This window comes from Corynebacterium tuscaniense (genome assembly GCF_008693065.1).
In the GTDB taxonomy this organism is placed as follows: domain Bacteria; phylum Actinomycetota; class Actinomycetes; order Mycobacteriales; family Mycobacteriaceae; genus Corynebacterium; species Corynebacterium tuscaniense.
In genome coordinates this window covers 1-53014 of record NZ_VXKH01000006.1, presented here as the reverse complement: position 1 = coordinate 53014, position 53014 = coordinate 1, and the positions used below count along the sequence as shown (strand labels likewise).

At 58.9% G+C, this 53014-nt stretch carries 55 protein-coding genes; 19 read left to right on the top strand and 36 right to left on the bottom strand.

Annotation, left to right across the window (positions count from 1 at the left end; all coding sequences use genetic code 11):
- Positions 1 to 177: 177 nt before the first annotated feature.
- Both F4V54_RS03065 and F4V54_RS03060 read right to left on the bottom strand, forming a co-directional pair.
- Positions 178 to 696: a hypothetical protein gene (locus tag F4V54_RS03065; protein ID WP_150386199.1), complete on the bottom strand. Its 519-nt coding sequence runs from the start codon at positions 694 to 696 to the stop codon at positions 178 to 180.
- A gap of 185 nt (positions 697 to 881) precedes the next feature.
- Positions 882 to 1511, bottom strand: a complete 630-nt coding sequence (locus tag F4V54_RS03060) for a DUF3558 family protein (RefSeq protein ID WP_150386198.1) — start codon at positions 1509 to 1511, stop codon at positions 882 to 884.
- 370 nt (positions 1512 to 1881) lie between these two features.
- Between F4V54_RS03060 and F4V54_RS03055 the strand changes: the two genes are divergently transcribed.
- The 3 genes from F4V54_RS03055 to F4V54_RS03050 all read left to right on the top strand — a co-directional run bounded on the left by F4V54_RS03055 (position 1882) and on the right by F4V54_RS03050 (position 3202).
- The gene (locus tag F4V54_RS03055) at positions 1882 to 2097 is read left to right on the top strand and encodes a helix-turn-helix transcriptional regulator (protein ID WP_034665550.1); all 216 of its coding nucleotides are present in this window, start codon (positions 1882 to 1884) and stop codon (positions 2095 to 2097) included.
- A 57-nt stretch (positions 2098 to 2154) separates the two neighbouring features.
- Positions 2155 to 2409 carry a HipA N-terminal domain-containing protein gene (locus F4V54_RS11735; protein WP_346265113.1) on the top strand — a complete coding sequence of 85 codons (255 nt, stop codon included), beginning with the start codon at positions 2155 to 2157 and terminating at the stop codon, positions 2407 to 2409.
- 61 nt (positions 2410 to 2470) lie between these two features.
- A complete protein-coding gene (locus F4V54_RS03050; RefSeq protein WP_249041215.1) occupies positions 2471 to 3202 on the top strand; it encodes a type II toxin-antitoxin system HipA family toxin in 732 nt (243 codons plus the stop codon).
- Positions 3203 to 3220: 18 nt separating this feature from the next.
- Here F4V54_RS03050 and F4V54_RS03045 read toward each other — a convergent pair whose 3' ends face one another.
- Positions 3221 to 4102, bottom strand: coding sequence for a glycosyltransferase (locus F4V54_RS03045; protein WP_150386197.1), 882 nt, complete (start codon positions 4100 to 4102; stop codon positions 3221 to 3223).
- Positions 4103 to 4160: 58 nt separating this feature from the next.
- On the opposite strand from F4V54_RS03045, the gene F4V54_RS03040 reads away from it, so the two are divergent.
- Both F4V54_RS03040 and F4V54_RS03035 read left to right on the top strand, forming a co-directional pair.
- Positions 4161 to 5174, top strand: a complete 1014-nt coding sequence (locus F4V54_RS03040) for a 1,4-dihydroxy-2-naphthoate polyprenyltransferase (protein ID WP_150386201.1) — start codon at positions 4161 to 4163, stop codon at positions 5172 to 5174.
- Between the two features lie 42 nt (positions 5175 to 5216).
- Positions 5217 to 6158 (top strand): AEC family transporter, encoded by a 942-nt coding sequence (locus F4V54_RS03035; protein WP_150386196.1) that lies wholly within the window; start codon positions 5217 to 5219, stop codon positions 6156 to 6158.
- A 9-nt stretch (positions 6159 to 6167) separates the two neighbouring features.
- Here the strand turns inward: F4V54_RS03035 and F4V54_RS03030 are convergent, their stop codons facing one another.
- Positions 6168 to 6506, bottom strand: coding sequence for a DUF4229 domain-containing protein (locus tag F4V54_RS03030; RefSeq protein ID WP_034665555.1), 339 nt, complete (start codon positions 6504 to 6506; stop codon positions 6168 to 6170).
- Between the two features lie 60 nt (positions 6507 to 6566).
- Between F4V54_RS03030 and F4V54_RS03025 the strand changes: the two genes are divergently transcribed.
- Complete coding sequence (locus F4V54_RS03025) at positions 6567 to 6863, top strand: hypothetical protein (RefSeq protein WP_034665557.1); 297 nt, start codon at positions 6567 to 6569, stop codon at positions 6861 to 6863.
- 19 nt (positions 6864 to 6882) lie between these two features.
- Here the strand turns inward: F4V54_RS03025 and F4V54_RS03020 are convergent, their stop codons facing one another.
- The 6 genes from F4V54_RS03020 to F4V54_RS02995 all read right to left on the bottom strand — a co-directional run bounded on the left by F4V54_RS03020 (position 6883) and on the right by F4V54_RS02995 (position 12057).
- Positions 6883 to 7137, bottom strand: coding sequence for a helix-turn-helix domain-containing protein (locus F4V54_RS03020; protein ID WP_034665560.1), 255 nt, complete (start codon positions 7135 to 7137; stop codon positions 6883 to 6885).
- Between the two features lie 106 nt (positions 7138 to 7243).
- Positions 7244 to 8260, bottom strand: a complete 1017-nt coding sequence (ccsB, locus tag F4V54_RS03015) for a c-type cytochrome biogenesis protein CcsB (RefSeq protein WP_150386195.1) — start codon at positions 8258 to 8260, stop codon at positions 7244 to 7246.
- Between the two features lie 61 nt (positions 8261 to 8321).
- Positions 8322 to 10040, bottom strand: coding sequence for a cytochrome c biogenesis protein ResB (locus tag F4V54_RS03010; RefSeq protein WP_211359451.1), 1719 nt, complete (start codon positions 10038 to 10040; stop codon positions 8322 to 8324).
- Between the two features lie 25 nt (positions 10041 to 10065).
- Positions 10066 to 10848 carry a cytochrome c biogenesis CcdA family protein gene (locus F4V54_RS03005; RefSeq protein ID WP_150386194.1) on the bottom strand — a complete coding sequence of 261 codons (783 nt, stop codon included), beginning with the start codon at positions 10846 to 10848 and terminating at the stop codon, positions 10066 to 10068.
- A complete protein-coding gene (locus F4V54_RS03000; RefSeq protein WP_150386193.1) occupies positions 10849 to 11448 on the bottom strand; it encodes a TlpA disulfide reductase family protein in 600 nt (199 codons plus the stop codon).
- Entirely contained in the window at positions 11449 to 12057 is a 609-nt protein-coding gene (locus F4V54_RS02995; protein WP_034665573.1) for a histidine phosphatase family protein, read from the bottom strand. It abuts the gene before it with no gap.
- 113 nt (positions 12058 to 12170) lie between these two features.
- On the opposite strand from F4V54_RS02995, the gene F4V54_RS02990 reads away from it, so the two are divergent.
- Genes F4V54_RS02990 through galK form a run of 5 tightly spaced genes read left to right on the top strand, consistent with a single transcriptional unit; the run spans position 12171 to position 17354 of the window.
- Positions 12171 to 13064 carry an aldose 1-epimerase family protein gene (locus F4V54_RS02990; protein WP_150386192.1) on the top strand — a complete coding sequence of 298 codons (894 nt, stop codon included), beginning with the start codon at positions 12171 to 12173 and terminating at the stop codon, positions 13062 to 13064.
- A 50-nt stretch (positions 13065 to 13114) separates the two neighbouring features.
- Entirely contained in the window at positions 13115 to 14758 is a 1644-nt protein-coding gene (locus F4V54_RS02985; protein WP_150386191.1) for a sodium:solute symporter family protein, read from the top strand.
- 14 nt (positions 14759 to 14772) lie between these two features.
- The gene (locus F4V54_RS02980; protein ID WP_150386190.1) at positions 14773 to 15033 is read left to right on the top strand and encodes a hypothetical protein; all 261 of its coding nucleotides are present in this window, start codon (positions 14773 to 14775) and stop codon (positions 15031 to 15033) included.
- Positions 15034 to 15042: 9 nt separating this feature from the next.
- Positions 15043 to 16143 carry a galactose-1-phosphate uridylyltransferase gene (gene galT / locus F4V54_RS02975; RefSeq protein ID WP_211359453.1) on the top strand — a complete coding sequence of 367 codons (1101 nt, stop codon included), beginning with the start codon at positions 15043 to 15045 and terminating at the stop codon, positions 16141 to 16143.
- A complete protein-coding gene (galK, locus tag F4V54_RS02970; protein ID WP_150386188.1) occupies positions 16140 to 17354 on the top strand; it encodes a galactokinase in 1215 nt (404 codons plus the stop codon). The genes galT and galK overlap by 4 nt, the downstream gene beginning before the upstream one ends.
- 1 nt (position 17355) lies before the next feature.
- Here the strand turns inward: galK and F4V54_RS02965 are convergent, their stop codons facing one another.
- From F4V54_RS02965 to F4V54_RS02935, 7 genes are all read right to left on the bottom strand, one after another.
- Positions 17356 to 18144 (bottom strand): DedA family protein, encoded by a 789-nt coding sequence (locus tag F4V54_RS02965; protein ID WP_150386187.1) that lies wholly within the window; start codon positions 18142 to 18144, stop codon positions 17356 to 17358.
- 24 nt (positions 18145 to 18168) lie between these two features.
- Positions 18169 to 19194, bottom strand: a complete 1026-nt coding sequence (locus F4V54_RS02960; RefSeq protein ID WP_150386186.1) for an FAD-dependent oxidoreductase — start codon at positions 19192 to 19194, stop codon at positions 18169 to 18171.
- Positions 19187 to 21904, bottom strand: coding sequence for a heavy metal translocating P-type ATPase (locus F4V54_RS02955; RefSeq protein ID WP_249041214.1), 2718 nt, complete (start codon positions 21902 to 21904; stop codon positions 19187 to 19189). The genes F4V54_RS02960 and F4V54_RS02955 overlap by 8 nt, the downstream gene beginning before the upstream one ends.
- A gap of 17 nt (positions 21905 to 21921) precedes the next feature.
- Positions 21922 to 22452 (bottom strand): hypothetical protein, encoded by a 531-nt coding sequence (locus F4V54_RS02950; RefSeq protein ID WP_150386185.1) that lies wholly within the window; start codon positions 22450 to 22452, stop codon positions 21922 to 21924.
- 20 nt (positions 22453 to 22472) lie between these two features.
- On the bottom strand, positions 22473 to 23066 hold the full coding sequence (locus tag F4V54_RS02945) for a hypothetical protein (protein WP_052093078.1): 594 nt from the start codon (positions 23064 to 23066) through the stop codon (positions 22473 to 22475).
- Between the two features lie 63 nt (positions 23067 to 23129).
- Positions 23130 to 24878 carry a bifunctional uroporphyrinogen-III C-methyltransferase/uroporphyrinogen-III synthase gene (locus F4V54_RS02940; RefSeq protein ID WP_150386184.1) on the bottom strand — a complete coding sequence of 583 codons (1749 nt, stop codon included), beginning with the start codon at positions 24876 to 24878 and terminating at the stop codon, positions 23130 to 23132.
- Between the two features lie 186 nt (positions 24879 to 25064).
- On the bottom strand, positions 25065 to 25301 hold the full coding sequence (locus F4V54_RS02935) for a glutaredoxin family protein (protein WP_034665592.1): 237 nt from the start codon (positions 25299 to 25301) through the stop codon (positions 25065 to 25067).
- Positions 25302 to 25378: 77 nt separating this feature from the next.
- Here F4V54_RS02935 and F4V54_RS02930 point away from each other — a divergent pair, with 77 nt between their 5' ends.
- Positions 25379 to 26335 carry an HAD family hydrolase gene (locus tag F4V54_RS02930; protein ID WP_150386183.1) on the top strand — a complete coding sequence of 319 codons (957 nt, stop codon included), beginning with the start codon at positions 25379 to 25381 and terminating at the stop codon, positions 26333 to 26335.
- A 312-nt stretch (positions 26336 to 26647) separates the two neighbouring features.
- The gene (locus tag F4V54_RS02925; protein ID WP_150386182.1) at positions 26648 to 27748 is read left to right on the top strand and encodes an HNH endonuclease signature motif containing protein; all 1101 of its coding nucleotides are present in this window, start codon (positions 26648 to 26650) and stop codon (positions 27746 to 27748) included.
- Between the two features lie 291 nt (positions 27749 to 28039).
- Here the strand turns inward: F4V54_RS02925 and F4V54_RS02920 are convergent, their stop codons facing one another.
- Positions 28040 to 28141 carry a 30S ribosomal protein bS22 gene (locus F4V54_RS02920; protein ID WP_003855542.1) on the bottom strand — a complete coding sequence of 34 codons (102 nt, stop codon included), beginning with the start codon at positions 28139 to 28141 and terminating at the stop codon, positions 28040 to 28042.
- Between the two features lie 215 nt (positions 28142 to 28356).
- Between F4V54_RS02920 and F4V54_RS02915 the strand changes: the two genes are divergently transcribed.
- Entirely contained in the window at positions 28357 to 29469 is a 1113-nt protein-coding gene (locus tag F4V54_RS02915) for an FAD-dependent monooxygenase (RefSeq protein ID WP_150386181.1), read from the top strand.
- A gap of 91 nt (positions 29470 to 29560) precedes the next feature.
- Here F4V54_RS02915 and F4V54_RS02910 read toward each other — a convergent pair whose 3' ends face one another.
- The 4 genes from F4V54_RS02910 to F4V54_RS02895 form a co-directional block, all read right to left on the bottom strand.
- Entirely contained in the window at positions 29561 to 29764 is a 204-nt protein-coding gene (locus tag F4V54_RS02910; protein ID WP_034663060.1) for a helix-turn-helix domain-containing protein, read from the bottom strand.
- A 312-nt stretch (positions 29765 to 30076) separates the two neighbouring features.
- The gene (gene proC / locus F4V54_RS02905; protein WP_150386180.1) at positions 30077 to 30889 is read right to left on the bottom strand and encodes a pyrroline-5-carboxylate reductase; all 813 of its coding nucleotides are present in this window, start codon (positions 30887 to 30889) and stop codon (positions 30077 to 30079) included.
- Positions 30890 to 30962: 73 nt separating this feature from the next.
- Positions 30963 to 31922: a hypothetical protein gene (locus F4V54_RS02900; RefSeq protein ID WP_150386179.1), complete on the bottom strand. Its 960-nt coding sequence runs from the start codon at positions 31920 to 31922 to the stop codon at positions 30963 to 30965.
- Between the two features lie 21 nt (positions 31923 to 31943).
- The gene (locus tag F4V54_RS02895) at positions 31944 to 32867 is read right to left on the bottom strand and encodes a Ppx/GppA family phosphatase (protein WP_034663165.1); all 924 of its coding nucleotides are present in this window, start codon (positions 32865 to 32867) and stop codon (positions 31944 to 31946) included.
- 34 nt (positions 32868 to 32901) lie between these two features.
- Here F4V54_RS02895 and F4V54_RS02890 point away from each other — a divergent pair, with 34 nt between their 5' ends.
- Entirely contained in the window at positions 32902 to 33774 is an 873-nt protein-coding gene (locus F4V54_RS02890; protein WP_034663065.1) for a DUF3109 family protein, read from the top strand.
- A gap of 33 nt (positions 33775 to 33807) precedes the next feature.
- Here the strand turns inward: F4V54_RS02890 and F4V54_RS02885 are convergent, their stop codons facing one another.
- The 3 genes from F4V54_RS02885 to F4V54_RS02875 are packed head-to-tail and all read right to left on the bottom strand — an operon-like array spanning position 33808 to position 36513.
- Complete coding sequence (locus F4V54_RS02885; RefSeq protein WP_150386178.1) at positions 33808 to 34506, bottom strand: response regulator transcription factor; 699 nt, start codon at positions 34504 to 34506, stop codon at positions 33808 to 33810.
- A 39-nt stretch (positions 34507 to 34545) separates the two neighbouring features.
- Entirely contained in the window at positions 34546 to 35751 is a 1206-nt protein-coding gene (locus F4V54_RS02880; protein ID WP_052092614.1) for a sensor histidine kinase, read from the bottom strand.
- A gap of 15 nt (positions 35752 to 35766) precedes the next feature.
- On the bottom strand, positions 35767 to 36513 hold the full coding sequence (locus F4V54_RS02875) for a phosphoglyceromutase (protein ID WP_150386177.1): 747 nt from the start codon (positions 36511 to 36513) through the stop codon (positions 35767 to 35769).
- Between the two features lie 131 nt (positions 36514 to 36644).
- On the opposite strand from F4V54_RS02875, the gene F4V54_RS02870 reads away from it, so the two are divergent.
- Positions 36645 to 37922 carry a chymotrypsin family serine protease gene (locus F4V54_RS02870; RefSeq protein ID WP_150386176.1) on the top strand — a complete coding sequence of 426 codons (1278 nt, stop codon included), beginning with the start codon at positions 36645 to 36647 and terminating at the stop codon, positions 37920 to 37922.
- 9 nt (positions 37923 to 37931) lie between these two features.
- Here F4V54_RS02870 and mshA read toward each other — a convergent pair whose 3' ends face one another.
- The gene (gene mshA / locus F4V54_RS02865) at positions 37932 to 39212 is read right to left on the bottom strand and encodes a D-inositol-3-phosphate glycosyltransferase (protein ID WP_150386175.1); all 1281 of its coding nucleotides are present in this window, start codon (positions 39210 to 39212) and stop codon (positions 37932 to 37934) included.
- A gap of 43 nt (positions 39213 to 39255) precedes the next feature.
- Positions 39256 to 40161: a MinD/ParA family ATP-binding protein gene (locus tag F4V54_RS02860; RefSeq protein WP_346265112.1), complete on the bottom strand. Its 906-nt coding sequence runs from the start codon at positions 40159 to 40161 to the stop codon at positions 39256 to 39258.
- A gap of 721 nt (positions 40162 to 40882) precedes the next feature.
- On the opposite strand from F4V54_RS02860, the gene F4V54_RS02855 reads away from it, so the two are divergent.
- Positions 40883 to 42673: a long-chain-fatty-acid--CoA ligase gene (locus tag F4V54_RS02855; RefSeq protein ID WP_249041213.1), complete on the top strand. Its 1791-nt coding sequence runs from the start codon at positions 40883 to 40885 to the stop codon at positions 42671 to 42673.
- Positions 42674 to 42845: 172 nt separating this feature from the next.
- On the opposite strand, the gene F4V54_RS02850 is transcribed toward F4V54_RS02855, so the two are convergent.
- A complete protein-coding gene (locus F4V54_RS02850; protein ID WP_150386173.1) occupies positions 42846 to 43952 on the bottom strand; it encodes a UDP-N-acetylmuramate dehydrogenase in 1107 nt (368 codons plus the stop codon).
- Here F4V54_RS02850 and F4V54_RS02845 point away from each other — a divergent pair.
- Both F4V54_RS02845 and F4V54_RS02840 read left to right on the top strand, forming a co-directional pair.
- Complete coding sequence (locus F4V54_RS02845) at positions 43941 to 44432, top strand: DUF2505 domain-containing protein (RefSeq protein ID WP_034663178.1); 492 nt, start codon at positions 43941 to 43943, stop codon at positions 44430 to 44432. The two genes, F4V54_RS02850 and F4V54_RS02845, sit on opposite strands and share 12 nt — an antisense overlap.
- Before the next feature lie 105 nt (positions 44433 to 44537).
- Positions 44538 to 45314, top strand: a complete 777-nt coding sequence (locus F4V54_RS02840; protein WP_034663074.1) for an LmeA family phospholipid-binding protein — start codon at positions 44538 to 44540, stop codon at positions 45312 to 45314.
- Here F4V54_RS02840 and F4V54_RS02835 read toward each other — a convergent pair.
- The 8 genes from F4V54_RS02835 to F4V54_RS02800 form a co-directional block, all read right to left on the bottom strand.
- Positions 45295 to 45861 (bottom strand): hypothetical protein, encoded by a 567-nt coding sequence (locus F4V54_RS02835; RefSeq protein WP_150386172.1) that lies wholly within the window; start codon positions 45859 to 45861, stop codon positions 45295 to 45297. The two genes, F4V54_RS02840 and F4V54_RS02835, sit on opposite strands and share 20 nt — an antisense overlap.
- A gap of 6 nt (positions 45862 to 45867) precedes the next feature.
- A complete protein-coding gene (locus tag F4V54_RS02830) occupies positions 45868 to 46191 on the bottom strand; it encodes a DUF2516 family protein (RefSeq protein WP_373277193.1) in 324 nt (107 codons plus the stop codon).
- Positions 46192 to 46258: 67 nt separating this feature from the next.
- A complete protein-coding gene (locus F4V54_RS02825; RefSeq protein ID WP_150386171.1) occupies positions 46259 to 47581 on the bottom strand; it encodes a DUF445 domain-containing protein in 1323 nt (440 codons plus the stop codon).
- Between the two features lie 86 nt (positions 47582 to 47667).
- On the bottom strand, positions 47668 to 48045 hold the full coding sequence (locus tag F4V54_RS02820) for a hypothetical protein (RefSeq protein WP_034663079.1): 378 nt from the start codon (positions 48043 to 48045) through the stop codon (positions 47668 to 47670).
- 30 nt (positions 48046 to 48075) lie between these two features.
- Complete coding sequence (locus F4V54_RS02815) at positions 48076 to 48825, bottom strand: succinate dehydrogenase/fumarate reductase iron-sulfur subunit (RefSeq protein ID WP_034663082.1); 750 nt, start codon at positions 48823 to 48825, stop codon at positions 48076 to 48078.
- Positions 48825 to 50846: a fumarate reductase/succinate dehydrogenase flavoprotein subunit gene (locus tag F4V54_RS02810; RefSeq protein ID WP_034663085.1), complete on the bottom strand. Its 2022-nt coding sequence runs from the start codon at positions 50844 to 50846 to the stop codon at positions 48825 to 48827. The genes F4V54_RS02815 and F4V54_RS02810 overlap by 1 nt, the downstream gene beginning before the upstream one ends.
- A gap of 20 nt (positions 50847 to 50866) precedes the next feature.
- Positions 50867 to 51625, bottom strand: coding sequence for a succinate dehydrogenase cytochrome b subunit (locus F4V54_RS02805; RefSeq protein ID WP_034663087.1), 759 nt, complete (start codon positions 51623 to 51625; stop codon positions 50867 to 50869).
- A 442-nt stretch (positions 51626 to 52067) separates the two neighbouring features.
- On the bottom strand, positions 52068 to 53014 hold a 947-nt coding region (locus F4V54_RS02800), incomplete at its 5' end, for a DUF4352 domain-containing protein (protein ID WP_150386170.1).

The following is a 53014-nucleotide window of genomic DNA, read 5'->3' as shown; positions in this document are numbered from 1 at the left end:
TCCATCAGCTTTGCGCTGATCTCGTTGACCCTCGATGGGTCATGGGCTTTCTTCGGTGACACCGTAGTCATTATCGGTGAAACTCCTTCTACGTCAGAGCCTCACACACAAAATTCCTGACACCCTCGTAGATTACCTTTCTTCTCAACCCAACTGGGCTGGATATCAGGTGTCTACCTAACGGGGGTCAGGTCCAACCAAACCAGCAGTCAACCCCGCCAACACACCAGCATTCACCGCATACTGCGCCCCAGAGGAAGCAATCAACCCAATATGATCAATCGCATTGCCAATCGCCAAAGTCTCAGCAGACCCCGACAACAACCCCACCACCTCAGGAATCACACTCAACGCCTCAGTCACACTGTCAGACGTCGCCGCCCAATTCTGCGAAATCCCCGACATCGAAACCACATCAGTCGCCGATAGTTGTGCCACCAACTGCTCCAAACTCCACGGCCGACCAGCAGCAGGAGTAACAACACTAAACGAATTCACCAAAGGAGCATCAGGGGTAGAAATACGCACACCACCAGAAACATCCCCACCCCCAGGACGAAACGACTCCCCAATACCTGCATCAACAGCAACAAACCCATCCACCTGATCACGCAACAACCCAGCAGCATTCGACAAAAACAACGCCAACCCCCGCGTCGCCTCAGGCTGACTAACCGAACTAATCACCTGATGCATCCGCCCCGCCTGATCCAAACCAGACACCTGTGAGAATAATGTCGTTTGTCCTGCGAGATGGGCGAAATTATGCCCCATAAGTTCTTGTGCTGCTTTGTCTAAAAGCGTTGAAGCTTTCAATACGTCTTGTGGAACGAGATTGATCATATCCCCCGCCATTTTGTCCCCTTAATTCTTGTATTTTTCTAGTTAAAGAGCGTCACCAATATTGTCTGTGCTTCGCTGCAAAGTTCATCGAACGCAACTGGCGCAAACATTTCCCCCACGCTCACCGAAAGCTGGCCACGAATAGTGTCAACAGCTGCCACGCACCCAACTCCAATTTCCTCGCGGCCTCGGTAAAAGAACGCTCCCGGAATCTCAACGATGTCCCCAATGACTCGATTTGAGTTCTCAAAGCTCTCGCGTGTGCTGCCGACAGTGCTTATCGCATGAGAAGTTTTAAACCCCTCTCGTACCAACCCACAACCCACTCCTCCTACATCCGGCAGTGGCATCCCGGTTCCCACAGTTGTGAACCCCATTGAACCAAACTCCTCCGCTGAGATTTCCTCACAAGGATTGAATAAGTTGTCTTTGACATCTTCGTAGTCAAAATCTCCGAGAACGAGATCCCCACTGGCAAAGTGAAAAGCGGGCACCTCCGTCTGCGTTGGCTCTGATCCAGCGTTAGATGTCGATGGCGTTGGCGCATCCTCTACTGGACTCGTATCGTGCCGTTGGCCACCTTGCCCCAATAAGCCCGCCGCCGCGCAACTTGAAAGCAAGCACACAGTGGCTACAGCCGTGATGACAGTTGTTATCTGCTTGTGCATGCTGCGCTACCCCCGATTGTTGTAGTTCCCCAGGACAGTCCGAATCTCATCGGACACAAACAACAATGCCACGTTTCAAAGACGCAGGAAACCTTTTTGTGTCCACTAAAGTAGACATCTACAAACTCACTGTTTGAATCGCTCAGGACCACCAAGCCGTTGTTTCTCTCGGCCCACCAAAACCGGAACGAACACACCGACAATGCCAGCAACGGCTCCAAAAGTACCCAACTAAGATAAGAATCGGATTGACCGTTCCGCTTTTGCCCGCCTGTTGGTAGCCTCATCCCCATAACCCAGCAAGTTCGGAGCGCTCGCTCTGGCACAATGCGACAACAGCTGCACGATGACACCAGAAAGGAGCCACCGCATGGACGTCAGCACACTTGGCCAGTTCGTTCGGGATCAACGCAAACGCATCGGCCTGACGCAAGTAGACCTTGCTGACTTAGCGGGGGTCTCAGACCGTTTCCTGCGAGAGCTCGAAAAAGGTAAACCAACGGCTGAAGTGGGCAAGGTCATCACAGTTCTATCCACCCTCGGCTATGACCTAGAGCCCACGATCCACCGGGGCGACCTCCTGTGATTGTCGCAGACGTATACAAGGCAGACGTACTTGTGGGTTACTTCTCACAGCACCCCGGTGGTGTCACCGGATTATAAATACGACGCTGCCGGTCCCGTCGCAACCAGCTTGCCTCCTATAAGTGCGCCTTATGTCACTTTTAGTGGGGCAATCCCCCCATTTTTCACCAACTTGCTGCCAGAAGGTCGGCGTCTTTCTAACCTCAAGCGGAAGGTGAAGGCATCGTTGGGGAGAATACGGTTGGGGACGTTGTGGTGGCCCCCACGGACAGCGTCCCCAAGCGAGCGTCGCAGCCATCGACCTGGACGGTGAACTCGACTTTTCTCAAGCGCTGACTGCCGCGGGAATCACCGACCCAATCGCTGTGCCGGGCGTGCAGGATAAAGCATCAGCTCGCACGATCGCAGCCCCAGTGAGTGGCGCTGACACCGAGTACATTCTTAAAGTTTCGCCCCCGGAGTACCCACGGCTCGTGGAAAATGAAGCCGCGTGCTTCAGCATCGCCCGCACCGCGGGGTTTCCGTTGGCGCAGGTGCAATTGCTTACTGATGTCCGCTCCCGCCCCGGCCTTCTCATCTCCCGTTTCGATCGCGTGGGAGATCAACGACTTCATGTCGAGGACGCCGCTCAGATCATGGGGCTCTACCCCAGTGAGAAGTACTACCCATCAATGGAGGAGGTGGCACAAGCACTGATGTCGGTGAGTGCTTCGCCATTGCTCACAGCTCGCAATGTTGCTTTCCAGGTTGCGTTAGCGTGGCTGACGGGCAATGGTGATCTCCACGCCAAGAACATATCAATGATGTGGCGCAATGGGATGCCGGAGGTGTCTCCCATTTACGATATCCCGTCGACACTCCCCTACGGCGACACCGCGATGGCGCTGTCTATCCAGGGGCGCAAGGACAACATCAGCGGGAAAATCTTTCGAGCATTCTGCTCCGAGATCGGTTTGAATGAGAGGGCTACTGAGTCCGTCATGCGTCTTGCACTTGAGGCCACTGAGGATGCAGCAGAGAAGATCATAACGGCGTCTGATTTCGACACTCGTCGCGCGCGGGATCTCCGTCGTATTTTAAGCCACCGCCGCGACCTATGGCTCTAAGCCCGTACGACCAGGAGCTTACTCCTCACCTGTGGGTTCGTCGAGAAGCACCGTGATGTCTTCATCGGTGTACGTGGCGGCGAGTTGAACATCATTGCCCCCACCCCACTGGTTGCTGCGCACCAGGGCTTGGCGTTGGGACATGGGGATGATGGAGAACTCGCGCGGGTGGGGGAAAACTTGGCGGACGCGGTGGCCGGAGCGGAGGGCGCAGTGGTTGAGCCAGACGTCGTCCGCAAGCGGGGCTTTTCCTTGAAATTCCTTGCCGTGAGCGGCGACGAAATCCACCATCGAAGCTGGGTAGATCACCCCGGAAACACCGGTAGCGAAGTGGCGGAAAGAGGGTTCGGTGGTGAAGGTGGAGGTCCAGAGACGGTACGGCGCGAGGGCGCCATTAAACAATGTGATCGTATGCGCGCGATAGGCAACCACGTTGCGTGGGGATGCATCCGCGGCGTTGAGTAGCTTGTCGACGAACCAACGCGGATACATCATGTCATCATCCACCGTGATCACGCGCACACCTTTGCCAGCGAACTCTTGGAAGGTGCCGTAGTACTTGGTGTGCGGACCGTACTTACCGTCAGAGCAACGCACCTCAAGGCCACGGTGAACAAGTCGCTTTAACCCCGATGGCCAGGGGCCGTGGAAGTCTTCCGCATCCAGCCACAAGATCACGGGCAGGCGCACCGTGCCAACGAGGAGCGAGGCGATGGCGTACACCGCGGTGGACAGGCGTTTGCCGTAGGTGGTCAGGGAAATAACGGTGTCACCGGCACCGGCTTCGGCAGCGCTGGGGAACGATAATGCGTGCGCCTTTGTAGCCAACAAGAGGCCAGGTTGGCGTGCGAAGGTACCCGCCGTATGGAGTACCTGGCGGACGGCATAGTCGATCCACATGAAGCGCTACTTTATCTCAGCTTCCCTCCACGACCACTTTGAGTGCATGATGGACAGCATGGATTCCGCGCCTTACACCCCCTCCCCCGACCCCGCTGACGTGCCAGAAGAAGGCCGTTCAGCCACATTTCGCGACTGGTGGCAGGCGGCCCGCCCGCATACCTGGTTCAACGCCGTAGCGCCCGTGGTTGTGGGCACCGGCGCAGCCGCATACGAGTTTTGGTGGAGCCTGCCACAGGCCGTCTTGGCGCTCATTGTGGCCATGGGGCTCATCATTGGTGTGAACTACGCGAATGACTATTCCGACGGCGTGCGCGGGACCGATGATGACAGGACGGGCCCAGCGCGCCTCACTGCTTCCGGGAAAACCCGCCCGGAAAACGTCAAGCGGGCAGCGTTCATCTCTTTTGGTATCGCCGGTCTTGCTGGCCTGGTGCTGGCTCTGCCTGCGGAACCGTGGCTCATCCTCGTTGGCGCGGTGTGCATCCTCGCCGCGTGGTTTTATACCGGCGGGAAGAACCCGTACGGTTACCGGGGTTTGGGTGAGATTTCCGTATTCATCTTCTTCGGCCTCGTGGCGGTACTGGGCACCCAATTCACCCAGGTGCTCACGGTGACATGGGTGGGCGTAGCCTGCGCTGTGGCGGTGGGTGCGATCTCCGCGGCGATCAACCTGGCCAACAACATCCGGGACATCCCCACGGATAAGGAGGCCGGAAAGATCACCCTCGCCGTGAAACTGGGGGATAAACGCGCCCGCATCCTGTTTAGCGTGCTGACCCTGGTCCCCTTCGTGGTCACACTCATCCTTGCTACGACCCTCCTCACCACGTTGCTCGCTCTCGTGGCGCTGCCGTGGGCGATCAGCTCGATCATGGTGGTTCAGCGTGGCGCGCAAGGCCCGGATCTCATCCCCGTTCTGGGGCGCAATGGGCGCGCCATGCTGGTGTGGTCCCTGGTCACTGCGGGCGCACTCACCGCTGCCTCCCCCATGTGGTGGGTGGGCGAAACAGTCCCTTACACCGTGGATGGAAACCAGGACTTTGGGTGGACCGTCTACATCGACCGGTAGCCAAAGCAAGCTTTTCGACGTTTCCCAAGGAGGCGCTTTTACGTGATCGATGTCTTAACCGGCTTCGCCATCATTTTTGTGGTGATCGGTGCCGGTTATGTGCTTGCACAACGAGGAGTGATTGGTGCTGGGGAGCAGCGCCTCATGTTCAACCGCGTCGCCTACTGGGTTGCCTCCCCCGCACTGCTGTTCACCACGGTGGCCACCTCGGACGCATCGACGTTCATCTCCTCCGTCGTGGTGGTGGTGTTCATTGCCACCGCGATCACCATGGTGGTGTTCTGGGTCATCTCCCGATTGTTCTTCCAGGCGGATGTGCCAACTCGAATGGCTGGTGCGGCATCCGCCAGCTACTTCAACTCGGTGAATATCGGGCTGCCCATTGCCATCTACGTCATCGGTGATGCCGCGTACATGCCACCGGTACTGCTCATGCAGATGGTGATCGTCTCGCCGATTGTCATCGCGGGTTTAAGCGCGAACCCCACCGCCCCGAGTTCCCGCGGGCGCAACGTGTGGGAAGCGGTGAAATCAGGGTTGACCGCCCCTGTTGTTGTTGCCCCACTCCTTGGCTTGGTCTTTGCTTCCATGGAGTGGACACTGCCTGATCCAGTGATGGCGCCTCTAGAAATTTTGGCGGGGGCTTCCATCCCGATGATCCTCATGAGCTTCGGCGCCAGCCTCCGCGGCGGCGCGGTGCTGTCACCGGGGCCGGATAGGCCTGCAACCATCACGGCGTCAATACTCAAACTCATGGTGATGCCCGCTATCGCCTGGGTCATCGGTGCGTTGGCTGGCCTTGAAAGTTCAGCGCTCTACGCCGCAGTGATTCTTTCTGCTCTTCCCACCGCGCAAAACGTGTACAACTACACCGCGAACTTCCGCGCCGGGGAAACCGTAGCTCGCGATACCGTGTTCATCACCACGTTTTTATCCCTGCCGGCGATGGTTGTGATCGCTTTACTCTTTGGCAAAGGGATTTAAAAAGGGACTTTAACGCCCCGCCAACTCATCGCTCACCCACTGCTTGCGGGCTTTGCGCTGGCTATTCCACACCGCCATCGCCTCAGTCGCTTCAACGCGTTGTTTGGTAAACACCAGCATGGACAGCGGGAACGCCACGATCAAGGCGAGCAATGCCGACATGACAATGGGCACCGGTGCGCCAATAAGCACGGCAGCGATCTGAATGATCACTGTTAGCAGAACGAAAAGGCCGAACCGTAGCGCCCCGTACTTCAATGCGGCGCGGTTTGCCCGCGAGCGGACCTCCGGGTCAACGGTTGGCGCGGAGTCTGTGTTCTGGTTCGTCTTTGGGTCTGTCACAGCCATTGACCTTAGCTGTCACCAGCGTTGTGTGGCGAACCAGTGGGAGCCAGTATGTTTGAAGGCATGGGTCGGTTAATTCTCTTACTGTTGATTGTTCTGGCTGTGTGGCTGCTCTGGCGTGCTTTCGGTCCCGGCAGTTCTGAACGGTACGGTTCGTTGCTTTCCAAGAATGTGGAGAAACCGCCCGCTATCAAGGGGCCGGACGATGATGAAGAGTTCCTGTGGAACATTGAGAAGAACCGGTTCAAGGAGCGCCGAGCGAAGGAAGAAGCCGAGCGCCGCGTCCGGGAAGAAGAGGAACGGCGTTTGCGCCGCGAGCAGCAGCAACAAAAGAAGCCAGAGGAGAACTCGGACGACTAGCTAGAGCCCCCACAGCCGATCAGTTGTCGGCCTTCTCCGTCCACTCCGGTTGGAGGCCCAGGGCCTGGGCGACGGCGACGACTTTTTCCCAGCGCACGCCGGCGCCGCCACGTTCGATAGTGTGCAGCGTTGAGCGCGAGATGCCAGCGGCGTCGGCGACTTCTTGTTGTAGCCGACCGGCCTCACGCCGGTGCTGGGCGAGGATAGCGCCGAGTTCAATCAGCACAGGGATGTCGCTGGCAGGCTTGCCTTGCTTGTTACGGGGGTTAGCCACGCGGGGGCTCCTTCATCGACGGGAGAGTAACAGGGTCTCAAGTGTGCGATAGTTGAAAAATCAACTTGTTAGTACAAGATACCCGTCCGCGAGGATTTTTTACAGCTTAGTTGAGTCCCGCGTAGGAGTGGAGGCCAGTTGCGACAAGATTAATGAAGAACAAGTTGAAGATACTTGTTACAAAAGCAGCGACGTTGATCCAGGCAGCCTTAGCATTCTTCCACCCGGCGGTAGCACGAGCGTGGAGGTACGCGGCATACAGAATCCAGGTGATCAGTGCGACGGTTTCCTTCGGGTCCCACCCCCAGAAGCGACCCCAGGCAACCTCGCCCCAGATCGCGCCGAGCATGATGCCGATACCGAACACGGGCAGGGTGATAATCGCGGTGCGGTAGGCGTAGGAGTCCAACTTCTTGGCGCTGGGCAGTGGCTTCGCAATCGCACCGAAGAAGCCCTTCTCCTCCCCGCGCGGTTGCCAGATGCGCAGCAGGTACAGCAGGGAGAACATGCCAGAGATGAGGCCGATGGAAGCACCCACGGACACGATTGAGACGTGGAAAGGGTACCAGAAGCTCTGCAGTGCTGGCACAAGCGGAGCAGCCTTGACGTAGAGCACGGTTGCGGCCAGGAAGAGCAGCACGATATTCGGGGCGAGCAGCCATGGCCAGGTGGTGTGCCAGCCACGACGCTGGATGATCACGGCGGCGGCCACCATGGTCACGGCGGTCGAGGTGATCACAAACTCGTACATGTTGCCCATGGGGAAACGGCTCACGGACATGCCGCGCGTTACCACAGCCACCACGTGGAAGATGATGCCCACCCAGGTCAGATACTGGGTACTGCCAGCCATCTTGCGGGCGCGGAGACGAGCAGCGTCGATCTCCTCATCGGTGACGCCTGAGCTATCCAGCTCAGCCGAGCGTGACTTTTCCGCCCCGGTTCCGCCGCCCACCGCGACGAGTTCCTTCTCCTCCACCGCAGCACGTTCACGCTTAAGGTCGATGACGGCTTGTGCGCGCATGTAGTGAATGCAGGCAAGAATCAGGCAAACAATATAAACAGCGAATGCCGTACGCAGCGACAAATCTGATACGTCGGCGAGGGTGGAGTTGACCAGCATGCGAATAACCCTACTCCACGCACTCGCCCCGCACCAAGGCTGTGCGGCATATCACTGCACGTCAGTGCCATTCTTCGGCATCAGAGTCTTCTTCAAAATCAGTCTCATCGGGCTCTTGCTTATCGACGTCCCGGAGCACCGCCCCCACCACCTCATCGAACTCACTGCCCCACCCGGCGCGGTCTGTCCTGGCAAGTCCGGCGAGTTCAATGTGTGTTCCGCCACTAGCGGTAGGGGTGAAGCGGACCCACACGCGACGGCGTTTAATCAGCAAAGAACCAACGAGGGACCCCAGCAACAAGGTGGTGACCACGAGTGCCCACCCTTGGGTGGGGTCGCGGGATATTTGGTAGTTGGCGTATTCCGCGGCGCCGTCGAAACGCACGGTGATCTCCCCTCCTTCGGGGTTATCTCCTGCGGGAATGGTGGCTTCCTCACCAGCGCTGAGCATCACTCGATCAACCCGCTCCAAGTCACCGGAAGCGATGAGGGATTGATCGAGTTCAAAGAGGTTTTGCGGGCGGCCCGTATCCAGACCGGCATCACCGATGTACAGGTCCAGGGAAACCGCCGGGTCATTCATGGAGGGGAAAGCCGACTGGAGCATATCCCCATTCGGTCCAGTCCACGCGGCGGTGGGGGAAAACACGCCCTCGATAGCAATCTGGTTTTGGCGGCGCTCCATCAGATCCGGGTACATGCCTGCCGGCGGATCAAAGCGCATGACACCAGTGGACAAGAAGAAGGTCAGGTCCGTGGGGCGGAACTGAACCATCTGGGTGCGCGTTTCACCGTTCGGCCAGGTCACGGTGATTTGTGGGGCAAAGCCGTGGCCCTGCAGATACACACGATCCCCGCCCACGCGCAGCGGGTGATTCACTCGTACGGTGTAGTCCTCCCAGCCAGGCTGGTTCTCCCTCGGGTTCTTCGGCGGAGTGGAAGCCATTGCCTCCCCTTCCGCATAGGACACCGTGGAGGAGAAAGTGTCAGCTTGGCCATTAGGCAGGTAGTCCGCAGTGAAGTTGTGGGAGACGAAGCAGAAGGGGGTGAGCCCGGTGCCGTCGAAAAGCGGGCCGGCGCGGAAAGTATCAAAGTTGGCGGGTGACGTATTGCAGAATTCGCGCGACTGCTCCACGGGCACCGCGAACTCCGATTCTGAATTGGTCACCACGATGACCTGGCCTTCGTAGAACACCATCCGGCCAAATGCGAACACCGCGATGATGGCCACGATGGCCACGTGGAAGATGAGGTTAGCCAACTCACTCGAATAGCCGCGTTCCGCGGAGATGGACACTGCCCCCGCGCGATCTTCCTCCGCCGTGTACTCCGCCACACGCCACCGCTTGAACTGGTCTTTTGCGTGCTGCACCGCTTCTTCAAGCGAGCTATCCACATCGCCACTGGCATGAAACGGCATGCGGTGCAGGTACTTCGGCGCACGCGTCGGCTTCGCTTTATACGCACGGTAATGATCGATGGAGCGCGGAATGATGCAACCGATCAAGGAGATGATCAGCAGTGTCAGCAGCGCAACGAAGAAGGGGGAGGCGAACACATCGAACAAACTCAATGCGTCATAAATCTTGCCCATCGTCGGGTTCGCCGCGATGTACTCATCCACCTCGCTCGCGTTCACTTCCCGCTGGGGCAACAGCGCACCCGGCACCGCAACGACGGACAGCAGGAACAACAACACCAGCGCTGTGCGCATACTGGTCAACCAGTGCCAGGTGCGCTTAGCCCAGAGTGACACGGAGGATTTCGCGGAAGAGAGCATAGGAATCTATCGAGTGTTCGCAGTTCTAGAGCACGGTGGCGCCGTAACCGACAACCAGCTGGCGGGTCCAGGAGATGAACACATTCCACGCCCCGGTGAGCAGTAACAAACCCACCAGCACCATGGCGACACCGCCGATGATTTGGATGGTACGCGAATGCTTACGCAAAAAGCCCACGGCCTCCACCATCTTGGCGGAGCCCAGCGCCAGGAGCAGGAAGGGAATACCAAGGCCAAGGCAATAAGCAATCACCAGCACAATGCCGCGGGCAGCGGTCATGCCTTCTGTTCCCACGGAGACAGAGATCACCGCGCCAAGCGTCGGCCCCACACACGGGGTCCAGCCGAGTGCAAACACCCCGCCAAGCAACGGCGCGCCCAGCCACGTCGCCCATTTCTTGGGCTGCATGCGAGTGTCTTTCTGCAGAATCGGCACACTGCCCATGAACACCAGGCCCATGATGATGGTCACCACACCACCAATGCGCATCAACGTGTCCGAGTTCAGCGCAATAACACTGATAGCGCCGAAGACAGTTACCGTGGCCAGCAGGAACACCGCAGTAAAGCCCGCAATGAACAACGCCGCCGCAACGACCACCGCCCCTTGACGGCGTTTACCCACGGTGACTTCCCCGTTTTTCACCTCCACTTCCCCACCGACAATGCCGGTGAGATACGACAGGTATCCCGGCACCAGCGGGATCACGCAGGGGGACGCAAAAGACACGAGGCCGGCCACGGCTGCGGCGAAGAAGCCCGCGAAAAGTGGGCCGTTAGAAACAAGGTCCACAAACGTATGACCCATTTAGTTCTCACCCTCCAGGCGGTCCGTGACCTCAATGATCTCGGACGCGGTCACCTCACGCAGGAACACTGCCGCGGGACGGTGCTGCTTGTCCAGGATGACCGTGGTGGGAATGACGGAAGTAGGAATACCGCCCAAGGCAGCAGCAGTCCGGAACGGCGGGTCATAAATAGAGGGGTAGGTCGCCCCGTTGTCCGTGAGAAAATCCCGGGAGATCTCCGGCTGGTAGTCGCGGACATTGATGCCCAGGATCGTGCCTGATGGCTTACCGTCAACGGTCCGACCCGTCAGATGTTCCTGCACCTCCTGCAGGTCATCCACCTCCGCACGGCACGGCGCACACCACTGACCCCACGCGTTGAGCACCACCATCTGGTCCTCAAAGTCGGACAGAGAAATCTGCGTGCCCGGTTCCATCAAAGACTCACCGGAGAACTCCGACAAGGGGGCACGATCAGCCTCATCGTAAAAAATCTCCACCTGGCCACCGGGTGAGTGAAAAGCGAAAGTCTCACTCGAACCAGGCACCGCGCAGGCGGACAGCCCGAACGCGCCGAGGAGTGCCACGCCTGACAGAACCATCGCATGAAAGCGGCGCATCTAAATCCCCTTCGCCGGTTCGGCGTAGGACCAGGACTTCAGGGTGTCCCCTTCAAAAACCAAGGAGGTCACACTAGCCAAGTCACACTTACGTGTTGCCGGGTTGTGCGGCAAGGACTTGCCTTGCGCCCAACGCTGCACCATCACGATGGGTAGCTGGTGGGACACCAGCACGGCCTCATGGCCCTCAGCCTCAGCACGAGCCTTATCTATGGCACGTCGCATTCGCTCCAAAATCTCCGTATAGGGCTCACCCCAGCTGGGCTTCAACGGGTTGACCATGTGACGCCACCGGATCGGATTGAACAGCTGGCTGCGCCAACCTTTAGTGCGCAAGCCCTCGAAGATATTGCCGGACTCAATGAGATCACGGTCCGTCTGGATCTCCAACCCAAGGACCTCCGCGATCGGTGTTGCGGTTTCCTGCACGCGCTCCAGCGGGGACGCCGCCAGGTAAGTGACGTCTTTGCCTTCGAAGCTCGCGGCAGTACGTGCCGCCATGGAACGGCCGCGGGCACTCAAGTGGAAATCCGGGAGACGCCCGTAGAGCAATTTCTGCGGGTTGTGCACTTCACCGTGTCGTACGAGGTGGACAACGGTCTCAACCATGACAAGCCCTCCTCTTTCAACTGCAATTTTCATGGAATGACAGAATGCGTTTACTAATCCTATTGGTTGATACCGCTTTCATGACGGAGGGGGCACCCATGGATAATTGACCTATGGGTGTTCACACGATCCCGGAAGTAACGCTGCGAAAAGTCGCTGACCACGACGTCACCGCGATTATCACCGCCTCAGGTGCTGCTATTCGACGTTTGGAGGTGGACGCCCGCCCCCTACTCAAGAGCTTCGAACCCGCTCAACGCCCGCCAGGAGCCGCCAATATTGTGCTGGCACCATGGCCGAACCGTGTTGCGGATGCAACATTTACCTTCAACGGTATAACCCACCAGTTGGAGGTCACCGAACCCGAACGCGGGCATGCACTCCACGGCTTCACATGGGGCCGGATTTTCAACATTGTGGATCACACGAATGACAGTGCGACGCTGCGCACCATCCTTGGTCCCGAACCTGGGTGGCCGTGGCAGATTGAGCTCACGGTGACCTACACGCTCACAGACACCGGCATCACCGGCACGATGACAGCGCACAACATCACCCCGGCCGGGGGTGAGCATGGTCCCGCACCATGCGCGTTGGGCGTACACACCTACTTGGACCCCCAAGGCGCACCCCTGGATGAATGCACACTGCACCACACCATCGAGCAGCACCAACCAGTGGATTCCCGCAACATCCCAACCGGTCCACGCCAGCCGTGGCCGGCAAGCCCCATGGACATGAACGGGGTGCAACTCGACGATGCCGGGGTTGATCCGGTGAAACGCCCACATATTGCCCGGTTGGTGAGGGAGGATGGATGTGGGGTGGAACTGGAGGCGTCGAAAAGCATGCCCTGGACCCAGATTTTCACCTCCCCGCAGCGGGAGCTGGCCGTCGAACCGATGACCGCGCCCCCAAATGCCCTGGCCACAGGCGAAGACGTGACCGTGCTGGCTCCTGGTGAACGCATGAGCGTGACCTGGTCGGTACGGGCGATAAATAACTGAAATAACTGAACAACGTAAACCCGTAACTCAACAGAAAGCGAGTGTCAGCCATGGATACAGCACTAAGGCTCGACGCCACCTGGGTCGACTACATGCTCGTCGCGGTCTTTTTCGTGTTCGTGCTGGGAATTGGGTGGGCCGCGAAGCGCGGCGTGTCCTCGTCGATTGACTTCTTCCTCTCCGGTCGCGGCCTGCCCGCCTGGATTACCGGTTTGGCCTTCATTTCCGCCAACCTCGGCGCGGTAGAGATCATCGGTATGTCCGCCAACGGTGTGGAATACGGCGTGCAAACCATGCACTATTTCTGGATTGGTGCCGTGCCCGCCATGATCTTCCTGGGCATTGTGATGATGCCGTTCTACTACGGCTCCAAAGTCCGCTCCGTGCCCGAATTCATGCTCAAACGTTTTGGCCCGGCAGCCCACCTGGTGAACGCGATTTCTTTCGCCGTGGCGCAGCTGCTGATCGCCGGCGTGAACCTGTTCCTGTTGGCCACGGTGGTAGAAGCGCTGCTGGGCTGGCCATTGTGGGCCACACTCGTGGTGGCCGCCGCCATCGTGCTGGCCTACATCACCCTGGGTGGCCTATCGGCGGCGATCTACAACGAGGTGCTGCAGTTCTTCGTCATCGTTGCAGCTTTGCTACCGCTGACCATCATTGGTCTGCGCCACGTTGGCGGCTGGAGTGGATTGAAAGAAGCCATCAACGATCCCAGCCACTTTTCCACCTGGCCCGGCCAAGAAATTTCTGGCTTTGCCAGCCCGGTGTGGTCCGTCGTGGGCATTGTGTTCGGCCTCGGCTTCGTGCTGTCCTTCGGTTACTGGACCACGAACTTCGTTGAGGTTCAGCGCGCAATGGCGTCTGATTCACTGTCGTCTGCGCGCAAGACACCGATCATCGGCGCATTCCCCAAGATGTTCATCCCGTTCATCGTGGTTGTGCCCGGCATGGTCGCTTCCATCCTGGTCACGCCGATCATGGAAGGTAACGCCAAACCGAATGAAGCGGTGCTTTACCTCATGCGCGATTTACTGCCCAACGGTTTGCTCGGCGTAGGTATTGCGGGTCTACTCGCTGCTTTCATGGCGGGCATGGCAGCGAACATTTCGTCTTTCAACACCGTGTTCAGCTACGACCTGTGGCAGACCTATGTGGTCAAGGACAAGGACGATGATTACTACCTGCGTGTTGGCCGCCTGGCCACCGTGGGCGCAACCGTGATCGCTGTATTCACAGCGCTGCTTGCCGCGAACTTTGGCAACATCATGGACTACCTGCAAACGCTGTTCGGCTTCTTCAACGCCCCACTGTTTGCCACCTTCATCCTGGGTATGTTCTGGAAGCGCATGACTCCGCACGCCGGTTGGTCCGGCCTCGTGGCTGGTACCGCTGCAGCCATTGCGTTCTGGGCGTGCTCGCTGGGTGAAAACCCGTTGGTGAGCTTGCCAGGCCAGGGAACCGCTTTCGTTGCGGCTTCGCTGGCGTTCACGGTGGACATCCTCGTGTCCATCATCGTCTCCCTGTTCACCACCCCGAAGCCGGATGAGGAACTTGTGGGCTTTGTCCGCAGTGTCACCCCGAAGGATCAGCTTGTTGATGCGTCTGAGGCCACCTTGCCGTGGTACCAGCGCACCATCCCGCTGGGTGTCATCGCCCTTGCCCTTGTCATCGGCCTGAACTTGATGTTCCTCTAAAGGAAGTGATTCTTATGGCTAATTCACAAGCAGAAACCGCAACATTTGATATCCGTAACGTGATTGGGGCGCTGCTCGGTTTTTACGGGCTTGTGCTGATCATCTGTTCCTTCGTGCTCGACCCGGGATTCAATACGGACGAGCAGATCTCCAAGGAGTCCAGTGACAACCTGTGGGTGGGTATCGCCCTTGCTGTCGCAGCACTGGTGTTCTTCCTGTGGGCACGGTTCCGCCCGATCGCCTTCAACCCCGACACGTTGGAAGTAGCGGATTAGATGACTGAGCTGAAAATCACGCGCACCACCCTGTCGGATGGCCGGGAGCTCATCTACTTTGATGAGCCCGGCACACCTGATCGCACTGCCACCGATGAGCGTGGTTTGCCGGAGGTGCTCACCGAGTCCTGGATGCGGCGTGACCCGTTAACCGGCGCGTGGGCGATCTATGCGGCTCACCGCCAGAATCGGACGTTCCTCCCACCCGCGAATGAGGACCCGTTGGCACCGACGCGCCCTGGCCAGAAGCCCAGCGAGATTCCGGAGGACGACTACCAGGTGGTCGTGTTTGAGAACCGCTTCCCTTCCCTGAGCATGCGGTTGGACATCCCGGAGCATTACGAGCCTTTCGTGGATGGCCAGGAGCTTTTTGAGCGCGCCCCCGCGTTGTCGCGCTGCGAGGTCGTATGTTTCACACCGGATGCAGAAGGTTCCTTCAAGGATCTTCCGCTTACCCGCAAGCGTGCGCTTATCGACGTCTGGGCACACCGCACCGCTGAACTTTCCGCCCTCGAACCAGTCAAGGCTGTCTTCCCGTTTGAGAACCGCGGTGAGGAAATCGGTGTGACCTTGCACCATCCGCACGGGCAGATTTATTCCTACCCGTTCGTCCCACCACGCATGGCCGCCATTGCCCGTCAGGCACAGGCTCATCGTGAAACGTATAGCACATCGCTTTTCGACGCGCTCATGGCCGCCGAACTCGCCTCCGCCACCCGCATCATCGAGGAGACAGACCACTTCGTCGTGTTCACTCCCGCTGCGGCGAAGTGGCCACTGGAAGTCATGGTGATGGCCAAGCGCGCAGTACCGAATTTCGCTGAACTGACCACCGCTGAACGCGATGACCTAGCAGTGATCTGCGACAAACTGTTTAAGGCTGTGGATCAGTTCTTCCCCGGTATAGAGCGCACCCCGTACATCGCCGCATGGAACCAAGCCCCGGTGGATGCCCCGGAGGATGGGCGCTTCCACCTCCAGCTGTTCTCCCTCATGCGCTCCCCTGGCCGCATGAAGTTTTTGGCCGGCAGTGAATCCGGTATGGGTGCGTGGATCAATGACACCACCCCGGAAACCATTGCCGCCACGTTGAAGGAGGCATACCAGTGATTGTTTCTTCCACCCGCAGCCCCGCACAGTTAGCTAATGATGTGCGCGCGTTTTTCACCGAGCACATCGGGGGCGACGCTACCGGTGTGTGGGTTGCTCCTGGTCGTGTGAACCTCATTGGTGATCACGTGGACTATGCCTTCGGCGTGTGCCTGCCGTTTGCCACCACCATGGCCACAGCCGTGGCCGCTCGTGTGCGGGAGGACAACACGGTGCGTATGGTCTCCCACTCCCCCAACGGCGATATCCTCGATGCTGAAGTTGATCTTGCGGACCTGTCAGCGATCAGCACTGAACCTGGGTGTTTGCCTGACTGGCGTGGCTACATCGCCGGCACTGTTCACGCCCTCATTGGCAGCGGTGCCGGCACCGGCCTGGACATCGCGGTGATTTCCGATGTGCCCTTAGGGTCTGGCCTGTCTAGTTCCGCCGCACTGGAGTGCGCCGTTGCTGTTACCGTGCGTGATCTCCTTACCCCGGCCACGACTGATGAGCAGATCATCGCTGCCACCATGCGCGCTGAAAACCACTACGTGGGCGCCAATACCGGTGGCTTGGACCAAAATGCGGTTGTTCGTGGCCGTCAAGGTTTTGCCCTCGCCCTCGATTTCTTGGCTGGCACCCACGAACAGGTTCCGTGTGACTGGGAGGGCTACCAGCTCTTGGTTTCGGATAGCCGCGTGGAACACTCCCACGTCACGGGTGAGTACAGTTCCCGGCGCGGACTCATCGACCAGGTTGCTGCAGCCCTTAACTGCACGTTCCGGGAGGATGATGTGGTGGACCGCGCCGTGGAGTGGGCGTCTTCACCTGAATCCGGTTATACCGCCCTTAGCAGTGCAACCGTGCGCCGCCGCGTACGTCACGTTCACAGTGAAACTGCCCGCACCATCCGTGCGATTGAAGCGCTCAAGGCTGGCGATATCCCCCGGTTTGGTCAGCTGATGAATGAAAGCCACGTCTCTTTGCGCGATGATTTTGAGATCGTCCCGGATGCCCTCGAAACGGCAGTGCAGGCCGCACTGTCTGCCGGAGCGGTGGGTGCCCGCATCACCGGTGGTGGCTTTGGTGGTTCCATCATCGCGTTGTGCCGGACCGACGATGTTGATGCGGTGGCCGCAGCGGTTGAGGCTGCTACTGCCACCCAAGGCCATCCCACCCCGGTGATCTACGCCACCAGCGCCCAAGACGGCGCCCGGCGCGTCGATTAGCTCACGCTTTGCGGGTGGTCTTGGACTGCCCGCGAAACACCCCAAAGAGAACCACGACGATGAGCCCAATGGCGATCCAGTTGGCCACCTTTGAGTACTGCTCAAGCACGTAGACGACTGGCTCGCCGATCATCCAGCCCAGACCGAAGTAGAGGAAGGACCACAAGGTCTTCGCCACAAAGTCAAGGACCATGAACTTCTTCACATCCATGCCGGTTGCGCCGCACATGACAAAGACAACGAAGGCGATGGGCAACGGAATAGGCAGATACGCCAAGAAAATGGCCACCCACCCGAGGCGGTGAAACCAGCCCTCCACGCGCTTGAAATTCTTCGCCGTGCGCTTGGAGTTTTGTGCCTGTACTTCCAGGATGCCCCGGCCCCAAAGCTTGCCGGCCCACCAGTAGACCCAGTCAAACTTGATGTTCACCAGCGAGCCGATGAGCAGGAACCACAACCAGCCCGGTGCTTCCCCCACAGCGGCGAGCGCCCCCGTGGATGCCGCACCAATGCGCGAGCCCGTCACAGCCAGCAGGATCGGCGGATCCAAACCAAGCAGCCAGGCGCGCAGCGGAATCATGGACATACCAAAGATGCCCACAAAGCCAAACCAGGCAAGGCACCAGTAGTCCGACTTCGTCGGCTTAGAATTCCACGGCAGGCCTGGTTGCTCCCACCATTCGGGGTCCTCTTTATCTGATCCCTCCGGCGCCACTGAAGTGTCTAGTTCCTCTAGTTCAACCGGATCAACGATCTCCTCGTTGCCCTCTGGCTCCTGCTCCTTGTGCATGGGACTTAAAACTACACGGGGCAGTTACGAAGTGGGCACATCATCCGCTGTTGAGCGGGCGTGTGCGATCACATCGCGGATGCTGGGACCACTTACCCATGCGCCGGTTGCAGAGATACCGGGGATCTGTGCGATCAACTCGCTTGCTTCCTGTGCTGCAGCCTTAGTGGCAGCAGTGTCCTCCGGGAAAGCACCGAACCAGCGCTGAACATAGATTTCTTCCAGGCCAGCAGCGCGACCATCAAAGCCCGTTACCGTTGCCAGATCATCCAAGGCCCAATCCACCAGATCATCCTCATCCGCATGCGCTTCCACATTGAGGGTCGCGCGCACCAGGGCGCCATCCCGGTCAGCCAGGTGGGGCCACCGCTGAGAGGAAAACACAAATGCTGCTGCGCGGACACCGTCCGCGCCGTCCGCAATGCGGACCTCTGCTGCCTCCGGCAACCCTTCACCGGTGGCGAAGCGCATCCCCACAACAACGCTGTTGGCCAGTTTTACCTTTGCCAACGCTTCGGCGGCACCAGCATCCACCTGTTTGAGCAGAAGTGCTGCCGTGGGGGCCGGCACGGCAAGCACAACGTTGTCATACAGCTTGTCCTCCCCACCTTTGAGGCGAAAACCCTGCTTCCCACTTTCCTTATCGGTCTCGCGCGTGATGCCCGAAATGAAAGCATCAATGTAAATATCAGCGCCGGATTCCTCGGCGAGCTTCTCCGGCAATTCTTGGAGGCCGTGGTGGAAGGTGGTGGTCCGGGGGACGTCGATAAGCGAAAGCTCTTTGCCGTCCCACCGTAAGGTTGGCGCATCGGTGGGGTCAACGAGCGATCCAGTGAGGCCGAGATCCTCAATGAACGCACACATGTCCTCGGTCGGGATGAATGATTCCGCGCCGATGTCCGTGGGGCCGCCTTCGAACGCGACGGTGCGCAGTTTGCCGCCGATGCGATCCGTTGCTTCATACACATCGACGCTCGCGTCGCGCACCTGCTTGGCCACGGTGAGTCCTGCCAACCCGGCACCAATAACAGCGATTTTTGTCTTAGACATTGTTCTCCCCATTGACCAGTTCAGAAATAGTCTCCGGCTCCACCCGGCCCTCATTCGGGAAACTACGCGCGCGCATAGACAATCCCTCGATGAGCAACGACGAACCCAGCATGAGCACGGTTGCCACGATCGGCGGAATCACACCCGCCACGGCACACATCAACATGAGGCAGTTGTAAATCCATGCCAGTGCCAAGTTGCGGTCAATGACCTCACACACTTTGCGGGCATGCAACACCAGTTGTGGCACCGCCATCACGTCATGGCGCAGCAAAACAGCAGACACCGTGCGTCCACGGCGGCGGCAAAGCTCCAGATCCTCCGAATCCGCGTACATGATGCTCACCGTGGCCGCGCGCAGTGCATCGCGCACAGTCGCATCACCTACGAATGCGACCTCCGCGCCCGCCGCCTGAAGGTTCCGGATCGCCCCCGCCTTCCGGTTATTCGTAATGCCCGCCAACACATTGGAGATACCCAAGAAATCAGCAAAACGACGAGCCACCGGGTACGTATCCCGCGTAAGCATCACCGTTTCCACACCCATCTGCTCCAGGCGAGACACGGCCTCATCGGCATCGTCCTTGAACGGGTCGAACAACGTGATTACACCACGGTCCTTCCCCTTCCACCGCACCACCACAGGTGTGCCACCCGAGGTAGCGGCCACCGCCAAACGGCCACGCAAATGCGACAGGTTCACCGGCCGCCACAACATGGCATCCACCTGTGTGGACGTCTCCCGGCCTTCCTCATCCACATACACGAGGTTCACGCGCGCGTTCAGATCACCGCTCGGTTCCGCAGTCACACTCACCAGCTCATAACGCGTAGGCAAATCCGGGTTGTTCTCCGTTTGGGTTTTCGCCTCACGCGCCCCCTGCACCAACGCACGCCCGGCGGGAGTATCTGATTCCATGGACACCGCACCAGCGATGCGCATGACCATTTCCTCACTCTCCCCCTCCGCCGACGTCACCGTTTCCACACACATCTGGGACTTGGCCAGCGTGCCCACGCGGTTGAACACCACCGTGTCCATCATCTCCAATGAACGCAGCGTGTGGCCGTCACGCAGCAACACCCCGTGACGCGCCGCAGACTCAATCCCCAGACGCAGCGCCAAGGCTGGGGACAACGCCAAAGCAACCGGCGCGACACCGGCCAACACAGCCAAAGAGGTACGCAAAGCAGCGTTATAGTCGCCCGAAATTAGGCCCCACAAAATGAAGCTGAAAAAGGCCACCGTCATAGACAACGGCAACAGGCGGGCAGCGCTCTGCGCATACTGGACCGTCGCGTACCGCTGACGCACCTCCACATCACGCAACCACTGCATGACCACCAGCCAGCGTGTTGCATGGCCCGTGCGCTGCGCACGCACCTTGATCTCCCCGGACTCAATCACGGAACCGGCATAGACGGTGGAGCCGACTTTGACGTGGTTGGGCTCGTGGACGTCGATAAGCCCCGGCCGCAAACGAGCCTTCCCACCGATCACCTTGCCGTCGGCGGGAATGACCTCACCAACATGCACCACAATGTCATCACCGCGATTAATCTCGGCGACCGGGATGAGCTCCTTATCAATCTCCGCGCGGCCACGCATCTTATTAATACGCGTGTACTCAACCTCCGGATCAAGCGATTGATCCGCCATCTCATCAATCAACAACCTGCGCGCACGAATCGAATACCTACGGCCAATGAGCAGCAACAACGTGATCCCACACGCCACATCCAGGAACAACTCCGGGCCGTGCTCCGTACCCAACGTGGTAGCAAACCACGTGAACCCCGAATGCCACCCACGCTGCCCCGTCGGTGCGAGAAGAATCACCGCCGCGGACCACAAATAAGCAATGATGATGGCCATGGAACTGGCGCCATCAAGCGCCGTAATACCGCGCCGCACGCCACCCAACATCGCGCGGTGAAAGGGAAACGCACACCACGTGACCACCGGGGTGGCCAGCGCAAGCTCAACCCACTGCCACCCATCAAACTGCGCCGCCTGAACGTACGCGAGCACCAAAACCGGCAGTGTGAGAACCAACGCAACCCACATCCGCGCCGGTGTGACCAAATCACGCGCGGTGTACAGAACATCGTCTTTCCTATCCCGCTTCACCGGTTCCTTGCTCTGCTGCTTCCGCTGCGCCTCCTCGCGTCGCGCCCGCGGACCAAAACCCGCCTGGCGTGCCCGATCAAGCGAACGCTGCGCCGAACGGCGACGACGCCGCAACTGAATCGGAACATCCTTTGCTGCCTTGCGCCGCACATAGTGCTCAGCGCTTTCCACCGCCGCCGCGTAGCGGAACATCGACGTATCCGTCAACGAGGCCGTAATTCCAAGCTCCGCAAACTTATCGACGATCACCTCCGGCCGCGTATCCACCGTCGCCGTCACCCACGCCGTCTTACGCGGATGAACCACCCGGCATTCCACCCCGTCCAGCTCTTCCACCGCGGCCTCAACCATGTCAATGTCCGGCGCCGGCGGCAGATTTTCCAACACGAAGGAATAGGACACGTGTGGCCGGTCTTCTACATCCGCCGCAAACCAGATAGATGCCTCCCCCGGCTTTTCTTCCACACCAATACCCGCTTCACGCGCAGCATCCATCGCATCCTTGATGGAACGGCCAAGCTCCTCATGGGACTCCGTCACCGGGTCCGGGTACTCACCGTTGTGCTCTGGGTTGGTCATGGCTACTCACTGGTCTTTCATTGGAAGCGCGGACTCATCTCATCCACGTACGTGTTTGAATCCGGACGAAACGCTAGAAGCATAGCCACAACCAGCAGAACCACCACAACCATAGATACCCAGCCCGTTAACTGCACCACAAACGCGGCGAGATGCAAGAAGCATGTTAAAGCCACTCCCGCACCAGCCCAACGACGAGCTGCGCGGCTTCCTTTGGGTAAATACGCCGCTGCTGACACCAACCACGCCGTGAGAATGATGCTGCCCCATGCCGTAACCCGCATATTGGTCATATACCTATTGCGGAATGCTTCGTCGGCGACATCGCCCAAGAGTTTGCTCACATCATGAATCACGGCGTCACCGGGGTATCCGTCGGCCAGCAATGTGAACGCGGTGAGCAACATCAACACACCTGCCGCGCAGATGAGGTAAAACGCAACACGCAGATTACGTGGGCACCCCTGCCCCGCAGTTGTTGTTGTGCGTCTGTGGTTACGGTTCGGATCATTCGGGTCCGTCACCATCGTGGGAAACATACCGGCCATGGTCTTCAGTCTGCCTCAGATCACTTGGGGCCGTGCAACGTCTTCGTATCCTTAGGGGTATTGGGCTTGGCCGTCCACGTGCGCACCTCATCCTGGGTGGCAAAGAAAATGGCGCACACGCCGGCCACGCCCGCGATGATCTGCATCGCCCCATCCAGAGCAATCAGTGGCGTCGGCACAGCACTGCCACTAACTGGGACCGCAAAGATCAACATGACGCGCAACGCGAAGTAGCCACCGAAAACCATGAGCAACTTCAATGCATTGTCCGCCCAGGAAGCCTGCTTGGCCACTGCCCGCACCGCAATTGCCAGCACCACGACGATGGCCAACGCGAACAGTGCCGCAATCCCAACAGAGGCGTACGCAAGCGCCGTCATGTTCGCGTCACCGATTTCCTTCGCCGCGGATGGACGCGCCTGCTTTGCCTGCTCAATCATCGCTGATGGATCAAGCAGGACCGCCACCACGGAAAACAATTGGTGAATCACCTCACCGCACAGCATGACAACAGCGGTGAGAACAAACAGGCGGACCGCCTCCGGCTTCCCTTTCTCGCCGGCAGCGGACGGAGCAATATGGCTTGGGGTCGTGCCCCGATCAGGTGTGGTCATAGTGATGAAATCACTGATCCTTCCAGTCCCGGAGTCTCCGAGCTGACTAACAAGCTTAAAGGCTTAAGAGCGACGCGCGCGACGCTTCTTACGTGGCGGGGGCAGCTGGCCTGCGGCACGCAGCCCAGCAACATGCTCTGCCAACGCATCAACCAGGGATGGTATGTCAGCCGATTCCGGTACAACGTCAACGCGCAAACCCTGTTCTTTCGCTTCCGCGGCAGCCATAGGGCCAATGCAGGCGATGATGGTGCGGGCATGTGGCTTACCGGCGATACCCACCAGGTTCTTCACCGTGGATGCGGAGGTGAAGCACACGGCATCAAAGCCACCGGTTTTAATCATGTCGCGCACTTCCGGTGCCGGCGGGGCTGCCCGGACGGTGCGGTACGCCACCACATCGTCGACCTCCCAGCCGCGTTCCTTCAGGCCCTCCACCAGAACGTCCCCACCAATATCGGCGCGCGGCAGCAGCACGCGGCCCACCGGATCAATTTCTTCCACGTAGTCCGGGAAGACATCCACCAGGCCTTGGGCAGTCTGCTTCGTGCGGTGCGGAACCAGCTCAGGGATCATGCCGCGGGCACGAATCGCATCAGCGGTTTTCTGCCCCACGGCCGCCAGGTGCACACCAGCAAAGGAGCGTGCATCCAGCCCGAGTTCCTCAAACTTGTCCCAGACTGCATCCACCCCGTTAACGGAGGTGAACACGATCCACTGGTAGCGCCCCTCAACAATGCCCTTAATCGCACGATCCATCTGCGCCGGGTTACGGGGCGCTTCCATCGAAATCGTGGGCACGGACTGAGGGATGGCACCGTAGTAGTTCAACCGCGCATTCATCGGCCCGGCGTGCTCCTTCGCACGCGGGACCAGCACACGCCAGCCGTACAGCGGACGGTTCTCCCACCAGGAATACTTCGAGCGGTCATCCACCGCAGTACCGATGGTGACAACGAGCGTGCCATCCAAATCCGCATCCAACTTGCCCACCGTTCCCAACGTCGCATCAAACGTGCGCTGCAGGCGGGTTGTGCCATTGACCGTGACTGTCAGTGGGGTATCCGGGGAAAATCCACGTGCAGTGAGCTCCGCACTGATCACCGGCAGGTGCTCCACATCAGCCTGAAGCACGAGCGGCTGCGGCGCGGCAGCAAGACCATCCCAATCAACCGGCTCATTAGCCAAGTCAGCCTCGGTGTACGTGGAACCCAACGCGATACCCGCAAAGGACGGCACAGTCGACGGCAACGACATTCCCGGCACAACCTGAAATTCAATGCCAGCAGCCGCCACCTCAGAAATCTCCCGCATAACCGCATTCCGGGTCAGCGGATTGCCCGCAATGAGACGAATGACATCACCATCGCCCGCATCACCACGAGCAATCGCAGCCGCCGCCTCATCAAGAGCAGCCTCAAGCTTTTCGACGATCCCTTCCCCATCCGGCTCACACTCCGACAACTCCGCCGCCGTCGGATCAGCCGGCTTCACCGGCTTACGGCGCGCACCGGCTTCCTTCGCCTTAACGCACATCTCCTCATACGCAGCAGCAGCCGCATCGAGTTTCTCCGCCGGTACCGGCAAAACCGATCCAACAACATCGCGCACACCCGCGGACACACCCGGATCAACCACCGCAACAGCGTTACGCTCAAGCACTTCACGCGCACGGATAGTTAACAGGTCCGGGTTACCCGGACCTGCACCAACGAAAATGACCTTCCCCCGAAGAGCATCTAAATCCGGGTCGCCAGAACTAGCGGTAGCTGCCTTCTTGGGTTCGGCTAAGGGCGTGGAGGCACTCGTCATCGACACAAATCTCTTCTAAAACAGACTGCTAAAACTGGGTGAACCTAAAATTCACAGGGCAGCCGTCGCGCCTGCTAGATCCTCCAAATCAGCGTTCAGGGGACCATATGAACAGCAGTGCCGACGGCATGTGGTAGTTACACCTTAAATTGATCAAGCAGAAATAGAAAACCGACGCCCGCACCATCACCCTTGAAGCGCCGCAGCAAGCTCCGCATTATCTACTTCCCAACACGCGAATTCCTCACCATCAATGACCACCACGGGAACCCGGTCGCCGAATTCGGTGGCGAGTTGGGGGTCCCCGTCGACGTCGATAAGCACTAACTGCGCACCCGCATCCGCAACAACAGGCTCGATCTGCGCGGCCACACGCTCACAAGAACCGCACGTCGCACGCACCATGAGTTCAACCAGCACCATCCAACCCCTCTCCAACGCATTGGGCGCCTACGATGGACTAGGCTACCGCCACCAGCACGACCGAAAGGACAGACCCCGTGAGCCCAATCAACGGCCCCCGCTCACAATGGTCCCACTCGCGAGGCAACGTGCGCCGCTTCATCGAAAGCACCGCACTCCCACCCATCGACGACAACCACCAGCGCAAAGCCGGCCTCGCCGCCGCCCGCGCCGCCGTCGAAGCCGGTGGCATCCGCATCACCACCCCAGACCCAGACATCCCCCAACACGTCACCGCCGCCGCATTTTTCGACGTTGACAACACCCTCATCCAAGGCAACTCCCTCATCGCCCTTGGCTACCAACTATTCAAACGGCGCTACATCGAACTTCGCGACATTTCCCCATACCTCATCACCCAAGTCCGCTACCGCGTCTTCGGCTCTGAACTACCCGACGCCATGGCCCAAGGCCGGGAAAAAGCCCTCAGCGTGGTCAAGGGCCAAAGCGTCGAAGAACTCACGCAACTGTGCACCGACATCGTGGAAAACCACCTAGTAGACCGCACCTACAACGGCACCCGCGAACTCGCCGCCATGCACATCGCCGCCGGCGAACAAGTGTGGCTCGTCTCCGCCACCCCGGTCCAAGTCGGACAAGCGCTGGCCGCCCGGCTGGGATTCACGGGTGCCCTGGGCACCGTCGCCGAAGAAAAAGACGGAAAATTCACCGGACGCCTCGTTGACGACATCCTCCACGGCCCCGGTAAAGCCCACGCCGTCCAAGCACTAGCAGAAGCCCAAGGCCTCGACCTCAAAGAATGCACCGCCTACTCCGACTCCGTCAACGACATCCCCATGCTGTCCCTCGTAGGCACCCCCGTAGCCATCAACCCCGACCGCCAACTACGCAAGCACGCCGAAAAAAGCGGCTGGCTTATCCGCGACTACCGCCCAGTCCGCCGCGCCTTCACCAGTGCCCTGATCCCCGTTCTCGTGGCATGTGGCGTTGTGGCCCTGGCGAAGGGCTGGAAGGCGGCGCGACATCAGAGCTAGGGGTTGCTTCCCACCTCCGCGCGACCACCACCGGAAAGTACGAATCACGTGCTGCACATCTAACAGAATCCTGCAACCTTGTCGCACCGGCCCCTCGGTTCAAGGTTAACTAGCAATTGGGTCCGGCCTGTTTGGTTCCGCGCCAAGTGTCTAAATCTTTTTTGAGTTTTCGTGGAACCGGCCCGTTTTCGCTGGCCTTCGGTCTCCTGCGCGCGCTTCAGCGTGCGCACCCTGTGGATCGTTTTTCCGGTTATCCACAGGATTTTCGGCCCCTAGCTGCACGTTTCTGGTTTTCGGTTTAGCGTTGCCGGCATGAATCCTTTTGCAGCGCTCGTGGCGGGTTTAACAAACCCGATTGAGACCTTGGAGCATTTCGATGCCCAGGTCCTTAACGCGGTTGGCTGCAGCCCTGCTCGTGTTCGCGAATGGGCAAAGCTCCACGCGGTCTACTACGGGAAAACGACGTTTACCCGCAAACAAGCAGACGCGATCACGGTGGCACGCTCGACGCAGAAGTCCTTGGATCAGCTTGCCTACATCGAAAGCCGCCTCGTTGGGGTCAAAGACCCCGGACAGAAGTGGGAACTGAGGTTGGCGTTGTTGTCGGTTCCGGGTGACTATAAAACGCTTCAGCGTCGGGCGAAGACCATCGTCCCGGAGGTGGATAAGCCTGCCCCGACACCAACGGTGGGGTTTGGGCGCTCACGTAAAAAGAGGCGCCCTATCATCATCACGGCTAGAGAAGAAGACGCAGCAGCTATCGAGTTCGCCTCACGCCACAACCTCGGGGATGGCCCTGCAGGCCCCCAGATGTACGAGAACTTAATGACCATCCTGGGTCTTCGCCCTGATGCTCAAGGTGAAGGGGATGCCGCCCCAGCTCGAGTTGCTCCGGCTGTTCCCCGCCCACTGGTCCTCATCCCACTAGACGACCACATCACCATTGTGGGCGGTGACGGGAACGACACCATCTTGGGGTTGACTGATGGCACCACAATCACCGGTGCGGACTACTTAGCGCAGCATTATGGGGAGCAACTGGAGGTGGCGTTATTCCACCCGCAGGCAGGTGCGGTCAACCTGTATGACACTCAACGCTTCGCGAACCAGAAACAACGTGACCTAGCACGGGCTTTGTCACCAACCTGCCCGGTACCGGAGTGCCGGCATGCGGCTGATAACTGTCAGGTCCACCACATCCAAGCATGGTCGAGGGGTGGGCATACGAACATGAATAACCTGGCGATGCTGTGTCGCTATCACAACCGCACCAACGATGATGACCCCGCACATGCCCACCGGGGCCGGGTGGAAAACATTCGGGGTGCCCCCATGTGGAGATCACCCCGGGGACACCTCGTAGCCAACACTGTCCACCCCTACGGGGCGATGACACTGCTCTACGGAAGATAAGCGAGACACCTCACACCTCATGTCGAAAGCCAGCACCAGCTGGGCCTTTCGGCATGCCCTAAAACAGGCTGTGTGGTTCGGTTTGACAAGGACGGTCGCCACGAGGCAAAACCCCAGGACACTGATCGTGATCCAGGGCGACAGTCAAACCGGGTCATCAAACCGGCCCATCAACGCACAAGGCCTCGGCAACAACAAACGCCCCACCGGGCAGTCCGCATTCCCCCAGAAGAAAACCCGCCCACCTTCACCAGGTGAACGGGAATCGAAATGCAACTATCAAGTAGTTGCTTACTTGCCGAGCTTACGACGCTGAACACGCGTACGGCGCAGCATCTTGCGGTGCTTCTTCTTGGACATGCGCTTGCGGCGCTTCTTAATCACTGAACCCATGGGTTTCCTCGCTTCTCTTTGTACGTACAGTTCCCGCCGGATCTGGACCCAAGTGGTGTCGGCTTGACCTTGACTTGGTGCGCACGGGGTGCACTCCCAACGCGCGGGCCGAACATCCGGCACGAATGGGTTCTGAGTTTACCGCCGGTGGCGTTCAATCCCAAAAGTAAAGTCACCGTAAATGCTGTTCGTTCCAATTCTGTAGGCTCCCAACCATGAAGATTGGGATCATCGGGGCGGGCATTTCCGGTCTTGCGCTGGGCGCTTCTCTCCACCGCAGCGGGCTGGATGTACACATTTACGAGAAATATTCGCAGGTACGCGGTGGTGGCGCTGGTATCACTCTGGCGCCGAATGGGCTTGCCGCCCTCGATACTTTAGGGGTTGGCGCTGGGTTCCGCGCGCTTCAGGTGGGCCAACGATCACTGCGAGGCGGTGTGCGAAATCCTCGGGGAGAGTGGCTGTCTCATATTTCCGCGGAGATTACCAGTACTTCGCTAGCGCTTGAACGCGCCGAGCTGCATGCGCTTCTTCTAGATCAGATTCCTGCTGAGATCATCCACACGTCTTCCGAGGCGTTAACCGTCGATGCTCAATCTGGTGTTGTTGGTTTTAAAGATGGCACTGAGGTTCAGTTCGACATTGTTGTCGGAGCTGATGGTATTCACAGCGCGGTTCGGCGCAATTGTTTTGATGATCCTGGGGTCAGGTACGCGGGATACAACGCATGGCGCGCACTTGCCGACGCCCCCTCGCTCGACGCCGGTTTCGAAACGTGGGGCACACGGGCCCGTTTTGGGGCTGTTCCCCTCCACAATGGGCGTGCCTACTGGTTTGCGGTTCTCTCTGGGCCCGAGGCTTCGCCCAACGAAGCTGATCTCAGCGAATTGATGGATGTTTTCAGCCTTTGGCATCACCCCATTCCCGCTTTGCTTGATTCGACCCCAGAAGCGTCGATTCAATATCTGCCTATCCAAGAAATAGCCACACCACTGTCGACGTATCACACCGGCAAAGTCGTGCTCATCGGAGACGCAGCTCATGCGATGACACCAAACCTTGGACAAGGCGCTTGCCAGGGACTTGAAGACGCCGCAGTGCTTGCCGCACTGCTTGAACAGGGCAGCATGGATTTCACCTTGTACGACAAACATCGGCGCCATAGGAGCCAGAAGATTGCGCGCCAATCCAGACTTGTGGGACGCGGCGTTCATACGGGTGGCGCACGGCTAGCCTCTGTCCGCAACTGGATCCTGAAACATATGCCCGATGCGGTGACAAATGCCCAAGCCCACACAGTGACAAACTGGACAATGCCAACCCTGTGATCGGTGTGAAAGGTCTAAGCGGGAGCAACAGTGAAAGGGCCAGCCGAAGCTGACCCTTTCACTATCCAGGGGCCGTGCCCTCTGGCGCGAACTATCCGACGTCGGTGCTGACGTCGTAGACCGAGGAGTCCAAGTATTCGGAGACCGCTTGCTCGTTCACACGGAACGAACGACCAACCCGAACTGCCGGCAGCTCACCAGAGTGAACTAGGCGGTACACCGTCATCTTGGATACGCGCATAATCTCCGCGACCTCAGCGACGGTCAGGAACTTACCCTTATCTTCATTTGCCATATGCGTAGTTAACCTCCAGCATCTGTGCGCGCTGTAGGCTTCCCCTCCCACAGAATGAACACGCACGTGCTTAAAAGAGCTTAGCGTGAACCCAGTGTCACATGCGACTCAAAAGCAAGAAAAGATTCACACTATTCACACAATTCCCACTATCCCCTCGAAGGACATTTCGGTGCTTCCGTTTCATTCCAGCTGGTAGAAAGCACCTTTCTGTGGGAAGGCGAAGCGTTTTCTCACGCAGGAGAAATTTTTGGGACTACCCCCTCGGTGTACCCGCTTTCTGGTGGCTCTCTTTGCCCGCGACCCCTCTGTCTAGTCCCCCAACTCGGCTGCGCGGGAAGCAGCGGCCTGTGTCGCACGGTAGAACGCACCACGAATACCGGATTCCTCCAACTCACGGATCGCCTGCACAGTAGTACCTGCCGGGGAGCACACACCAGCGCGCAGGTCTACAGGTGATGTGCCGGAATGGGCCAGCATCACGCCGGCGCCTTCAGCCGTGGAATTAGCCAGCAGCGTGGCGGTGTCGCGGGGAAGGCCCATGGCCACGCCGGCGTCGATAAGCGCTTCTGCAACGAGGAAGAAATACGCCGGGCCGGAACCTGAAATCGTCGAAGCGGCGTCGATAAGCTTCTCCGGCACGACGGCGACCTTGCCCGCGGCAGCCAGCAGATCAGTGACCAATTCTTGCTGGTCCTCATCAACATATTTGCCAAACGCGACGACGCAGACGCCTTTACCTACTTGCATCGGGGTGTTCGGCATGACACGCACGATGGGAGTCCCCGCGCTATGGGATGCCTCCGTCATCGTCTCCAACGTCACCCCCGCCGCCATGGACACAACCACCGTCGGGGTATCCGATGCTGCGATCGGCTCCGAGAGCTCCTCAATCACCGTGGTGATGTCATATGGCTTCACACAGAGGAAGCACACATCAACATCCGTGACAGCCTCAATATTGTCTTCGGTGGTGTTGATCCCATACCGGCTCGCCAGATCTTCACGACGCTCCGCTGTGCGGTTCGTAGCGGTGATAGTTTCCGGGTCGATCCCCGAATTCACCAGACCGGAAATCAGGGCCTCACCGATATTTCCTGCACCGATAACTGCGATGTTAGTCATGCGCACCAGCGTGCCACAGTGCACGCAAGTCAGCGATATTTTCCTGCATGAGGACCGTTTAGCCAGCGGTTATTTAGAAAACAGTGACCAGACTCGGACCGAAGGTCATGGCAAGGCCTGCCAAAGCAGCCAGCACCAGCGTGAAGCCATCACGGCCTGTCTTCATACGGCGCACAGCCAGCACAACACCTGCTGTCACAACAACTGCGAGCACGCTCACCAGAATCGCGTTGAAGTTCTCCCACAGCGCCTGGAAGCCCAGGAACACGAGCACACCAATCAGTAGGCCACCGAAGACCATGAGGACGAGCATGACGGGGTTGATTGAAGCGTCTGCCTCAAGGTCTGTGCCCCCAAAGTCCTCAAAGTCGTGCTCATCATGGACATTTTTATCGGGGAACTCGTCGAAATCAGCCTCAAGTTCATCCACGTGGTCACGCTTCGCGACCACAGCTTCTTTCACCTCAGGCTTAGGCTGTCCGGTCAGGGCTGCTTGTGCCGGCATTGCACGCACGACGGGAATAACACTGGTTTCATCTTCATCGGTGGCCGGCTCCTTCCCTGCCACCTCGACCTTGCGCACAGGCACAGAACTCGGCGCAGCTGAGGCTTCTGGAGTCTTCTCCACTACTTCGGGCTTAGCGGCCTCAGTCTCGGCCACTGGTTTGGTAGACGTGGAAGGCTCATTCAGCTTCGCGGCCTCAGTTGTTTCGGGCGGCTCTACCTTGACCTTCGGCTTCTCAGGTTCTACCTTTGGCTCAGCAGGTTTAATCTGTTCGGCAGGTTTCGCAGGCTCTGGGGCCTTGGGGGGCTGAGGTGCAGAACGCTGGGGGTTTTCAGCGTCGATGGGAATGCTAGAGTGCTTAGGCTCAGCGGGGCGGGCATCAACGGCTGGCAGTGAGCCGGTGAGTTCTGCGACGGAGATGCCGCCTTCCTCGAGGCTGCGACGGCGACGGCGCCGAGGCTGGATGTCCGGGTTTTCTTTTTGTACCCGGGCCATCAACTCGGCAACGGTAAGTTGCTTTTCAGCCAATTGAGCGTCTCCTTCTTGCTTCTATCCCTTGTCAATCTGCCGGAGAATCACGCCTTCACGTAATGCCCACGGACAGATTTCTAGCTTCTCTATCTTAAGTGCTCGCATCGCTGCTTCCGCGACCAGCGCGCCGGCAACAATCTGATGAGATCGGTCAGGACTCACACCTTCAAGCTCCGCACGGTCGGCCGCCGTCATCCGGGTAATAAATGCGATGAGCTGGCGCAAACCCGGTGCTGTCAGCGTACGCTTCACATACGGTCCTGCCGATGAGGGCGCCGCACCGGTGAGTCGCGCGAGGGTGCGGAAGGTCTTGGAGGTGCCCACCGCCAGGCCGGCTTCGCCGTGAGCGAGGAACTCGTCAGCGACTATAGCAAGTTCCGCATCAATAAAATCACGCAGGGTGTTTACGGTCCGCTTCGATGGTGGATCGGAGTCGAACCACTCGTGGGTCAATCGGCCAGCACCTAAGTCAAGGGAGCGGGCAATGTCTGGTTCCTCGTCGCTACCGGTGCTCAGTTCCAATGAGCCACCACCGATATCCAGGTTGGTAATTCGGCCAGCGGACCAGCCGTACCAGCGGCGCACAGCCAAAAACGTCAGACGGGCTTCATCCGTCCCGGACAGGACATCAAGCTTCACACCTGTTTCATTCTCAATGTGCTGCAGGACCTCATCCGCATTCGTCGCAGAACGCACCGCGGAGGTAGCAAATGCCAGGAATTCCTGGCATTTTAGGTTTCCGGCGAGGTCGGCGGCTTCCCGGACTGCGTCGGTAAGTTTCCTTACGCCTTTTTCCTCGATCGCGCCCTTCTTATCGAGCAATTCAACCAGCCGCAAAGACTGCTTCCAATCACTCATGGGGGTTGGGTGGCCACCACTGACGGCATCCACCGCTACGAGGTGAACAGTGTTGCTTCCCACGTCCAATACACCTAGTCGCACGCGTTCCACAGTAGACCGTCTACCGTGGTCAAGTGTGAACCAACGTGTGTTTCTGGGCTTCCCAAAAAATTCGCCCGCGGGAAAATCAATTCGGGCCGGCCACGAGCTGCCACCGGACTTTCCGCGCGAATGGTTCGAATTCACCCACCCGGATGACCCGCTGCACTACTTCAGCATTGATCTGACCTGGTTAGAGTCCACATGGTCGTGTCGCTTTGGCACCCCAGCGTGTCGCGGGATTTCGAAGGATCTTCCCGTGGTGGGGTGCTGCATTCACGGCGCGTATTTGTCAGATGAGACAGACCGGGATGATCTGTACAACGCTGTTGCGGAAATGCCCGCGAAGTACTGGCAGCTCCGCCCCGACAGTGTGGATAGTTACCTCGCCGCCGGCGACCCCGTTGAGCTTGAGCCGTGGCTCGAGTGGGACGACGATGAAGAAGAACCCGCACTCAAGACCACGCTTGTCGACGGCGCGTGTATCTTTGCCAACCGCCACGGCCACGACACCGGCGCTGGTTGTGCCCTGCACCAATGGGCGATGGCGGAAGGACGCAACATCATTGGTTCTAAACCAGAAGTGTGCTGGCAAGTTCCGTTTTCGCGTGAGGACGAGTGGCAGGAACGCAGTGACGGCCAGGAGATCCTGCGCACCACTATCGGTGAATATGACCGCCGCCAGTGGGGCAATGGTGGTGAGGACTTTGATTGGTGGTGCACCAATGACCCGGCATGCCATGGCGGGCCGAACGCAGAACCGGTGTGGAAATCAATGAAGGCGGAGCTGACGCAGTTGATTGGGGAGGGGCCGTACGCGATCGTCGAAAAGCATTGTGCTGCACGTGCTGCACTCCCAGCGGACGCGAAAGCGGTGCACCCAGCGACGCGCTCCGCAGCAGACTCCTGATACCCCTAATATCTTGATGTCCCGGATGGGACATCACGCCTCGAACTTGTACCCCAAACCACGAACCGTGATGAGCTGCTCAGGGCGCGAAGGTTCCTTCTCAATCTTCGTGCGCAGACGCTTCACATGCACGTCCAGTGTCTTCGTGTCACCGACATAATCCGAACCCCAGATCCTGTCGATGAGCTGGCCTCGAGTGAGAACGCGCCCAGCGTTACGCATGAGGTACTCGAGCAAATCAAATTCCTTCAAAGGCATGGCCACCGGCTGATCCTCAACGAAGACGGTGTGACGCTCCACGTCAAGGCGGACACGACCGCCCACCAGAACGTCACCGCTCTCCGCTTCCTGCGCGGTCTCGGCGGCACCGTTGCCGCGACGCAACACCGCGCGAATACGCGCGATGAGCTCACGGGTGGAATACGGCTTGGTCACGTAATCATCGGCGCCAAGCTCCAAGCCCACCACCTTGTCAATTTCTGAATCACGCGCCGTCACCATAATGATCGGCACCTCCGACGTGGCACGCAGCTTTTTGCACACATCCGTTCCAGACATTCCCGGAAGCATGAGGTCAAGCAACACCAGATCAATCTGCTTCTGCTCGAATTTCTTCAACGCCGTCGGCCCGTCCACCGCAATAACGGCTTCAAACCCCTCCTTGTTCAGAAGGTACGCCAGCGGATCCGCCAGTGATTCCTCGTCCTCGACAATCAGGATGGTCGATGTCATCGATTCTTCCTACCTCTGCTTCACAGGTGCAGCTGATGTTTACTTATCTGGGTTTTCTTGTTCTATCTGTTCAATTTCTTCCGGCACCACCGCTGATGCCATAGAGTCAGGGGCGAAAACCGGAAGCTCAATCGTGAACGTCGAGCCTGTACCCAAGCGCGACCACACCTTGATATTACCGCCGTGATTAGCCACCACATGTTTCACGATGGCCAACCCCAAACCAGTACCACCCGTCTGACGCGACCGGGCCTTGTCCACGCGGAAGAAGCGCTCAAACACCCGCTTCTGATCTTCCGGAGCAATGCCAATCCCACGGTCCGTGACGCGGATGAGCACCACTGAATCACGCACAAGTTTGTGCGTCACGCTCACAGGCTGACCTCTCGGCGAATAATTAATCGCATTTGTAATCAAATTGGCTAACGCCGTGGTCAACAGCGACTTATCCCCCAGCACAAACGTGTCATCCCGTTCACCCCGAGTCAGCTCAATGTCGTGATTCTCCGCGGCGATGAGATTGCGCTCAATCGCCGCATCAATCAGATCATCTACCCGCACTGGAGACATTTCCGGTAAAGCCTCCGCCCCCTGCAGCTTGGACAGGTTAATCAAATCCGTGATCATCGCGCCCATCCGGTGCGCCTCACTGAGCAGCTTGCCACCGAAGTACTTCACCATCTCCGGATCATCCGGATCCTCCAGCAGCGCCTCCGCTAGCAAAGACATACCGCCCACAGGGGTCTTCAGCTCGTGCGACACATTTGCAACAAAGTCCCGGCGCGCTGATTCCATCCGGACATTCTCTGACTCATCCGCCGCGTAGACGATGATGTAAGAATCCTCGGCCAGTGACATTGGTTGGACCACTGCGCGGACATTGTTCACCCGGCTCCCCGTCGAACGGTGCCGCATATTCAGGTCCAACACCCGCGCATCCCGGTCCGCGAAGACTTGTTGGCCGACCTCCCACACCTGTGGGTTGAGGGTCCGGTCATGCACAATGGACATCTCGTGTGCCCTGGCATTAGACAGAATCACGTCACCATTCCGCCCCACCACAGTCACACCTGTCGGCGAGCTTTGAATAACCAAGTGGAGGATCTGGCTAACAGTGCGCACTCGGTTCTCATCGGGCCCAGGGGCAGCACGACGAGGCCCTCGCCGTTCATTGAAGAGCTTCACTCCATAAGCGGCGAGGGCAACAACGAGGCCTCCAGCAAGGAAGGCAACAACCGTGTTCACCAGGACAAACAGGCTTTATTTGTTGCCCTGGTTCGCAACAGCAGCAGCACCGGCAGCTGCAGCCTCCGGGTCAAGGTAGGTGCCACCGTGGTTCAGCACCTTGCCCTTGCCATCAATCTCATACACAAGCGGCATACCGGTTGGAATATTCAGCCCCGCGATGTCCTCATCGGAGATGTTGTCCAGGTACTTCACCAATGCACGCAGGGAATTGCCATGGGCTGCGACCATGACCGTCTTGCCATCAAGCACCTGTGGGAGGATCACGTCGATGTAGTAAGGCAGGAAACGCTCCACAACATCCTTCAGACACTCCGTGCGCGGGACCTCCGGCAGGAATGCGTAGCGCGGATCATTCGTCTGCGCGTACTGGTCATCCAGGTCAATCTCCGGCGGCGGGGTGTCGTAGGAGCGGCGCCACGACATGAACTGTTCCTCACCGAACTTGTCGCGGATCTCAGCCTTGTTCAAACCTTGGAGCTTGCCGTAATGGCGCTCATTCAAACGCCAGTTGCGCACAACCGGAATCCAGTGGCGGTCAGCCGCGTTCAAGGAAATATTGGCGGTGCGGATAGCGCGACGCAAAAGCGAAGTGAACACGATGTCCGGGAGGACACCTTTCTCAGCCATCAGCTTGCCGGCGTTGATGGCTTCCTGCACACCTTTATCCGTCAAATCCACATCCACCCAGCCGGTGAACTGGTTGGACTCATTCCACTTACTTTGTCCGTGACGAACGAGGACTAGCTTTCCGTTACTCATACCGTCAAGCATGCCAAAACATCGGCTTCTCCGCCGGTGGAACGGGGTTCCACTACCGAAATGGGGTAGTGCAAAAACTCATCGGGACCTTTATTCCCCGGATGTCCCCCTTGTGGTCTAGATTGTCTGGTGTGAATTTGCGTCGTTTTGCCTCCCCCGCCATTGTTTTCTCCGTCCTGTGTAGCCTCATTCCCGCCACCCAGGCCCCTACTGCCGCTGCCGCGCCAACGAGTGATCAAGGAGCAGTGTCCAGCCCCGCCATTGCTGCTCCCGGTGCCCCGATGCGTCTGCGCCCCTACGACGCAACGGCCCCGTTTGGCCCCGGCAATGCCTCATTTAAGGAGATCACCGGACTTGACGTGCACCCTCACATGCTCGCTCGCGTGTGCAGCCAGGGGCCCGTGGGCACTGTGACGCTTCCGGATGGCACAACGCAGCGCATCATGGTCTCCGCCGGTCACTGCCTCGCCGCTGAGGACATCAGCGGCATGTTCATGGGTAGTACCGTCGACGCACCCGTGCGTGGAGGTTACAAAAAAATCGGCGCTATCGACCTTGTGCACACCAACGGTCTGCCCAGCGGATACGACACGCTCGGCCAGTCCGCACAGAAAGCTTTGCGCGCGGAAGACTGGGGCATTGTGGTGCTTGACGACGGTGCTGCGGCCGACGGCTCCGCCTCCTCCCGCGATCAGTTCAACCGTGGCCCCAGCACTCCCGTCACTTTGACTGGTGTGCGCACGTACCGTTCTCTTGCGCCGGGTGAGATTGCCCTGGATAACTTCGCGCAGCCGATGTGCAAGGATGGCTCTACGAAGGGCCGCACCTGCGGTGTCCAGTTGTTCTACACAGCCAACAACGTGTGGTCCCTGAACCTGGGCTACGGCACTGGTGATTCCGGCGGTGTGAACTACGATCCGAACACCGGGCAGATCATCGGCGTAACCTCGCTCGGCTTTGGCCCATTGGGTACTGCGCAGCGCGCCGACCGTGCGATTGAATCCGCCTATGCACTGCCCGCCGGAACGGTGAATGACCACTTCACGCCTGCTGCGCCGAATGCAAACCGCGCTGACTTCGTGTCCATCAAGGAAGAGGAAGCTGAGTTCAACCAGTACTTCGCTGAGCACAACCCGGACGTTCCCCCGGAGATGATTGCGCAACCGACGCCACGCGAGCAGTTCGATCAAGCAGTAGCTAGCGCGACCGCTGATGCCGGCGTGATCGCTAGGGACCTGCGCGACTTCGCTGTCCTGGGTACCGTCGCTGCTATTGCAGGCGTGCCACATGAACAGATCGCTGATGCCGGCAACACCCTCGCCAACGCCGTGGGTAACTATGCCGGGGCTCACATCAACAACATTGTGAACACCGGGATCTACGCCGCGTTCGATGAACTCGGATACTAATTCCCGCCTTTAATTGCCCACTGCACGCCGTCGTGGAGTGGGCTCAAATCCTTCTACAGCCTCGCCGTACACCTGGGAAAGTGCCGCCGCGGAGGCAGCCCAACTGAACTGTGCTGCGCGTTCGACGGCGGCTTCGGCCATGGTGATGCGCCCAGTGTCGTCGATAAGCAACTGCTCTAAAGCATCAGCCCAATCAACCGGGTCATGGCCATCCACCAGCACACCGGTTTCCCCGTCTGACACCGCGATAGGCAAGCCACCCGCACGTGCCGCCACGACTGGGGTGCCTGTCGCCTGCGCCTCAATAGCAACAAGCCCGAATGACTCGTTGTAGCTGGGCACCGCGACGACGTCCGCCGCCTGGTAGATCTGCACGAGTTCCTCCGGCGGACGCGGACCGAGGAAACGAATCTTACGGCCCACGCCAAGCTTATGGGCCATCGCGCGGTAATAATCCACGGAAGCATCCGCACCGGACGCACCACCGCAAATGATGGCGCGCACATTGCTATCCGGATCCCGCTCCAGCAGCTCCGCAACCGCACGAATGAGCACCTGTGGCCCCTTGAATTCCTGGAGCCGCCCAACAAAAGCAATCACCTTGCTGTCCAGCGGAATACCCAGATGGCGGCGCGCTACCTCCGTGTTCCGGTTCGTGCCCGGTGTGAACATCCGCGTATCTGCACCCGGAGTGACAACGCGGATGCGGGCAGGGTCCGCGTCATAATGCCGACCCAACTGCGTGATCTCATCGGGCGTATTCACCACCAGAACTTCGGCGTTATCCACCAACTGCTGCTCACAAATACGCCGTGCTTCTGTCTCCGGCGAATCCGCATCATCCGCCGACCCCACACCCAGGCGGGCTGCGTTCTTCACCGCGGCCCACGTGTGTCCAGTGTGGATCAGTGGTACGCGAACAAGGTCCCGCAACAGCCACCCCACCTGACCAGACAACCAGTAGTGGGAATGAAAGAGGTCATACTCCAGTCCCTCTTCGCGCGTGAATTGCACGATTCCACCAGCAAAAGCCGCTAGCTGAGTAGGCAGTTCCTCTTTGGCCAGCCCTTCATACGGGCCCGCCACAATGTTGATCACGCGCAGGTTCTCACACACCTGCACCACATCCCCCTGGCTTGGCCGAGTGGCACGGGTATACACATCCACTTTCACACCGGTAGCGGCAAGTTCACGCGCGATATTCAGCACATAAACGTTCATACCGCCAGCATCACCGGACCCTGGCTGTTCAAGTGGGGACGTGTGCATGGACAACATGGCTACGCGCATGGTCCCCCAGCCTAGCCATCATTCACCACATGTGAATGTATGCTCACCGCGCATGCTTGTGCCACTGGCGGAAATCCGCAGCAAGCGTGGCCGCCAACTCCTTGTAGGCGCGTAATGTGCGCGGGTTCATCCGAGCCACATCAACAACCGACCCCTCGGCCAAATGCGAGTCATACGGAATAACATGCACAGCCCGAGTGCGGGCAGCAAAATGCCCCACCACACTATCCATACACACCGGCACCTTGGGGGACTGGGCCGACACAACCACCACAGCATTCGCCGCCAGCCGGTCGTAGCCATGCAAACTCAACCAATCCAACGTGGCCGCCGCCGATTGCGCTCCATCCAAGGCTGGTGAGGTCACCAACACCAACATGTTTGCCAAATCCAGTACACCCGCCATGGCCGAGTGCATCAGTCCCGTCCCACAATCCGTGAGGATAAGGTTGTAGTGGTGCTGCAAAATATCCACCGCATGCCGGTAATCCTCCTCACTGAATGCTTCCGACACCGCCGGGTCACGCTCACTGCCAATCACATCCAAACGCGTAGAGCCCTGCGTTGTGAAGGCCCGCACTTGCCCATATCGCTCCGTGTCAGGTGCACTCAACAAATCCCGGATAGTCGCATCACCCGCCGCGTCCGCCGCCACGCGCTGCGCAAGAGTGCCAAAATCCGGGTTCGCATCAATAGCGATCACGCGATCCCCGCGCATTTCAGCCAACACAGACCCCAACGCCACCGTTGTAGTTGTTTTACCGACGCCACCCTTCAACGACATCACCGCAATCCGGTAATCGCCCCGCAGTGGGGTGCGGATCTTCTCCGTTAACGCATCTTCTTCCTGCTCACGCTGAGAAGGCCCCGGATTCACCCGCCCCGCTGTTAGCTCATACACAAGCTTGCGCCAGCCAGACTTCGGGGGAGTTTTTACAGGATTGACCACAACCCTACCGTCCAGCTTCCGTGGCCCCTCGACTCCTGAATTTGGTGCATGAATCACAGGCTCCGCTGGTTGCGCTAGTTTAGCTGGCTGCGGTGCTTTCCCTGGTCGTGGCGTTTTCGCTAGGTCCGCTAATTGTGAGGGTTTCCCCGGTTGGGCCAGTCGTGGCGCTTTCCCTGGTTTTGTTGGCTGAGGGGGTTTCGCCGGTCGCGTTAGACGTGGTGCTTTCGCTGGTTCTTCTCGTAGTGAGGATTTCCCCGATTGGGCCAACCGTGGCGCTTTCTCTGATTGCGTTAATTTCGGCGCTTGCGCTACTTTCGGCGATTCCACTGTTCGGGGGGATTGCGTCGGCTGTGCTGGTCGCGCTGATTGCGGGCGTGGAGCAGTCTGCGCCCCACGCGGGGACTCGACCTCTGGAACCCACTCCCCTAATCCGTTATGGGCAAACCGCCTATACGCCCCTTGATCACTCGGATCAGCAGTCCGATCACGGTTCTTGCGTTGAAAATGGTCGTGCGAGTGCGTCACGGGAAAATCACTCCTAGGAGATGCGCGGCGCCCTCTACAGCCCGCTGTGGCCCATCATCCTAGCGCGTGGGTGTTACACGCACAACAGACGAAGGTTGCGTGATTTAAATTACATATTTGGCCCCATAGCTTGCGGATCACATATATACTCCACGGAAGTAAATCAATCCATAACAAATGTGGAGGGCAGACAATAATGTCGGCATTCGAAGAAAAAGCCTGGCTATCCAGCTACGCAGAGTGGACACCGCCGGAGGTAGAACTCGGCGATGACACCATCTTGGATATTTACGACGAAACGTTGGCCAAGAAATCCCACAAGAGCGCTCTGTACTTCTTCGGCAAAACCACCACCTACGCCGAGCTTGACCGTCAGATTCGCAGCTGTGCCGCTGGCCTCCAGGCCTTTGGTGTCCGCCCAGGCGACCGCGTCGCACTGGTCATGCCGAACTGTCCACAGTTTGTTATCTCCTTCATCGCTGTATTGAAGCTGGGCGCATCCGCTGTTGCACACAACCCGCTTTACACCGAACACGAGCTGCGCGGCCAGTTCCAAGATCATGGCGCACGTGTGGCCATCATGTGGGACAAGGCAGCCGGAAACCTTGCTGGCCTGCGCAAGGACACCCCACTGGAAACCATCGTCTCGGTGGACATGACCAAAGCCATGCCAAAATACATGGAGCTCGCCCTCAAGTACGTTCCGGTAAAGAAGCTGCGCGAATCCCGCAACAAGCTATCCGGCCCGGCACCAGACACCATCGCATTTGAGATGCTGCTGTCCTCCGCCATTGGTGGCGAAGGGCATGATCTTGCTCGCCCGGACATTGACCAAGACACCACTGCCGTGATCCTGTACACCTCCGGCACCACCGGTGAGCCAAAGGGCGCACAGATTACCCACGGCAACTTCAACCACCAGATGAAGGCCGGTAAGGCGTGGGTGAAGGACCTGGGCAGCACGGACGAGAAGATCTTCGCCGTCCTGCCGCTCTTCCACGTCTATGGTCTCGCCCTCAACCTCGGCTTGGGCATCATGGTCGGCGGCGAAATCATCCTGCTGCCGGCACCAGAGCCCGACCTCATCCAGGATGCAATGAAGAAGAACCCGCCCACCTGGATGCCGGGCGTGCCCACCCTGTACCAGCGCATCAGCCAGTCCGCCATCAAAAACGGCACCACGCTAGACAGCATCCGCAACTCCTTCTCCGGTGCTTCCACCCTGCCAGTTTCCACTGTTGAGGCATGGGAGAAAGTCACTGGCGGAAACCTTGTGGAGGGCTACGGCCTGACCGAGACCTCACCGATTGTGACTGCGAACCCCATGGACGGCAACCGCCGCCCCGGCTACATCGGCATCCCGTTCCCAAACACCCTCGTGCGCATTGTCAACCCCGACAATCCAACCGAACTCATGCCGGACGGCGAACCTGGTGAGCTCGTGGTCAAGGGACCACAGGTGATGAAAGGCTATCTGAACAAGCCGGAGGCCACTGAGAAGGCTTTTGTGGACGGCTACTTCCGCACCGGCGACATGGGCGTCATGGAAGAGGACGGCTGGCTCCGCCTGGTCTCCCGCATCAAGGAGATGATCATCACCGGCGGCTTCAACGTCTACCCGGATGAGGTGGAAAACGTCATGCGTGAACACCGTGACATCGAAGACATCGCCGTCGTAGGCCGCCCGCGCGATGATGGCTCCGAGGATGTTGTTGCCTGTATCACCCTCGCCGAAGGTGCAGCCCTCGACCCGAAGGGCCTGCAGGACTACGCACGTAAGCGCCTCACCGCATACAAGGTGCCGCGCACCTTCTACCACTTCGAGGAACTCAACCGCGACATGACTGGCAAGATCCGCCGCCGTGAGGTGCAGGAATCCCTGATCAACCGCCTCAATGCCGGCACAGCAGCTGACGGTGAGAACTCCGCAGGAACCCCGGAGGAACCCACTGAGGAGCAGATTGAGAAGGGTAAGCAGAACAACTAGCTCCTAGTTCTGCCCCACTGAGCCTCTTCCCGTTCACACGCTGCGGGAAGGGGCTCTGTCTTCGTTGGCTGTGACACTGGTTTGACTATGTCACCGTGCGCACACCAAAAGCCCAGGACGCGAACGGGCGATGCGGCACATAGTCAAACCAACCCGAAGGCCTGCCCGCGAGCTAGTCGAGAAAAACCCCCACCCACACCGGCTCAGGCACCAAAGTGACCCCGAAATGGTCACGCACTCCGTCGCGGATGGTGCGGGCTAGGGCAACGATGTCGTCCGCGGTAGCAGATCCGCGGTTAGTCAGCGCCAGGGTGTGCTTGGTGGACAGGCGAGCAGAGGCATCGGCACCAGGGAAACCACGGGGGAAGCCAGCGCGCTCAATGATCCAGGCGGCAGAAATCTTCACCATCCCATCGGGCTGGGGGTAGCGCGGCATGGTGGCAGCGTCCGCGCCAACCTTGCTGGCAACTTCATCGGCGATAGCCACCGAGACGACGGGGTTAGTGAAGAAGGAGCCGGCAGACCATGTGTCATGGTCCGCCGGATCGAGGACCATGCCTTTGGAGGCGCGGACGCGGAGGATTTCCTCGCGGGCCTCGACAAGCGGAAGGCGCTCGCCGTCCAGATGGCGTAGTGGGATGGACAAGCCCTCCGAACCGGTGGGAGTGAGCTGCATCTCGACATCCAAGACTGCAGCACGACCGGTGAATTTCAGGTTGGAATAACGGTAGGCCAGGTCGAGGGAGCTGGCCGGAACCCACTCCGTCACGCCCGTCTCGCGGTTGTACAAGTGAACGCGGGTGAGCACGTCGGAGACTTCCGCACCGTAGGCACCCACGTTCTGCACCGGCGTGGCACCCGCGGAACCGGGGATGCCAGACAGGGTTTCAATACCGGACAGTCCCGCCTCCACCGTGGCGGCGACAACGTCATCCCACACAGCACCCGCGCCGGCACGGACAAGCCCCGGCACACCATCGGCATTCACCTCAATAGTGTCATTGGCGGCGATCACCACAACAAGATCAAGATCGCCCTCCGCTACAACGAGGTTGGAGCCACCGCCGACGATGAGGAGGGGGGTGCGGGCGGCGTCGATAAGCGACACTGTGCGCGCAAGCTCTTCAGAAGTGCGGGCGCGATACGCGTGGCGCGGGGAACCTCCCACACGCAACGTAGTCAGGTCCGCTAAACGCACGCCGTCGATTTTCTCCGCCGGTGGAGTCGATGAATGTTGATGCACCCAAACAACGGTAGTCTGTTTGGCATGGCAACTCATAGCGAAAACACCGTGACCATCAACCAACCTGCAGCAAAGGTGCACGAGGCATACTCCTCCCGCGCATACTGGGAGTTCATCGCCGCAAACCTATCGCCCGAGCCAGGCGAGGTCAACGAATTCACTGACACCTCCGTCACCCTCTTTGAGGTTCTGCCCACTACGCTCCTGCCGGAGGCCGTGCAATCTATGGTTTCCCAGGCGCTCAAAGTCAAGCGCGTAGTCAACATCGGCACACTCGAGGGAGAGGCAGCCGAGGTGTCCTACACCGCTGACGTCAAGGGCACCCCGGTGGACTTCGGTGGCACCATCAAGCTCACTGGCTCTGGTGAGACCACCACACTCACCTACGACAACGAGGTTTCCGTGAACATTCCCTTCATGGGCCCGGCTATTGAACCAAAGGTCGGCGAGGCCCTAGGTGACCTGTTTAACCAAGAGGGCGAGCTCACCGAGAAGTGGATCAACGAGAACCTCTAATCCCCTCTTCGCCACACCACTTCACACAAGCAACCAGCAACCTCACAGGTTGTTTGCAGGTGGCATTAGTGGTGCTGGCAAGTGTGTGATGGACAATATCGTCTCATGACGCGCACGAAATCACGCCGAGGCCTCAAGTTTCTTCTTGGCATCCTTGCTGCGCTAGTCGCGTTGTTCTTCCTTGCGGAAATATCCCTCCGAGTGTTCATCGCGCAGCAAATCAAAACCAGTTTCCTCGATAGTGCGCCGGAGTCCGTGACCGTGGAGCGTGAGCCCAAGGTCTACTTCGGCGCACAACCCGTATTATTCGGACTGGCCACCGGAAAAATCCACCACATTAACCTGGACCTCCCGTCCACACTCACCCCCGATAGCACCTATATCGCGGGAACTCCGTCCGCGAAGATTAACGCGACTGGGTTCATTCTTGACCCCGATGACCCCCGGGCCGACCGCGTGGAGGTGCACACCATATTGCCGCAAGCAGTTGTCCGCGACATGCTTCAGCGCGAACTCGGTGCATCACTGGAGGAGTCCGGCGACGATTCATTTCCCGGCTACACCCAGATTCTCAGCGTCACCAACGTCCAGGCAAACCCGGATAACAGTACCTTCACCATCACTTTTTCCAACGGTGCTTTTGCCGTGGAGCTGCGCCCGAATATTCAGAATGGCCAGCCCGTGTTTGAGGCCGTGTCTACCGAGCTTTTGGGCCGCACTTTGCCTGACTTCTTCTCAGACGCCGTCAGCGTTGCGCTTAAGCGTGGCCTGAATGACCAGGTAGTTGGCACCATGAAGATTGAACGCTTTGATGTGGTTGATGGCGGTTTTGCGGTAACCATCATCGGGGAAAACGTCCACTTCAACGAGCTGCAGGTGTAGCAAACACGCGCTTCGCGCCGGCGTAAAGCGCATCCACCGCCCCCTCAAGTGTGCTCACGCCGTAGACCACTAGCTCGCAGGTCGTATCTGGGAGCCCCACGCCCGCAGCCACTGCAAGGACAGCTACATCCGCGCGTTCCGCAATGCGTACAAGAGCTTCAATTTTTTGCTTATCGACGTCCCCCGTACACACCACCCCCAGCCGCGCCGGCTCATCCACCACTTGACTCACCGCGATGATGTCCGCCAGCACAGCGCTGGTGTCGGTAGCGAGCAAATCCAGATCCACCGCAAGCCAGATCTCCGTTGCGCCCTCTTGCACCGCCATGCGTGCCTCCGCAGCCTTGATGAGGCTATGATGGCGTCCCGTTGGCCACCCCACCAGTGCGATCACCGGCGCTACTGCGCTAGCCACGCCAGTGGGTTCGACGACGATACCTGCCTGGGGGTCCTGCACAATAAAGCTATCTGATGGCGCTTTCGCCCCGGGGTCGAAGACGCCAATACGCTTCGAAAGCCACGCTACATCCTCTGCGGAAATCTCCACGCCTGATTACCAGCCGTAATTACCGCGCAAGATGTTGTTGATCTGCGGGCGCACATCGAAGAAGTAAATACCGATGAACACGCACCCAATCAGACCAAGGAAACCGAAACCGCTCAAACAGGCGATACCACTGCCCGCGAGGATGGCCGTCCACGCCCACTTCTGCATACGGTCCGCCGCAGTGAAAGCGTCATCGCGCGTGACACTCGCCATCCCCGCACCCACAAGGCCTGCGATACCCACGAGCGCCATGACGAACTGGCGCAGCAACGTCGGCGCAATCATGATCCACGCCTCAAGCGGAAGATTCGAGAGCTGGAACAAGGTCATAGCGGGGTCAAGCCCTTTCTACATTCGGGAGTGGCTAAAGGTCTCACACTTGGTACTGCGTTCGAGCTTAGAGCAGGAAGTGGCTCACCGTGTAAATGGCAATGCCGGCCAGCGAACCGACAATCGTGCCGTTCATACGAATGAACTGCAAATCCTTCCCCACCATCAGTTCAATCTTCTCCGAAGCCTCTTTAGCATCCCAGCGCTTCACCGTTTCCGAAATGATCGCCGTAATGTCATTCGCATAATGGTCCGCGATGAAACGCGCTGCACCTTCAATCCGACGGTCCAAATTCTCCCGGAGTTCCGCATCAGTATTGATGCGTTCACCCCACTCCTGAGCCAATTCCGCCACGCGGCGACGGAGGAGGGAGGAGGGGTCGACGGCGGCGTCGATAAGCGACTGCGAGACCGCATCCCACATCTCCCCCGCAACATTCGCGGCGGCCCACGAACCCATAATGTCCTGCTTCAGACCCTCGACCCGCGTGATCATCGCCGCATCAAACTGAAGATCCTGCGCAAACTGCGACAACAAACGACGAATCGCACGACGAGCGTCATGCCGCGGATCCGTATCCACCTCCGCCATAAAATCGACCAACTCGCGGTACACACGCTCCCCGACGAGCTCCTTCGCAAAGCGCGGCGCCCAGCGCGGCATACGCTCATCGATCAAGGTGACCACCCCGGACTCCATCTCCCCCACCTTGCGGCGGCCCCACGAAATGATCTCCTGCACAACCGGCTCAACCTTGCCATCCTCAATCAAAGAGTCCAGCATCCGCCCCAACGGAGGACCCCACGCAGGCTCCGTAAACCGGCCAATCACCTGCTGATTAATCAGCGCCTCTGCATCCGCTCGATCAATCGCCCCCACAGCATTCGCCGTAAAACGTCCGACCCGATCCGAAACCTTCCCCGCATTCTCCGGATGAGCCAACCACGCACCAATTTTCTCTGGCAGATTCGCCTCAGAAACCTTCTCCGTGATCAACTGCGCATTCAAAAAGTTCTCCCCCACAAACTCCGACAAAGAATCCCCAATCTGATCCTTCTTCCGCGGCACCAAAGCCGTATGGGGAATAGGAAGACCCATCGGGTGCCGGAACAGCGCCGCCACAGCAAACCAATCCGCCAACCCACCAACCATGCCAGCCTCAGCGCCTGCCCGCACAAGCCCCACCCACCATGCAACAGTTCCATCCACATGGTCCAACCACCACGTACACACCACAAAAATAATCGCCGCAATAACGAGCAAGCCCGTCATCAACGACTTATAAAACCGCAACGCACGACGTTGCTGTGCTTCCTTCTCCGGGTCAACGCCTGGAAACGCCGACCCCTGCGACGCGATGGAAGGACTATCAAGGGACTTTTTGGCCATAGATTGATTAAAGCGCAAAGAAACCTCCCACTCACGTTTACACACGTCAAGTGGGAGGTTTCCCTGTTCAGGCTACCGTGGCTCCGTTAGTTACGGCGACCAGTCTCCTTGCGGTACGCCTTGTAGTCCTTACGACCAACCGTGATCAGCACAATCGAACCAATCACCATCACCACAGTCATCACCGCACCAGCGATGAGAAGCGTGTTGGTGATGTCATCCGAAGCACCATGGCCCCAGATGTGAGTTCCAGCGCCGTAGATCAGCGTGCCCATGCCAGCCAGCGAAGCAAGCATCAAGCCCATGCCAACCCAGGTCGAGTTACGCATCAACGAAGAGTGCGGTGCACCCAGCGAAACCGGGTCATAGCCCTCAATGTAATTATCGTGGATTGCCTGGCCGTACTCCGGGAAGGTCTCAATGGAACGATCCGCAACAGGTGCGGGTCCGTGGTGTCCACTCATGGAAATTCCTCTCTTCCTCTAGGGCAAACCCTAGTCATCCTTACCGCGGAATGCCGCGCGGGCACGCTCACGGTTGACAGCGCCGACAGCCTCAAGCGGGATACCAGCCGGGCAGACATCTGCACACTCACCGAAGAGGGTGCAGTGGCCGAAGTTCGTCTCCAACTCATCAACCATCTGACGAGCACGTTTACCGCGCTCCTCCTTGCCCAGTGGCAGGAGCTTCAGGTGGCTCAGCTTAGCACCGGTGAACAGGTGCGCAGCACCGTTCGGGCAGGCAGCCACACAAGCACCACAGCCGATGCAGGCAGCGAAGTCGAGTGCCTTCTCAGCAGTCTCATGGTTGACGTGCAGGGTATCTGCATCCGGAGCGGTACCAGCCTGGATGGAGACGTAGCCACCCTGCTGCATGACACGGTCCAGTGCGGAGCGGTCCACGGTGAGGTCCTTGATCACCGGGAATGCAGCGGAGCGGAACGGCTCAATCTTCAGCGTGTCGCCGTCCTTGTAGTTGAACAGGCGCTGCAGGCAGGCAGTGATGTTCTGGCCCGCACCATGCGGGCGACCATTCACGGACAGACCGCAGGTACCACAGATGCCCTCACGGCAATCAGAGGCGAAGGTGAAAGGCTCCTTACCTTCCTCAACGCGGGCATTGTTCACGTGATCCAACAGCTCCAGGATGGACATCTGTTCAACAGCGTCATCCACCTGGACGGTCTCGAAGGATCCTTCAGCGTCGGGTCCGGCCTGACGCCAGATCTCAAGTGTCAGTTTCATTACTTGTAGTTCCTTGTCATCAGCGGGATCGAATCGAAGTACAGAGGCTCAGCGTGGCGGACAAACTTCTCCTCACCAGCCGGCTCCCAAGCGGAGACGAAGCACCAGTTCTCATCATCACGCTCTGCCTCACCATCCTCGGAGAGGTGGTCTTCGCGGTAGTGCGCACCACAAGACTCATCGCGGTCCAGGGCATCAATGATCATGAGCTCACCTAGGTTAATGTAGTCCGCCACACGGAGGGCATTCTCCAGGGTCTGATTCATGTCCATTGCGTCGCCCGGAATGTTCACGTTTGCCCAGAAGTCTCGGCGCAGTTCGCGGACAGCCTTGAGGCCCTTCTCCATGAGCTCCACGTTACGTGCAACACCGCACGATTCGTAGAGGATCGCGCCGAGCTGCTCGTGGTAGTGGTCCGGGCCGTGCGGGTCAGAGCCGTTGATGTTCATCAGACGGTCAATGTGTTCCTGGGCACGGGCGACAGCTGAGGTAACCTCAGGCGCCTCCAGCTCGAGCAGCTGCTCGTTCAGGTGACCAGCGAGGTAGTTCGGAACCGTGAACGGCAAGGTGAACCAGCCGTCAACGGAAGCGGACAGCAGCGAGTTTGCACCCAGGCGGTTTGCACCGTGGTAGGTCCAGGAGCACTCACCGGCGGCGAACAGGCCGTCGATGGAGGTCATCTCATTGAAGTCGGTCCACAGGCCACCCATGGTGAAGTGGACGGTCGGCGCAATGAGCATCGGGGACTCGTACGGGTCCTCACCAACGGAGTCGAAGTACATCTCGAACAGGTTCGAGTAGCGCTCCTTGATGGTGTCCTTGCCCAGACGCTCGATGGCGTCTGCGAAGTCCAGGTACGCAGCGTTGTGCAGCGCACCAACACCGCGGCCAGCGTTGATCTCCTGGGAGATAGCGCGGGAAGCAACATCACGCGGGACCAGGTTGCCGAAGGCCGGGTAGCGGCGCTCCAAGAAGTAGTCACGATCCTCTTCCGGAATCTCGTTTGCCGGACGATCGTCGCCCTGCTTCTTTGGCACCCAAATACGGCCGTCATTACGCAGGGACTCCGACATCAGGGTCGTCTTGGCCTGCCACTTAGCGTTGACCGGAAGACCCGTCGGGTGGAATTGCACAAAGGCCGGGGATGCAAGGTAAGCACCATGCTCGTATGCGCGCATGATGGCAGACGCATTGGAGTTCTTCGCCAGCGTGGTCTTGTGGTACACGTTGCCGTAACCACCGGTAGCGAGCACCACAGCGTGGCCCGTGAACGGCACCAGTTCGCCGGTAATCAGGTTACGGGTGACAATGCCACGGCACCGCTTCTTGCCGTCCTTCTCAGTGATGATGAAGTCGACGAGGTCGTTGTGGGTGAAGATCTCCACGTTGCCCAGGTGGATCTGGCGCTGCAGCGCAGATGCCGTGGACAGCTGGAGCTGCTGACCTGTTTGGCCACGGGTGTAGTAGGTACGGGAGACCTGCACACCACCGAATGAACGGGTGGCCAGGGTGCCACCGTACTCACGAGCGAACGGTGCACCGATCGCGTTCATGTGGTCGATCACGCGGACCGACTCAACAGCAAGGCGCCAGCAGTCGGACTCACGGCAGCGGTAGTCGCCGCCCTTGACGGTGTCCTTGGTGTGGCGGTACGCACCGTCGTTATCCACCTTCTTGCCGCGGGCGGAGTTAACGCCACCCTGAGCAGCAATGGAGTGCGCACGGCGCGGAGCGTCGTGGTACGTGAAGTTCTTCACGTTGTAGCCCAGCTCGCCGAGTGCGGCTGCTGCAGCACCACCGGACAGGCCGGTACCAACAACGATGACTGTGAACTTACGACGGTTCAGCGGGGAGACCAGCTCCATGTGGTCCTTCTGGTAGCTCCACATATCGCGCATCGGGATGCCCTTGGGCTCATTGTTCTCCAGGATGCTGCCCGGGGTTACACCCTTGGCCTTGGACTGCGGGTTAGTGAAGTCCTTCTTGCCGGCATCAGTAGCCGGGTTAGTTGCAGTAGTCATTGACGTTCCTCCAGCAGTTCCTAAGACACCAATCCGAATGCGATAGCCAGTGGCATCGCAATGTTGGCAATCACAACGATGGCGGGGATCCAGTAGGCCAGGACAACCATGATCGCGTGGCCTCGCTTGCCCAGCCAGCCCAGGTCAGACACAGCCAGGTACACACCGTGGGTGAGGTGCATGAAAAGTGCGAGCATTGCCACCACGTAGAACAGGGTGACCGGCCAGCGAGCAGGATCGAATGTGGCGATCATGTTGGCCTTGATTGAGCCTGCGACGAAGCTGTCGGAGGCCACAACCTCACCAATGGTCAGATCCAACAGGTGGAAGATGATGAACAGCAGCAGGATCACGCCGGTCACCAGCATCCAGCGGGCAGCGGTGGACTGCAGTCCACCCATAAGGTTGGTACGGCGGAACTTACCGCGTGACTTTCGAGAGCGACCGTGCAGGGCAAATGCACCCCACACGTGCAGCACCAGGCAGGTAAGTAGCACGATGCGGATGATCCACAGCAGCGACTCACCTGGGAAAAGGGGCTGGCCCATCGTGCGTAGGAATTCACCGTACTCATCGATAGCCGGCTGCGCGCCGTGGTCCGGCATGAAGATCTTGAGGTTACCGACCATGTGGCCGATGACGAACAAGAAGAAGAACAGGCCGGTCACGGCCATGATGAGCTTGAGCGCCCAGGTAGGCACTCCGGGCCGCTCACGCAGCGGCTCCTCAGTAATTTTGCCGTGACGAATTGCGTCACGATCTGCGTTTTTTACAGTCATGGCACCTCCAGTGTCGATTTAACTCTACGGTTTCTCTGAGGTTTCCCACGAGTCGAACAGGTTCGTTTCCCGCGATTACCCCCGCTTCTCACCACTCTTTGCCCCGTTTCTCGCTCGTCTCATCGCCGTCGCTTTTCGACGCTCCCCTACCCCTCTACAAATTCCCCCGCAATTACCCCCATTGCGCTGTCGTTTCTCTCCCACCCGGCAACTCTGACACCACTTGTCTCACTGCCCCCATCCGGAGATGTGAAGTTTCCCACTTTCAACCCCTATTTTCGGTCACCCCCACCAGGCTCACCCCGAAGGGTGTCAACCTTTGGTTGGTTAGATGAACCTAAGTGAATTACCCCTGCAAGACGGTCTAAAACCGCCTGTCGTTGATGCTTTCACAACAATGCCCCCGGTTCCATGATGGAGCCGGGGGCGCAATATCGAGCCTCTATTTCACAGCTACAAAGGTCTTGCTGCCTTCGAAGCCCGCGCGAACGGACAGGACACCACGGTCCTTCGCGTCCTTCGGAACTGCGATACCGATGTTGCCGGTCTCCTTGCCACCCTTGTACAAAGTCTTGTACATCTCCAGGTCATCCGGAACAACTGTGGTGTAGTCCGTCCACGTGTAGGTGTTGCCGTCTTCAGCGACATATTCAATATCCAGGAACTCGCTCTCGCCTTCCGGATTGCCACCCGTGTACTCCATCGTCACATTGATCAAGATGTACTCTTTGTCTGGGCCCGGATCATCGTTGAATTCGTTCTCCGCCATAACCTTGCCGTGCGCGTCCAAATCCACCGAGTTCACTGTGAGTACCCAGTCATTACTCTCAAACGAGGTCCCCAATGCGTACGGATCTTCGCGGGTGCCCTTGTGGTCACCACTCGGAGTCGGCTTCTTTTCGGTCGACGGCTTTGCTGCTGAGCTCGCTGTGGAAGCGGGAGCCTTGGTGCTCTTCGTAGCACTTGGCTGAGTGGGAGTCGGCTTAGGGTCATCCGGGCCCAGTGCGGCGCCGAGAATTCCCAGGGACACAATCGTTCCTACGATGCCACCTATAACCGAGGTGACAATCGCCGCAATGGCCGGCGCCTTCGATTTGGACTGAATGACCAAGCCAACAATACCCAGCACGAATGCCACAAACAGCACGAACCAGCCGATGACCTGGATAACCGGAATGCAGGCGAGAATGAAACCGAAAACTGCGAGGATCAAAGCGATAATGCCCGCGGCATTCGGCTTATCCCCATTCGCCTGTTGTGGCATACCCGGGTACGGGTTCTGGTAACCAGCGCCGCCGTAGAGGCCGTGCTGCCCAGGCTGCCCAGGCTGCCCCGGCGCACCGTATGGGCTACCCGCGTACTGCGAGCCGTAACCGCCCTGGGGGCCGG

Bases quoted from the DNA above. Each gene is read 5' to 3' on its own strand.
- F4V54_RS03065 (WP_150386199.1), bottom strand. From the start codon at position 696: ATGCATCAGGTGATTAGTTCGGTTAGTCAGCCTGAGGCGACGCGGGGG.
- F4V54_RS03060 (WP_150386198.1), bottom strand. From the start codon at position 1,511: ATGCACAAGCAGATAACAACTGTCATCACGGCTGTAGCCACTGTGTGC.
- F4V54_RS03055 (WP_034665550.1), top strand. From the start codon at position 1,882: ATGGACGTCAGCACACTTGGCCAGTTCGTTCGGGATCAACGCAAACGC.
- F4V54_RS03045 (WP_150386197.1), bottom strand. From the start codon at position 4,102: ATGTGGATCGACTATGCCGTCCGCCAGGTACTCCATACGGCGGGTACC.
- F4V54_RS03040 (WP_150386201.1), top strand. From the start codon at position 4,161: ATGGATTCCGCGCCTTACACCCCCTCCCCCGACCCCGCTGACGTGCCA.
- F4V54_RS03030 (WP_034665555.1), bottom strand. From the start codon at position 6,506: ATGGCTGTGACAGACCCAAAGACGAACCAGAACACAGACTCCGCGCCA.
- F4V54_RS03025 (WP_034665557.1), top strand. From the start codon at position 6,567: ATGGGTCGGTTAATTCTCTTACTGTTGATTGTTCTGGCTGTGTGGCTG.
- ccsB (WP_150386195.1), bottom strand. From the start codon at position 8,260: ATGCTGGTCAACTCCACCCTCGCCGACGTATCAGATTTGTCGCTGCGT.
- F4V54_RS03010 (WP_211359451.1), bottom strand. From the start codon at position 10,040: ATGCTCTCTTCCGCGAAATCCTCCGTGTCACTCTGGGCTAAGCGCACC.
- F4V54_RS03005 (WP_150386194.1), bottom strand. From the start codon at position 10,848: ATGGGTCATACGTTTGTGGACCTTGTTTCTAACGGCCCACTTTTCGCG.
- F4V54_RS03000 (WP_150386193.1), bottom strand. From the start codon at position 11,448: ATGCGCCGCTTTCATGCGATGGTTCTGTCAGGCGTGGCACTCCTCGGC.
- F4V54_RS02995 (WP_034665573.1), bottom strand. From the start codon at position 12,057: ATGGTTGAGACCGTTGTCCACCTCGTACGACACGGTGAAGTGCACAAC.
- F4V54_RS02990 (WP_150386192.1), top strand. From the start codon at position 12,171: ATGGGTGTTCACACGATCCCGGAAGTAACGCTGCGAAAAGTCGCTGAC.
- F4V54_RS02985 (WP_150386191.1), top strand. From the start codon at position 13,115: ATGGATACAGCACTAAGGCTCGACGCCACCTGGGTCGACTACATGCTC.
- F4V54_RS02980 (WP_150386190.1), top strand. From the start codon at position 14,773: ATGGCTAATTCACAAGCAGAAACCGCAACATTTGATATCCGTAACGTG.
- F4V54_RS02965 (WP_150386187.1), bottom strand. From the start codon at position 18,144: ATGCACAAGGAGCAGGAGCCAGAGGGCAACGAGGAGATCGTTGATCCG.
- F4V54_RS02960 (WP_150386186.1), bottom strand. From the start codon at position 19,194: ATGTCTAAGACAAAAATCGCTGTTATTGGTGCCGGGTTGGCAGGACTC.
- F4V54_RS02955 (WP_249041214.1), bottom strand. From the start codon at position 21,904: ATGACCAACCCAGAGCACAACGGTGAGTACCCGGACCCGGTGACGGAG.
- F4V54_RS02950 (WP_150386185.1), bottom strand. From the start codon at position 22,452: ATGGCCGGTATGTTTCCCACGATGGTGACGGACCCGAATGATCCGAAC.
- F4V54_RS02945 (WP_052093078.1), bottom strand. From the start codon at position 23,066: ATGACCACACCTGATCGGGGCACGACCCCAAGCCATATTGCTCCGTCC.
- F4V54_RS02940 (WP_150386184.1), bottom strand. From the start codon at position 24,878: ATGACGAGTGCCTCCACGCCCTTAGCCGAACCCAAGAAGGCAGCTACC.
- F4V54_RS02935 (WP_034665592.1), bottom strand. From the start codon at position 25,301: ATGGTGCTGGTTGAACTCATGGTGCGTGCGACGTGCGGTTCTTGTGAG.
- F4V54_RS02925 (WP_150386182.1), top strand. From the start codon at position 26,648: ATGAATCCTTTTGCAGCGCTCGTGGCGGGTTTAACAAACCCGATTGAG.
- F4V54_RS02920 (WP_003855542.1), bottom strand. From the start codon at position 28,141: ATGGGTTCAGTGATTAAGAAGCGCCGCAAGCGCATGTCCAAGAAGAAG.
- F4V54_RS02915 (WP_150386181.1), top strand. From the start codon at position 28,357: ATGAAGATTGGGATCATCGGGGCGGGCATTTCCGGTCTTGCGCTGGGC.
- F4V54_RS02910 (WP_034663060.1), bottom strand. From the start codon at position 29,764: ATGGCAAATGAAGATAAGGGTAAGTTCCTGACCGTCGCTGAGGTCGCG.
- proC (WP_150386180.1), bottom strand. From the start codon at position 30,889: ATGACTAACATCGCAGTTATCGGTGCAGGAAATATCGGTGAGGCCCTG.
- F4V54_RS02885 (WP_150386178.1), bottom strand. From the start codon at position 34,506: ATGACATCGACCATCCTGATTGTCGAGGACGAGGAATCACTGGCGGAT.
- F4V54_RS02875 (WP_150386177.1), bottom strand. From the start codon at position 36,513: ATGAGTAACGGAAAGCTAGTCCTCGTTCGTCACGGACAAAGTAAGTGG.
- mshA (WP_150386175.1), bottom strand. From the start codon at position 39,212: ATGCGCGTAGCCATGTTGTCCATGCACACGTCCCCACTTGAACAGCCA.
- F4V54_RS02855 (WP_249041213.1), top strand. From the start codon at position 40,883: ATGTCGGCATTCGAAGAAAAAGCCTGGCTATCCAGCTACGCAGAGTGG.
- F4V54_RS02845 (WP_034663178.1), top strand. From the start codon at position 43,941: ATGGCAACTCATAGCGAAAACACCGTGACCATCAACCAACCTGCAGCA.
- F4V54_RS02850 (WP_150386173.1), bottom strand. From the start codon at position 43,952: ATGAGTTGCCATGCCAAACAGACTACCGTTGTTTGGGTGCATCAACAT.
- F4V54_RS02840 (WP_034663074.1), top strand. From the start codon at position 44,538: ATGACGCGCACGAAATCACGCCGAGGCCTCAAGTTTCTTCTTGGCATC.
- F4V54_RS02830 (WP_373277193.1), bottom strand. From the start codon at position 46,191: ATGACCTTGTTCCAGCTCTCGAATCTTCCGCTTGAGGCGTGGATCATG.
- F4V54_RS02825 (WP_150386171.1), bottom strand. From the start codon at position 47,581: ATGGCCAAAAAGTCCCTTGATAGTCCTTCCATCGCGTCGCAGGGGTCG.
- F4V54_RS02820 (WP_034663079.1), bottom strand. From the start codon at position 48,045: ATGAGTGGACACCACGGACCCGCACCTGTTGCGGATCGTTCCATTGAG.
- F4V54_RS02815 (WP_034663082.1), bottom strand. From the start codon at position 48,825: ATGAAACTGACACTTGAGATCTGGCGTCAGGCCGGACCCGACGCTGAA.
- F4V54_RS02810 (WP_034663085.1), bottom strand. From the start codon at position 50,846: ATGACTACTGCAACTAACCCGGCTACTGATGCCGGCAAGAAGGACTTC.
- F4V54_RS02805 (WP_034663087.1), bottom strand. From the start codon at position 51,625: ATGACTGTAAAAAACGCAGATCGTGACGCAATTCGTCACGGCAAAATT.